The sequence below is a fragment of the Pseudoalteromonas sp. Ps84H-4 genome, assembly GCF_024124645.1.
In the GTDB taxonomy this organism is placed as follows: domain Bacteria; phylum Pseudomonadota; class Gammaproteobacteria; order Enterobacterales; family Alteromonadaceae; genus Pseudoalteromonas; species Pseudoalteromonas lipolytica_C.
In genome coordinates this window covers 115,343-173,013 of sequence record NZ_JAMXSK010000001.1, presented here as the reverse complement: position 1 = coordinate 173,013, position 57,671 = coordinate 115,343, and the positions used below count along the sequence as shown (strand labels likewise).

At 42.5% G+C, this 57,671-nt stretch carries 50 protein-coding genes and 1 other RNA gene (1 of these 51 cut by a window edge); 32 read left to right on the top strand and 19 right to left on the bottom strand.

Features of this window, described 5'->3' with window-relative positions; all coding sequences use genetic code 11:
* The 5 genes in view from NH454_RS00775 to pspF are tightly spaced (at most 45 nt apart) and all read right to left on the bottom strand, a layout consistent with a single transcriptional unit that may run on beyond the window.
* A protein-coding gene (locus NH454_RS00775; protein ID WP_135923990.1) for an oligopeptide/dipeptide ABC transporter ATP-binding protein crosses the window boundary here: on the bottom strand, window positions 1-865 show its 5' portion. 128 nt of this gene lie to the left of the window's left edge; the window shows 865 of its 993 coding nt (coding positions 1-865); the start codon lies at window positions 863-865; its stop codon lies beyond the left edge, outside the window.
* A 2-nt stretch (window positions 866-867) separates the two neighbouring features.
* On the bottom strand, window positions 868-1,761 hold the full coding sequence (locus NH454_RS00770; RefSeq protein WP_135923991.1) for an ABC transporter permease subunit: 894 nt from the start codon (window positions 1,759-1,761) through the stop codon (window positions 868-870).
* Window positions 1,748-2,782 (bottom strand): ABC transporter permease, encoded by a 1,035-nt coding sequence (locus tag NH454_RS00765; protein WP_253038050.1) that lies wholly within the window; start codon window positions 2,780-2,782, stop codon window positions 1,748-1,750. Before NH454_RS00765 ends, NH454_RS00770 begins: the two co-directional genes overlap by 14 nt.
* Complete coding sequence (locus NH454_RS00760) at window positions 2,782-4,359, bottom strand: ABC transporter substrate-binding protein (RefSeq protein WP_253038136.1); 1,578 nt, start codon at window positions 4,357-4,359, stop codon at window positions 2,782-2,784. Before NH454_RS00760 ends, NH454_RS00765 begins: the two co-directional genes overlap by 1 nt.
* A gap of 45 nt (window positions 4,360-4,404) precedes the next feature.
* Window positions 4,405-5,481, bottom strand: coding sequence for a phage shock protein operon transcriptional activator (gene pspF, locus NH454_RS00755; protein ID WP_135923994.1), 1,077 nt, complete (start codon window positions 5,479-5,481; stop codon window positions 4,405-4,407).
* 188 nt (window positions 5,482-5,669) lie between these two features.
* Between pspF and pspA the strand changes: the two genes are divergently transcribed.
* The 9 genes from pspA to NH454_RS00710 all read left to right on the top strand — a co-directional run bounded on the left by pspA (window position 5,670) and on the right by NH454_RS00710 (window position 12,911).
* A complete protein-coding gene (gene pspA, locus NH454_RS00750; protein ID WP_135923995.1) occupies window positions 5,670-6,332 on the top strand; it encodes a phage shock protein PspA in 663 nt (220 codons plus the stop codon).
* Between the two features lie 57 nt (window positions 6,333-6,389).
* Window positions 6,390-6,623: an envelope stress response membrane protein PspB gene (gene pspB, locus NH454_RS00745; RefSeq protein ID WP_036969793.1), complete on the top strand. Its 234-nt coding sequence runs from the start codon at window positions 6,390-6,392 to the stop codon at window positions 6,621-6,623.
* Entirely contained in the window at window positions 6,620-7,021 is a 402-nt protein-coding gene (gene pspC, locus NH454_RS00740; protein ID WP_253038048.1) for an envelope stress response membrane protein PspC, read from the top strand. The genes pspB and pspC overlap by 4 nt, the downstream gene beginning before the upstream one ends.
* A gap of 62 nt (window positions 7,022-7,083) precedes the next feature.
* Window positions 7,084-8,496, top strand: a complete 1,413-nt coding sequence (locus NH454_RS00735; RefSeq protein ID WP_253038046.1) for a YcjX family protein — start codon at window positions 7,084-7,086, stop codon at window positions 8,494-8,496.
* Complete coding sequence (locus tag NH454_RS00730) at window positions 8,493-9,527, top strand: TIGR01620 family protein (protein ID WP_253038044.1); 1,035 nt, start codon at window positions 8,493-8,495, stop codon at window positions 9,525-9,527. The genes NH454_RS00735 and NH454_RS00730 overlap by 4 nt, the downstream gene beginning before the upstream one ends.
* Window positions 9,528-9,661: 134 nt before the next feature.
* Window positions 9,662-10,843 carry a methionine gamma-lyase gene (megL, locus tag NH454_RS00725; RefSeq protein ID WP_135923999.1) on the top strand — a complete coding sequence of 394 codons (1,182 nt, stop codon included), beginning with the start codon at window positions 9,662-9,664 and terminating at the stop codon, window positions 10,841-10,843.
* 226 nt (window positions 10,844-11,069) lie between these two features.
* On the top strand, window positions 11,070-11,867 hold the full coding sequence (gene phhA, locus NH454_RS00720; RefSeq protein WP_253038042.1) for a phenylalanine 4-monooxygenase: 798 nt from the start codon (window positions 11,070-11,072) through the stop codon (window positions 11,865-11,867).
* 9 nt (window positions 11,868-11,876) lie between these two features.
* Window positions 11,877-12,221 (top strand): 4a-hydroxytetrahydrobiopterin dehydratase, encoded by a 345-nt coding sequence (locus NH454_RS00715; protein ID WP_036969771.1) that lies wholly within the window; start codon window positions 11,877-11,879, stop codon window positions 12,219-12,221.
* A gap of 120 nt (window positions 12,222-12,341) precedes the next feature.
* Window positions 12,342-12,911, top strand: a complete 570-nt coding sequence (locus NH454_RS00710) for a hypothetical protein (protein WP_253038040.1) — start codon at window positions 12,342-12,344, stop codon at window positions 12,909-12,911.
* Window positions 12,912-13,008: 97 nt separating this feature from the next.
* Here NH454_RS00710 and NH454_RS00705 read toward each other — a convergent pair whose 3' ends face one another.
* From NH454_RS00705 to map, 5 genes are all read right to left on the bottom strand, one after another.
* Complete coding sequence (locus NH454_RS00705) at window positions 13,009-14,085, bottom strand: efflux RND transporter periplasmic adaptor subunit (RefSeq protein WP_253038135.1); 1,077 nt, start codon at window positions 14,083-14,085, stop codon at window positions 13,009-13,011.
* Between the two features lie 11 nt (window positions 14,086-14,096).
* Window positions 14,097-17,207 carry an efflux RND transporter permease subunit gene (locus NH454_RS00700; RefSeq protein ID WP_253038038.1) on the bottom strand — a complete coding sequence of 1,037 codons (3,111 nt, stop codon included), beginning with the start codon at window positions 17,205-17,207 and terminating at the stop codon, window positions 14,097-14,099.
* A gap of 247 nt (window positions 17,208-17,454) precedes the next feature.
* Complete coding sequence (gene dapD / locus NH454_RS00695; protein WP_063706839.1) at window positions 17,455-18,282, bottom strand: 2,3,4,5-tetrahydropyridine-2,6-dicarboxylate N-succinyltransferase; 828 nt, start codon at window positions 18,280-18,282, stop codon at window positions 17,455-17,457.
* Between the two features lie 9 nt (window positions 18,283-18,291).
* Window positions 18,292-20,910 (bottom strand): [protein-PII] uridylyltransferase, encoded by a 2,619-nt coding sequence (gene glnD / locus NH454_RS00690; RefSeq protein WP_135924003.1) that lies wholly within the window; start codon window positions 20,908-20,910, stop codon window positions 18,292-18,294.
* A gap of 12 nt (window positions 20,911-20,922) precedes the next feature.
* Entirely contained in the window at window positions 20,923-21,732 is an 810-nt protein-coding gene (gene map / locus NH454_RS00685; RefSeq protein ID WP_268833789.1) for a type I methionyl aminopeptidase, read from the bottom strand.
* A 246-nt stretch (window positions 21,733-21,978) separates the two neighbouring features.
* Here map and rpsB point away from each other — a divergent pair, with 246 nt between their 5' ends.
* The 14 genes from rpsB to NH454_RS00615 all read left to right on the top strand — a co-directional run bounded on the left by rpsB (window position 21,979) and on the right by NH454_RS00615 (window position 35,363).
* The gene (gene rpsB / locus NH454_RS00680; RefSeq protein ID WP_054562046.1) at window positions 21,979-22,707 is read left to right on the top strand and encodes a 30S ribosomal protein S2; all 729 of its coding nucleotides are present in this window, start codon (window positions 21,979-21,981) and stop codon (window positions 22,705-22,707) included.
* 103 nt (window positions 22,708-22,810) lie between these two features.
* Window positions 22,811-23,662 carry a translation elongation factor Ts gene (gene tsf, locus NH454_RS00675; RefSeq protein WP_135924005.1) on the top strand — a complete coding sequence of 284 codons (852 nt, stop codon included), beginning with the start codon at window positions 22,811-22,813 and terminating at the stop codon, window positions 23,660-23,662.
* A 151-nt stretch (window positions 23,663-23,813) separates the two neighbouring features.
* Window positions 23,814-24,563 (top strand): UMP kinase, encoded by a 750-nt coding sequence (pyrH, locus tag NH454_RS00670; RefSeq protein ID WP_135924006.1) that lies wholly within the window; start codon window positions 23,814-23,816, stop codon window positions 24,561-24,563.
* Between the two features lie 14 nt (window positions 24,564-24,577).
* Window positions 24,578-25,135: a ribosome recycling factor gene (gene frr, locus NH454_RS00665; protein WP_135924007.1), complete on the top strand. Its 558-nt coding sequence runs from the start codon at window positions 24,578-24,580 to the stop codon at window positions 25,133-25,135.
* A gap of 105 nt (window positions 25,136-25,240) precedes the next feature.
* A complete protein-coding gene (locus tag NH454_RS00660) occupies window positions 25,241-26,020 on the top strand; it encodes an isoprenyl transferase (protein WP_135924008.1) in 780 nt (259 codons plus the stop codon).
* A 22-nt stretch (window positions 26,021-26,042) separates the two neighbouring features.
* Window positions 26,043-26,909 carry a phosphatidate cytidylyltransferase gene (locus NH454_RS00655; protein WP_253038036.1) on the top strand — a complete coding sequence of 289 codons (867 nt, stop codon included), beginning with the start codon at window positions 26,043-26,045 and terminating at the stop codon, window positions 26,907-26,909.
* Window positions 26,906-28,105, top strand: a complete 1,200-nt coding sequence (gene ispC, locus NH454_RS00650; RefSeq protein WP_235382022.1) for a 1-deoxy-D-xylulose-5-phosphate reductoisomerase — start codon at window positions 26,906-26,908, stop codon at window positions 28,103-28,105. Before NH454_RS00655 ends, ispC begins: the two co-directional genes overlap by 4 nt.
* Window position 28,106: 1 nt before the next feature.
* A complete protein-coding gene (gene rseP / locus NH454_RS00645) occupies window positions 28,107-29,459 on the top strand; it encodes a sigma E protease regulator RseP (RefSeq protein WP_135924011.1) in 1,353 nt (450 codons plus the stop codon).
* Between the two features lie 106 nt (window positions 29,460-29,565).
* Complete coding sequence (gene bamA, locus NH454_RS00640; RefSeq protein ID WP_199525885.1) at window positions 29,566-32,037, top strand: outer membrane protein assembly factor BamA; 2,472 nt, start codon at window positions 29,566-29,568, stop codon at window positions 32,035-32,037.
* A gap of 12 nt (window positions 32,038-32,049) precedes the next feature.
* Entirely contained in the window at window positions 32,050-32,568 is a 519-nt protein-coding gene (locus NH454_RS00635; RefSeq protein ID WP_135924013.1) for an OmpH family outer membrane protein, read from the top strand.
* 9 nt (window positions 32,569-32,577) lie between these two features.
* The gene (gene lpxD, locus NH454_RS00630) at window positions 32,578-33,618 is read left to right on the top strand and encodes a UDP-3-O-(3-hydroxymyristoyl)glucosamine N-acyltransferase (protein ID WP_135924014.1); all 1,041 of its coding nucleotides are present in this window, start codon (window positions 32,578-32,580) and stop codon (window positions 33,616-33,618) included.
* Between the two features lie 10 nt (window positions 33,619-33,628).
* Window positions 33,629-34,081, top strand: coding sequence for a 3-hydroxyacyl-ACP dehydratase FabZ (fabZ, locus tag NH454_RS00625; RefSeq protein ID WP_135924015.1), 453 nt, complete (start codon window positions 33,629-33,631; stop codon window positions 34,079-34,081).
* A 2-nt stretch (window positions 34,082-34,083) separates the two neighbouring features.
* Window positions 34,084-34,854, top strand: coding sequence for an acyl-ACP--UDP-N-acetylglucosamine O-acyltransferase (gene lpxA / locus NH454_RS00620; RefSeq protein WP_135924016.1), 771 nt, complete (start codon window positions 34,084-34,086; stop codon window positions 34,852-34,854).
* Window positions 34,855-34,994: 140 nt separating this feature from the next.
* Window positions 34,995-35,363, top strand: a complete 369-nt coding sequence (locus tag NH454_RS00615) for a septal ring lytic transglycosylase RlpA family protein (protein WP_135924017.1) — start codon at window positions 34,995-34,997, stop codon at window positions 35,361-35,363.
* Here the strand turns inward: NH454_RS00615 and cydC are convergent.
* The 5 genes from cydC to NH454_RS00590 are packed head-to-tail and all read right to left on the bottom strand — an operon-like array spanning window position 35,360 to window position 41,729.
* Window positions 35,360-37,099, bottom strand: a complete 1,740-nt coding sequence (gene cydC / locus NH454_RS00610; RefSeq protein ID WP_235382021.1) for a thiol reductant ABC exporter subunit CydC — start codon at window positions 37,097-37,099, stop codon at window positions 35,360-35,362. The two genes, NH454_RS00615 and cydC, sit on opposite strands and share 4 nt — an antisense overlap.
* Entirely contained in the window at window positions 37,092-38,852 is a 1,761-nt protein-coding gene (gene cydD, locus NH454_RS00605; RefSeq protein ID WP_253038034.1) for a thiol reductant ABC exporter subunit CydD, read from the bottom strand. The genes cydC and cydD overlap by 8 nt, the downstream gene beginning before the upstream one ends.
* Entirely contained in the window at window positions 38,842-38,994 is a 153-nt protein-coding gene (gene cydX / locus NH454_RS00600) for a cytochrome bd-I oxidase subunit CydX (protein ID WP_054553108.1), read from the bottom strand. Before cydX ends, cydD begins: the two co-directional genes overlap by 11 nt.
* A gap of 12 nt (window positions 38,995-39,006) precedes the next feature.
* Window positions 39,007-40,146, bottom strand: a complete 1,140-nt coding sequence (gene cydB, locus NH454_RS00595; protein WP_235382019.1) for a cytochrome d ubiquinol oxidase subunit II — start codon at window positions 40,144-40,146, stop codon at window positions 39,007-39,009.
* Window positions 40,143-41,729, bottom strand: a complete 1,587-nt coding sequence (locus NH454_RS00590; protein ID WP_135924021.1) for a cytochrome ubiquinol oxidase subunit I — start codon at window positions 41,727-41,729, stop codon at window positions 40,143-40,145. The genes cydB and NH454_RS00590 overlap by 4 nt, the downstream gene beginning before the upstream one ends.
* Before the next feature lie 422 nt (window positions 41,730-42,151).
* Between NH454_RS00590 and lpxB the strand changes: the two genes are divergently transcribed.
* The 6 genes from lpxB (at window position 42,152) to NH454_RS00560 (ending at window position 50,107) form a co-directional block, all read left to right on the top strand.
* Window positions 42,152-43,309 carry a lipid-A-disaccharide synthase gene (lpxB, locus tag NH454_RS00585; RefSeq protein WP_235382018.1) on the top strand — a complete coding sequence of 386 codons (1,158 nt, stop codon included), beginning with the start codon at window positions 42,152-42,154 and terminating at the stop codon, window positions 43,307-43,309.
* Window positions 43,299-43,904: a ribonuclease HII gene (rnhB, locus tag NH454_RS00580; protein WP_199525896.1), complete on the top strand. Its 606-nt coding sequence runs from the start codon at window positions 43,299-43,301 to the stop codon at window positions 43,902-43,904. The genes lpxB and rnhB overlap by 11 nt, the downstream gene beginning before the upstream one ends.
* The gene (dnaE, locus tag NH454_RS00575; RefSeq protein ID WP_235382017.1) at window positions 43,904-47,395 is read left to right on the top strand and encodes a DNA polymerase III subunit alpha; all 3,492 of its coding nucleotides are present in this window, start codon (window positions 43,904-43,906) and stop codon (window positions 47,393-47,395) included. The genes rnhB and dnaE overlap by 1 nt, the downstream gene beginning before the upstream one ends.
* A gap of 16 nt (window positions 47,396-47,411) precedes the next feature.
* On the top strand, window positions 47,412-48,368 hold the full coding sequence (gene accA / locus NH454_RS00570) for an acetyl-CoA carboxylase carboxyl transferase subunit alpha (RefSeq protein WP_135924025.1): 957 nt from the start codon (window positions 47,412-47,414) through the stop codon (window positions 48,366-48,368).
* A gap of 91 nt (window positions 48,369-48,459) precedes the next feature.
* On the top strand, window positions 48,460-49,770 hold the full coding sequence (gene tilS / locus NH454_RS00565) for a tRNA lysidine(34) synthetase TilS (RefSeq protein ID WP_235382016.1): 1,311 nt from the start codon (window positions 48,460-48,462) through the stop codon (window positions 49,768-49,770).
* Window positions 49,763-50,107 carry a hypothetical protein gene (locus NH454_RS00560; RefSeq protein ID WP_135924027.1) on the top strand — a complete coding sequence of 115 codons (345 nt, stop codon included), beginning with the start codon at window positions 49,763-49,765 and terminating at the stop codon, window positions 50,105-50,107. Before tilS ends, NH454_RS00560 begins: the two co-directional genes overlap by 8 nt.
* Before the next feature lie 25 nt (window positions 50,108-50,132).
* Here the strand turns inward: NH454_RS00560 and NH454_RS00555 are convergent, their stop codons facing one another.
* Window positions 50,133-51,029 (bottom strand): GGDEF domain-containing protein, encoded by an 897-nt coding sequence (locus NH454_RS00555; protein WP_135924028.1) that lies wholly within the window; start codon window positions 51,027-51,029, stop codon window positions 50,133-50,135.
* 139 nt (window positions 51,030-51,168) lie between these two features.
* On the opposite strand from NH454_RS00555, the gene NH454_RS00550 reads away from it, so the two are divergent.
* Window positions 51,169-53,142, top strand: a complete 1,974-nt coding sequence (locus tag NH454_RS00550; protein WP_235382015.1) for a monovalent cation:proton antiporter family protein — start codon at window positions 51,169-51,171, stop codon at window positions 53,140-53,142.
* Here NH454_RS00550 and NH454_RS00545 read toward each other — a convergent pair whose 3' ends face one another.
* The gene (locus NH454_RS00545) at window positions 53,143-54,288 is read right to left on the bottom strand and encodes a patatin-like phospholipase family protein (protein ID WP_135924030.1); all 1,146 of its coding nucleotides are present in this window, start codon (window positions 54,286-54,288) and stop codon (window positions 53,143-53,145) included.
* A gap of 130 nt (window positions 54,289-54,418) precedes the next feature.
* Between NH454_RS00545 and NH454_RS00540 the strand changes: the two genes are divergently transcribed.
* On the top strand, window positions 54,419-55,282 hold the full coding sequence (locus tag NH454_RS00540; protein ID WP_135924031.1) for a DUF3014 domain-containing protein: 864 nt from the start codon (window positions 54,419-54,421) through the stop codon (window positions 55,280-55,282).
* A gap of 138 nt (window positions 55,283-55,420) precedes the next feature.
* Window positions 55,421-55,517, top strand: an RNA gene (gene ffs, locus NH454_RS00535) — signal recognition particle sRNA small type.
* 199 nt (window positions 55,518-55,716) lie between these two features.
* On the opposite strand, the gene NH454_RS00530 is transcribed toward ffs, so the two are convergent.
* Together NH454_RS00530 and NH454_RS00525 are read right to left on the bottom strand one after the other, a co-directional pair.
* Window positions 55,717-57,093 (bottom strand): alpha-amylase family glycosyl hydrolase, encoded by a 1,377-nt coding sequence (locus tag NH454_RS00530; RefSeq protein WP_235383474.1) that lies wholly within the window; start codon window positions 57,091-57,093, stop codon window positions 55,717-55,719.
* Window positions 57,094-57,337: 244 nt separating this feature from the next.
* Window positions 57,338-57,538 (bottom strand): hypothetical protein, encoded by a 201-nt coding sequence (locus NH454_RS00525; RefSeq protein WP_235383475.1) that lies wholly within the window; start codon window positions 57,536-57,538, stop codon window positions 57,338-57,340.
* Window positions 57,539-57,671 lie beyond the last annotated feature (133 nt).

The following is a 57,671-nucleotide window of genomic DNA, read 5'->3' as shown; positions in this document are numbered from 1 at the left end:
GTAAATGCTGCAATGTAGGTATTGTGCCTTTAAGCGCATAAAAAGGTTCTTTATGAGCAAGGCCTTGTTCGTAGTCAGGTAAGCTTTTTAATAGCGCTTGTGTATAGGGGTGATGTGGCTGGCTAAAAATACGGTTCGTCGGGCCTGCTTCAACCATTTGTCCGCAGTACAAAACATGCATACCGTGAGACCACTCAATAATCTCTTCAAGTTCGTGTGAGATCATCAAAATCGACATATTCTTTAGCTGATTCAAGCTTTTTAATAGTCTAAATACTTGCGCACGCGTGGTGCTCTCAAGGGCGGTAGTTGGCTCATCGGCTATCAATAGTTTTGGGGTACGCGCAATGGCCATGGCAATCATCACTTTTTGACAAATACCTTCAGAGAGCTCATGAGGGTAGCTGTCGAGTACCTTTTTATGATCTTTAATACCTACCTTGTGGATTAACGCTTTTACTCTGTCTTTACGCTGTTTATTACGTTTTAAGAAAAAGCCACTGGTTGCTTGTGTAGGTAAAGTTTCGGCAATTTGGTCAAATATTTTAGCAGTTGGGTCAAGGCAGCGGCTTGGATCTTGGTAAATCATTGCAATGTCTTGACCAACTAGTTTACGGCGCTGTTCGTTTGATAAACGCATTAAGTCAACACCACGCCAGTGCATGCGATCAGCCGTAATATGCCAACGTTTATTTAATACGCCGACAATAGCTTTAGCGATGAGACTTTTACCTGAACCTGATTCACCAACTAATGCGTGTACTTCACCTTCTTTTAAGGTCAAACTGACCCTATCAACCGCACGAATAACGGTATCTGAGGTGCGTAACTCTATCGTTAGATTGCGAATGTCGAGTAATTGCATAGTTAGTCGGCCTTACGTTCTTTAAGCACTTGGCGTAACCCATCACCCACTAAATTGGTAGACAGTACCGCTAAAAATAATAATACGCCCGGTAAGCCTACAGTCCAAGGGGCAAGGTAAATTAAACCAAGGTTTTCTGCCAAAATTGCTCCCCACTCAGTGGTGGGTGGCTGTGCCCCCAGTTTTAAAAAGCCAAGTGCTGAGATATCCAAGATAGCTGTAGAGAGTGCCATGGTAAAAATAACCACAATGTGTTCGTAAATGTTCGGAAAGATCCCACGAGCAAGAATATGCCAGTTTGAAGCGCCATCAAGTTTAAACGCTGTAATGTAGTCTTTGTTGAGTTCTTCAACAATCAAATTACGTACCGAGTGAATGAACTGTGGCAATAAGGCTAAAATAATCGCCCAAACAGTATTCATAAGGCCTGGGCCTAAAATTGCAATAATAATGATGGCCAGCAACAGCGATGGAATTGATAAGGTAATATCGAGTAAGTGGTTCAAAAAGCTTGAGCGAATACCACGGCTGATACCCGCAAAGGTGCCCACTAACACGCCAATCACAGTAGTAATTAAGGCCGCAACAACCGACAAACCAAAGGTGTAGGTTGCGCCATTCATTAGTCGTGATAACACATCCCGGCCTAAATCATCGGTACCTAATAAAAAGCGCACATCGCCTGCGTCATGCCATGAGGGAGGCAGCAATAGGGCGTCGCTATGTTGTTGATTTACACCATATGGCGCAAGTAATGGTGCCGAAATCGCCAGTAGTGCAAAAGCAATAAACAACCATAAGCCAACAAGGGCTGGGTGATTATTTTTGAATTTCCGCCAAAATCGCGCTAGTGGCGATTTATTCGACTCTTCAGAGAATAAATTAAACTTTGCCATGAGCTTGATTCCGCGAGAGTGGGTCGAAAAGGGTATAGGTTAACTCGGCAACGATAGTTGCTAAAATTACAAACATAGACACAGCCAACAACCCACCTTGAATTGCGGGGTAATCACGTTGATAAATGCTGTCTATTAACCAACGACCAATGCCCGGCCATGAGAAAATAACTTCGGTGATCATTGCAAGGGTGATCAAAGTACTAAACTGTAAACCGATTTGTTTGATAACCGGTAAAAGAGCATTACGAAGCGCATGGTGGAGGATTAATTGTGCACGGTTTAAGCCTTTTGCACGGGCTGTTTTAATGTAGCTTTGATCTAAAACTTTAAGCATAGAGTCACGGGTAAAGCGCACCAGTACGGTGGTTGGGTACATTGCAAGGACAATTGTTGGCAGTGTTAGATGATGTAGCGCATCCAAAAATGCCATGCCGTGATAGGGAAAGTCAGTCGCAATAATATCAATAAGAATAAAGCCAGTAACCGGCTCTATTTCGTAAAGTAAGCCCATGCGACCAGACATAGGAAACCAGCCTAGTTGCAGTGAAAAAACCATGATCAACAATAGCGCTAACCAAAAAACAGGCATCGAATAGCCAATAAGTGTGCCAGAGTTAATCAGTTTATCAGGCCAACGCTTGTAGTAGGCTGATGCTATAATACCGCTTGGCACACCAACGGCCACAGATACAAATAACGCATAAAGGCTTAATTCAAGTGTGGCAGGAAATAGGTCTTTTATGTGTTGGAAAACACTCTCGCCAGATGCAAAAGAGACACCCCAATCGCCCTGAATAATTCGCTCTAAGAATGCAAAATACTGCACCACATAGTTTTCAGTAAAATGAAACCTTTCTTCAAGCGCATTAGTTTGTGAAAAGGTACTGTTTGTAATACCACTTAAGTTAGTAAGGGCATCACCGGGAAATAAAAAACTTAATGAAAACGTAAAGATGCTCAGAGTCAGCATCATAAACATTAATAGCGCTAGGCGGCGAAGAATATAATCGAGTATCATTATTCTTTCCTCGCATTAGCCAGTGATATACCGCCAAACGGGCTTAAATTGATACCTTTCACATCGCTACTTGCAGCTTGAAAGCGCATACCATGGGCTATCGGTAAAATAGGAAGTTCTTGCACGATAATACGCTGTGCCTGATTATAAAATTGCTTTCGCTTTTCTAAATCAGTGGTATCAAGCGCTTGGGTCAGTAATAAATCGAATTCAGGGTTGCACCAGTTAGCTGGGTTTTTACCGCTAAAGGTAGCAGTACAACTTAATAATGGACTCATAAAGTTATCTGGGTCAGGAGTGTCGGCAGCCCAGCCCAGTAAAACGCTGTCGTGGCGGTGTTCGCCAACCCGTTGTAAAAAAGTATTCCACTCGTACTCGACGATATTAACGTTCACACCAATTTTGCGTAAATCGCTTTGCATTAGCTCTGCCATTTTACGTGCGTTGGGATTATAAATACGGCTTACCGGCATGGCCCAAATATTCATATCAAAGCCATTTTTATAGCCTGCTTCGGCGAGTAATGTTTTGGCAAGTGCAGGGTTAAATTCAGGCATGGCTTTTTGCGCTTCAAATGCCCAAGAGGCCGGAGGCAGTAATGACTGTGCCTTAATGCCGTTGCCGTAATAAACCGCTTGCATTATTTTGTCGATATCGATGGCACTGGCCAGTGCTTGACGAACGCGTACGTCATCAAAAGGTGGTCGCTCAGTGTTAAAGGCCCAATAACCAATATTTAAGTTTTGCTCTTTTTGAACAGTGATGTCGTCTCGCTGCGATAAAATACTCAACTGTGCACTGTTTGGGTGCGCAGTTACATCGCATTCTTTAGTGAGCATTTTCGCAACCCGTGTTGTGCCGTTTGGTGTTATGTCATACACCAATTGCTCAAGTACTACTGGGTGTTTCCAATAATCGGGATGACGATAATAGCGAATTAGACGATCGCGACGATACTCTTTGTATACATAAGGCCCGGTACCCACTGGATATTGGTCAAATAAGTTTTCTTGGTTTCGTGCTTTAAGCTGCATGGCGTATTCTTCAGATAACACCACGGCAAAATCGGTTGCAAGGTTTGCTAAAAAGCTGCTTTCAGCATTATAGAGCTCAAAGCGTACTTGATAATCAGAAACACGGACTATGCGACGAATTAGCTGATCAATACCCACACTTTGAAAGTAAGGGTAACTGGCATCGCCAACAAAGTGATAAGGGTTGTATACGTCAAATAGGCGACTGAAGGTAAAAATAACGTCGTCAGCATTAAACTCCCGAGTAGGAGTGAAGTATTTTGTAGTATGAAACTTTACCCCTTTACGAAGTGTAAAGGTAATGGCTTTACCATCAGGACTAATTTTCCAATCACTTGCCAACTCAGGCTGAAACTCAGCGGTGACAGGATCAATACTCAGCAAGCGGTCATACAACTGATTAGCGATAATATCGATAGTCGAACCTGTCGTTGTAACTTGCGGATTAAACGACACAGGGTTTGCTTCAGCGCAATAGACTAAGCCCTGGTTTTTTTGTTCTGTGGTTTTTTCTTCGCTGTCTAGGCAGCCGACTAAGCACACCAAAGACAAAGCAAGTAACGGTTTAAACACCTGATTAGCCTCTAACTATTGCTGCTGATCTAATAAATTGTATTTTTTCAAATAGCCACGTAATTGATGATACGTTAATTCTAAGTGTTCTGCAGTTTTCTTTTGATTAAATTGGCTATGTTCGAGTGCTTTTTTGATCACATCTATCTCAAAGTCATTTGATAGCTGTTTTAAATTACAAGGAAATTGAATTTCAGGTTTATTCAGTGTCACCGTTTCTTGATTTTGAACTGTAGCAATAGGGGCAGCATGTTCGACACTAGCAACTGGAGCACTTGCAACCGCAGCTTTAACCCGTTGTTTAGGTCTAAATTTACTCGCGAATGGGTCTAAAATAATCTGGTGAACGGGAATATGTTCATTACCATGGCGATATAAGCTACGTTCAACCACATTCTTCAACTCACGGATATTACCGGGCCACTCATAAGATTGCAGTGTTTCGATGGCGCTACGAGTAAAGCCACTGAATAGCTCCCATTCAAGGTCGCGAGCCATATTAATTGCAAATTGTTCTGCCAATAGCATGATATCTTCTTGGCGTTCACGAAGTGGAGGTAAGGTAATAACATCAAAGGCAAGACGGTCAAGTAAGTCGCTTCTAAATTCGCCTTGTTCAGCAAGCGTAGGTAAGTCTTCATTGGTGGCACACACTAAACGAGTATCTACTTTAACCGTTTGCTTACCACCAACGCGTTCAAATTCGCCATATTCAATAACGCGTAGAAGTTTTTCTTGCACCATTGCAGAGGTATTGGCTAATTCATCAAGGAATAGCGTACCGCCGTTAGCACGTTCAAAGCGGCCTTCGTGACGTTTGCTAGCACCTGTAAATGCGCCGCTTTCATGACCAAATAATTCGCTTTCGAGTAGGTTTTCGTTAAGCGCTGCACAGTTAAGCTTTATATAGTTTTGATCCCAACGCTTAGATAAAAAGTGCAAACGGGCAGCTATAAGTTCTTTACCCGTACCGCGCTCACCAATAATAAGGACAGGCTTTTCTAAACTTGCTAGTTGTGAAACTTGATCAAGCACACTTAAAAAACTGTCAGATTGGCCGAGTAAGTTATCCTGTTGGCGAAATTGGCTCATATTCCCTAACTCTTAGTCATTTTTACTAAGATCTAGTGTATTTCATTATCTTTGAGAACTAAAGAAATTTATAAATTTAGTTTAACTATTTGAATTTATTTGGTTATTCTAGGTTTATAAAAGTTGGCAAGCATATTGATACTAGATATACCAACTGATTAAGTTAAAACACCAAAGAGGTAAATGTTATGGGAATTTTTTCACGTTTTGCAGACATCGTTAATTCTAATATCAATGCCATCTTAGATAAAGCAGAAGACCCAGAAAAAATGGTTCGCCTGATCATCCAAGAGATGGAAGATACATTAGTAGAAGTTCGCTCTACATCAGCAAAAACACTTGCTGAGAAAAAAGAGCTAGTACGTCGCGTTGACACGTTAAAAGTTCAAGTTGCAGATTGGCAAGAAAAAGCTGAATTAGCACTCAGTAAAGACCGTGATGATTTAGCACGTGCAGCACTGATTGAAAAGCAAAAGTCAGCAGATGCAGTCGCAGCAGTTGAAACTGAGCTTGAACATGTAGAGTCTCACATCGAGAAACTACAGCAAGAAGTAAGCACGTTACAAGAGAAGCTAGCTGATGCAAAAGCGCGTCAAAAAGCAATCATCTTACGCCAACGCTCTGCTGAGTCTCGTCTTGAAGTTAAAAAAGCACTCGACAGCTCAAAAGTCGAAGACGCTTTAAACCGCTTCGAACGTTACGAAAACAAGATCGATGGTCTAGAATCACAAATAGAGTCTTATGATCTTGGTAAAAAATCATTAGCTGACGAAATTGCTGGTCTTCAGCAAGACGAAAAGATTGATGATGAGCTAGCTGAGCTTAAGAAAAAACTAGCAGATAAAAAATAATAAATGGGGGCGTGTCCCCCAATGCTTAAACACATGACGGATTGACAGGAGAGTAGCATGTTTGATGCAGAAGTTTTGATGGCACCCATTATCGTTTTTATGGTGGTTGTTGCCCCACTTTGGTTAATTTTACATTACCGTAGTAAAAAGCAAGTTAGCCAAGGTTTAAGTGAACATGAGCACCGCCAATTGTTAGAGCTTGCACAAAAAGCAGACAAAATGGCAGAGCGTGTTGAAACCTTAGAAGCCTTATTAGACCAAGAGGCTCCACAGTGGAGACGTAAAGTATGAGTACCAAACGCGAATTATTTAGAGACCCTGAGCGTGGCAAAATAGCAGGTGTATGCGCAGGTATCAGCGATTACTTTAACATGGAGCTTTGGCTGGTACGTATTTTAGTGGTGACAGCAGTGCTATTATCAGGCGGCCCGTTTATTGTTGTTGCTTATATCGCAGCGTGGTTTATTTTAGATAAAAAACCAATTGAAAAAACAGTGAAAAGCGCAGATAGCATTCACCAAGACCCGCTTGAAGTAAAATTTAAAGTATGGCAAAAAGGGGAACCACCTCGCCGTGCATTGCAAGACTTAAAAGATCGTCTTGCTCGAGTTGATGGTCGTTTACAAGAGATGGAACGCTATGTCACATCAACAGAATTTACGGTTAGCCGTGAAATCAACAAACTTTAAAGGATATAAACGCACCTTGTTTGCATCGTGATACCAAGCGCAAATAAGGTGCCAGACACTTTATGAGCCAATCATTTGCAAAGAACACCTTTAATTCGTTAAAAAATAAAGCGGAAAAAGCCCTTCATCGTAGTTTAGACCAACACGTGAAGTTAGCCGTCACGGGGTTAAGTGGCAGTGGCAAAACCGCGTTTATTACCGCCTTAGTTAAACACCTAACAAGTCAAGCTGACGAAAAAAACTTACCTTTTTTTGATGTGATGCGCGAAAAGCGTCATATCGCTACAAAAATTGTGCCGCAGCAAGCACTGACAATACCCACATTTGAATATAACAATGCATTATCGGCGTTGTTACCTGTTGAAGGTGAGCCAACATGGCCTGCCTCTACCGAGCGTATCAATACGCTACGTTTGGCAATTAAGTACCAAAGTAACTCGGGGCTGCGTGGTCACTTCGCACCGCAATCAACACTTTATTTAGACATTATTGATTACCCAGGTGAATGGCTACTTGATTTACCAATGCTAGAGCAATCATTTGCTGATTGGTGTGAATCACAATACTCACTGTTGCAGCAAACAGCCCGTAACGAAAAGGCTAAGCCATTTTTAACAGCCCTTGCTGAACTTGATTTATCAGCCAGTGTTGATGAAAGTAAACTTGCTGATGTTGCTGCGCTCTATCAGCAGCTATTGCTCGACCTTAAAAAAGACACCAAACTTGCCATGTTACAACCTGGTCGCATGCTGATGCCCGGTGAGCTAAAAGGCGCGCCGTTATTACAGTTTTTTCCGGTTGCGAATGTGCCTGACGATGTAACCGAAGGGTCAAATCTAGCGCATCTTAAAAAGCGCTATAAGGCCTATGTAAAAGAGGTTGTAAAACCTTTTTACGAGCAGCATTTTCGTCATTTTGACCGACAAATTGTGCTGGTGGATGTGCTCAGTGCCTTGAATGAAGGTAGCGAAACGCTGCATGAGCAAAGTCGTGTTATTAACCAGTTGCTGACGCACTTTAATTATGGTGAAGCAAGCTTCTTTAAACGTTTGTTTAAACCAAACATCGACAAGCTACTGTTTGCGGCCAATAAGTCAGATCATATTAGTGCTCAGTATCACAAAGATTTAGCGCTATTGCTTGATTCAATCGTGCATGACCAAACGAATCACTTAAAGTTCGAAGGCGTGCAAATCGAAACCATGGCAATGTCATCTATCTGCGCTACAGAGCCGCGCCAAGTGGCTGAAAAAGGCCAGCAGTTAGCCTGTATTTATGGCAAACCTTTGGGCGAGCAAGAATGGCTAACGTATTTACCGCCGCAGCCACCATCACGCCTTCTCAACAAACAAGAGTGGCCAAAACAAGGCTTTGAGTTCTTATCGTTTTCGCCACTGCCATGCCCTGATAAACGGTTAAAGCATATTCGTTTAGATCATGTCATGCAGTACCTGATAGGAGACAAACTAACATGAGTGAGCAACCAAAGGAGATGAACTTTCAGGCTGGTCGCCGTATTTCAAGCTCTGCAAGTAATGAGGCTACAGCAGAGGAGTTAACTGTTGCTAAAGTGATAGAAAACGCCGAATTTATCGATACTGAAGAAGATCAGCAAGATAGCATTGAGCTTGAGCCTGTGTATAAAAAGTCGAAATGGCAAACCCTAAAAGGGGTGTTTATTTTTAGCTTTTTAGCGTTAGTGTTACTTGAATTTGCGATGTCATTGTTTGTGACGTTTCAGCAATCAATTATTTTAGGCTCGGTGTATTTAACGGCAGTTCTTAGTGGTGTACTACTAATTGCTCGTGTTATTTGGCGCGAGTACCGCATGCTAAGAAGTTTAAAGCGTAATCAATTGCATCGTACCGAGGCCGACCGTTTACTCAATAGCGAGCAAGTAGGTGAAGCACTGCCGTGGCTAGAAAAGCTTAATAAACATCAGGAGCTTACAGGGTTTGAAGAGTTTAAGCAGCAAATAGCGAGTCACCATACCGATAAAGAAATCATGACCTTATACGCCGATAGTTTATTGGTAAGCCAAGATCAGCAAGCGAAAAAACTGATTAACCGTTTTGCCACTGAGTCTGGCTTATTGGTGGCGCTAAGCCCGCTGGCTTTAGTCGATATGATGGCCGTGCTATGGCGTGGCACTAAGCTCATTGAGCAAATTGGCCGTATTTACGGTATTGGTTTTGGTTATGCAAGCCGTATTAAATTGTATCGCTTATTAGTGAAACAGGTGCTGTTTGTTGGTAGTGCAGAGTTAGTCTCAGATTTAGCAGCGACGGCACTAAGCGCTGAATTACTGGGGAAATTGTCGGGCCGTGCAGCGCAAGGGCTAAGTGCAGGTATTTTTACTGCGCGTATAGGGTATAAAGCGATGGAACTTAGCCGCCCGTTACCTCGTTTAGAGCATAAGCGCAGTTTGCTGAAAGAAACCGCCAATAGTATTGCCCGTAAAATTGCCTCACGCACGGGTGACAAAGAGACCGAAAATACAAAATGACAACTTTTGTGTACAGTTAATAAAAACAGCTGAGTGATATTTAGCCATCTGAGCATCCGGCATGCTTGTGCATTGTGGGTATCTACGTTTTATTTATGAGTATGAAGTACTGATAATAAAAACGAGAACACACAATGACTAAGCATCACTTACATACACAATGTATTCATGGTCCAGAAAAACCAAACGATCCTCACGGCGCACTGAGTGCGCCACTTTACCAAACCTCTACCTTCTCCTTTGCTAATGCCGCCCAAGGTGCAGCCCGATTTGCCGGTGAAGAGCAGGGCTTTATTTATACCCGTTTAGGTAACCCAACAACGCAAGAGCTAGAACAAAAAGTGGCTCAGTTAGAAAACTGTGAAGCGGCGGCTGCCACAGCGACCGGTATGGGAGCCGTGTCTGCGTCTGTGCTTAGCTTTTTACAACAAGGTGACCACCTAGTCGCATCAAGTGCGTTATACGGTTGTACTTTTGCATTTTTTGCTCACATGTTGCCGCGCTTTGGTATCGAAGTCACTTTCGTTGATATGACCAATGAAGCTGAACTTCGCGGTGCGGTTAAAGCCAATTCAAAAATGATTTTTGCAGAAACGCCAATTAATCCGACCATGGCGGTGCTTGATCTAAGTTTAATTGCTGATGTTGCCAAGCAGCATCAATTGATAAGCGTTATCGACAATACCTTCTTAACGCCTCTGCTACAGCAACCGACCTCGTTTGGTATTGATATTGTGGTGCATAGCGCAACTAAATACCTAAATGGCCATGGTGATGTGGTAGCTGGGCTTGTGTGTGGCACAGAGGAGCATATCAACCTAATCAAAATGACGGTGCTAAAAGATATTGGTGCAACGATTAGCCCTCATGATGCATGGTTAATTAATCGCGGTTTAAAAACCCTTGCTGTGCGCATGGAGCGTCACTGTGCGAGTGCCCAAATAGTTGCTGAATATTTAGAGCAACACCCGCTAGTAAGCCAAGTTTATTATCCAGGACTTAAATCACATCCGGGTCATAAATTTATTGGCTCGCAGATGAAAGCGGCTGGAGGTGTTATTGCCTTTGAAATTAAAGGCAGCCTAGAAGATGGCGAAACATTCATAAATAACACCCAGCTTTGCACTCTGGCGGTCAGTTTAGGGGATGCTGAAACCCTCATTCAACATCCTGCATCGATGACACATTCGCCTTATACACCAGAAGAAAGAGCAGCAGCTGGGATAAGTGATGGTCTAATTCGACTATCAGTTGGTCTAGAGGATGTTAACGACATTATTAACGATCTTAAAACTGCATTTACATTCATTGGTTAGCTTGTAATTTTAAGTTTACGGTTTTGCTTGCCTTAATACCTTTAAAAACGGGGTGTGTAAACTTTTAGATCCTTTGGTGTAATTTAATCTTTACGTTAGGGCTGTTTCTGCAAACCTTAGAAACAGCCAAAACTATTAAAATTTAGCTTACTTTTACATAGTATCGTCTTAACAAGTTAATGAGATTCTGATCAATGCTGATCAAGATTTAACGAAGAAGGTTATTATGGCTAAAGCAAGTAATTACACCTCCAAGCAACCTGATGAAAATGGGGTTATCCATTGGAGCGAAGAAGAAAATAAAATATGGTCTGAGCTAGTTGCTCGCCAACTCGCTTGCATAGAAGGTAAAGCCTGTGATGAATATTTAGCAGGTCTTAAGAAAATTAATTTACCAACAGATCGTATTCCACAACTTAGTGAACTCAACGCAGTGCTACTCGAAACAACGGGCTGGCAAGTCGCGCCTGTTCCAGCACTGATTGATTTTGATGAGTTCTTTCGATTATTAGCAAACAAGCAGTTCCCTGTTGCGACCTTTATTCGCAGTCGTGAAGAGTTTGACTATTTACAAGAGCCAGATATCTTCCACGAGATTTTTGGCCATTGTGCCATGCTTACCAACCCAGCATTTGCTGAGTTTACGCACAAATATGGTCAGTTAGGTTATGCCGCTGAAAAGAAAGATCGTGTTTATTTAGCGCGCCTGTACTGGTTTACTGTAGAGTTTGGTTTAATGCAAACCGAACAGGGTCTGCGAATTTATGGTGGTGGTATTTTATCAAGCCCAGGCGAAACACAATACGTGTACTCAGATAAGCCTGAAATCAATGCGATGAATGTGCTAGATGTATTACGTACACCTTATCGTATTGATATTATGCAGCCTGTGTACTACACCATAAACTCAATCAATGACTTATTTGATATTTCACAAATGGATATCATGTCGCTGGTGAGTAAAGCAAAAGAATTAGGGCTACATGAGCCAAAGTTTCCTCCTAAAGAAAAATTAGCAAGTTAAGGATTTATAATGTCTTCATTAAGCACACAAAAGTGTGAAGCGTGTCGTGCGGATGCGCCTAAAGTATCTGATGCTGAATTAGCAGAATTGATCAAAATGATCCCAGACTGGGTTCCTGAAGTGCGCGACGGCATTATGCAATTAGAGCGTGTTTACAAGTTTAAAAACTTCAAACAAGCACTTGAGTTCACTAATAAAGTGGGCGATATGGCTGAAGAAGAAGGTCACCACCCAGGTCTGTTAACCGAGTGGGGCAAAGTAACTGTTACTTGGTGGAGCCACTCTATCAAAGGGTTACACAAAAATGATTTTATCTGTGCTGCTAAAACAGACGATGTATTCGCTGCACTATAATTTTTAAGTTCTGCCCAGAACGATAAAAGGCGTAACCTCAGGTTGCGCCTTTTTGCTTTTTTAGAGCCCAAGAATTAACATTAGGCACTTATCTATGCAAGAACACTAGAAAAGTAAAGAATGAAAAACAAAGCGCTTATTCTGCCATTCCTACTCATTTTACTGCCCTTAATTGATAGTTTGTTTATCCCGCAAACATTTGGCATTCAATGGCGCAGCCCTAAGCTGATGTATCAAGCAGGCGTGGCGCTGATGATTATAAAGCTCACTATGGTTGCCATTGGGCTTTGGTTATTACTCAAAGCAAAGCGCCTTTATATGGAAGCCAGTAAATCGACCCGTATTCTCAAATTTTCAGTATTTTTACTCGGCGGCTTACAAGTGGTGATAATGACAGCAATATGCTTTTGGTATTTAGTAGCGGGCACGCAAGCGAAACACTTTATGCTGCAAGACAACATTGCTGTATTTACCGCTGATTATAGCGTATTTGCCCCGGTACATCATGAGTTTTCATTTATATGCTTTGATGCCAATGGTTTTTACCACCTGCAACCAATTGCCCAGCTACCTTGGCTCGGAACCTTTACGTTTACTAGCCAAGATTCACGTTTAATCATTCAACATAAAAACCAAAGCGGCGCGAATACTCAAGAAATTTCATTAAAAGGGGTTGGTTGTTTGCAATAAAGTGAAGAGGTGTTGGTATTCATCTTTGAAATAGTTATAACTGCCAGCTCACGACATATTCATTTGCTGGCAGTCTATTACTTACATAGCTAACTAGTTATTGCTTTACCTGAACTTCGACTTCTTGCCCGGTTTGTAGTTGCTCGGCGCCGCGTACTGCCACTTTATCGCCCGCATTTAAAGCGATGTTTGAAGTCGGGGTGACTTCAACCAGTTTATCTTTGCCATTACCGACTTTTACGGGAATTTGCAGGGCTTTGTTGTCGTTGTCGATTTTGACGATATGGGTGCCTTTTTTGCGTAAGATCAGTGCATCGCGATTCACCAGTAGTACATCCCCTTTGCTTTTTAGTGGCACGGCTACATCAACAAGTTGGCCAATTGCCCATGTTTGCTCGGCATCATTTGCTAGTAAGGCACGTACTTCTACGGTTTGTGAACGCGGATCGGTTGATGGGATCACCGCTGTTACAGTGGCTGTTGTCATATCAGGGGCTGATAAGTCGCCGGCTTGAATCGGTAACTCTATGCCTTTGTGCAAAAACTTTAAGTATTTAACAGGCACGTACAAACGCACTTCTAAGTTATTAATATCGAGCAGGGTGACCAGTTCATCAGCACGATTTATTTCGCGACCAGCGCGTTTAAAACGCTCGCTGATCACGCCATCAAATGGGGCGCGAACGGTTGCACGCGAAAGCTGATCGTCTATTACTTTTAATTCAACCTTAGCCAGTGAGATATCAGATAACGCAAGGTCATGCTTATTTTGCATATCATCGACTTGGCTTGCTGCGGCACTGCTAGCTTTGGCGAGTTTTTGTAAACGAGCAAGTTCTTGTTGATATAAACGTAAGTTTATTTTGGCGCGGTTGAGCATTTCTTGCTGGCGTGCTTTTTCAAGTTCTAGCGGCAAAGTATCCATACGTACTAGGGTATCGCCACTTTTAACCAGAGTACCTGGCTCAACAACATATAATAAACGGCCGCTAACGCCTGCTGTTAGGATTACATCATCTTTGCCATACAAAGTGCCGCTGACTTCAATTTCGCTTGTCAGTGGAGCTTGTGTGACGGTTTCTACTGTAACTGGTACGACTGCAAAGGCGTTAAATGCGATAAGACTTAATAGCGCACAAAAGCGAGCGGTTAATTTACGAAAAGGTGTGTTCATTGTTTTAATACTCATTGATTCGATACCAAGCTTAAAGGCGTTTTTTCTGGTTGCTGTTTGTTATTAGCGGGCGGCAGTTGTCTGCCAAGTTGCAATAAACTTGGCATTAATATCAGGGTGAATAGGGCGCTAATAGCCATGCCGCCGACAATCACAGTGGCAAGACCACGGTAAATTTCTGATCCTACCCCCGGCATTAGCATCAGTGGCAGCATGCCAAATAAGCTGGTTAAGGTACTTAAGTAAACGGGTCTTGCGCGCAGTAGTACTGCTTGGCGAACAGCGTCTTCTCGGCTGAGCCCAGCAGCCATCGCAACACGGGTTTGGTCAACCAATAAAATGGCATTATTTACCACCAGACCCAGCAAGATAATAAAGCCAATCATGGTCAGTAAGTCGAGCGATTGGAAGGTAAATAAGTTAAGCACAAATAGGGCTAGTACACCGCCTGCAATTGCCAATGGCATGACGAGTAAAACTAACGCGCTGTCTTTGGCTGACTTAAACAATGCGGTCATTAGCAAGAATAAAATAAACAGAGCCAAGATAAAGTTGATTGTCATTTCTTGCATGGCCGAATTCATCTTTTGTGCGTTACCCGCCAAAATCGCGCCAGAGCTGTCGGGTAAGCTTGCACGAACTTTTGGCATAACTTGCTCTGAGAGAATGGTTTGCGCTTGTTGCAAGCTCATGTCTGCTGGTGGCGTGACAACAATACTTACGGTACGGCGGCCATTAACACGTCTAAGCTGGGTTGGCCCTACGGTGCGTTCAATATTGGCAAGCTCGCCTAAGGTTTGAATACCTGATTGTGGGGTCACAATGGGAAGGGCTTTAAGCTCCTCTGGGGTTTGCCACGGAATACCGCGCAAAATCACGTTCATGCGTTCGTTGCCATCAAAGTATTCATTAACAAATAACCCACCTGTATAGGCTTGCACTGCTTGAGATACATCACGGCGAGTTAGCCCTGCTTGGGTTATACGACGGTCGTTGGGTGTGAGCCTAAGTTCTGGCTCTGCCATATCGAGTCGTGGTTGTGGCCTTGCTGTAGCATTTGGCATTGCTTCTGTAACTGCTTGCAGCGCAACATTAGCACCGGCTATTAGCTCGTCCATATTCGGGCCAGTTAAATCTATATTGATATTGCGACCATCACCGCCATTAGCAACTTGGATCATCGACCCTCTGAAGAAGAATACTTGGGTGTCGGGTAAATCAATGAAGATCTCTTCTCGGGCTACCTTCATTAATTCTTCAACACGTTGTGGATCAGCAGAATATATAAAGCCGCCAGCATTTGCGCCAAACGCATAAAAGTTAAAATCTTTTATCCCCGGCTCTTTTTCACCTGTGTAATAAGGCATTAAGCGCTTTTTAATACGCATCAGCAGCTCTTCTTCCATAAACTGTACATTGCCGCCAGGTGGGGTATTTAAGTTAAAGAAAAAGCCATCGGTTGGTGCTCGCGGCATAAAATCAGTTTTCGGGAGCATGGTCATGGTGGCGACGAGTGAGCCACCCAATAACGACACTATCCATACTATTTGTTTAATCCGGGTATTGGTAAGCGCCATAATAAAGTTAGTCAGCTTATGCCAATATTCACGGTAAGGATCCGCTTTTAGCTGTTTGTCTGGCCAAAAGTGGTTAGCCAACGGAATTAGTGTAATTGCGCAAATCATCGAGGCAATAACAGCAATAGATAAGGTGAGCGCCAAGTCAGAGAATAACTGCCCCTCAATACCTGCCATAAATAAAATTGGCAAGAAGATAGCAACGCTGGTGGTGGTTGAAGCAAATAAAGCGCCAGTTACTTGGGCTGCGCCTTTTAGCGCGGCTTTTTTACTATCAAAGCCTTCGCTTCTGAGCCTTGCGATGTTTTCTTGCACTATGATGGCGGCATCAAGTACTAAGCCAACGGCAAAGGCAAGGCCCGCCAATGAAATAACATTTAAGCTACGGTCAAAAATATTCAATGTTAAAAACGCCACTAACAAAGAGACAGGAATTGTCGCTGCAATCACAAATGTGGCCTTTAAGCCTCTAAAGAACAGCCATAAGATTAAACACGACAGCAGAACACCCAAGCCTAAGTTACTTTTTACCAACGATAAGGCATTACGAATATGCACAGAGGCATCAAAACTTAATTCAATCGCTAAGCCATTTTCAGCCAGTGGCCCTTCGTTTAGTTCTTTAATAGCAAGGTTTATTTCGTCGAGTAGGGCAACGGTATTGGCTTCGTTGGCGCGCGAAATACGAATGTAATACGCGGGTTTACCATTTCGACCACTCATGCCCAAACGGTCAGAAAAAGTGCGCTCTACACTTGCGATATCGCCAAGGTAAATAGGTCTATCGCCTGAATAACCAACGCGCATTTGTGCCATGCTCGATAAATCATATTGCCCAGTAAAGCGTACGGTATATTGACGACGGCCAACATTGGCAAGACCACCGGAAGTATCGCGTGAGCTGGCTAATACATTACTGATTTGGTCAAGGCTGACGCCAAGTGCAGCGGCTTTGTGAGGGTCAAAGGTGATACGTAATTCTTTTGGTCGTTCACTGGCTAAATCAACGCGAGCAACACCAGGAATACGTGCCAAACGGGGCTCAACAAATTCATCGATTTGTTTTTGGAACTGCGCCATGTCTAAATCAAGGCTGTCGCTATTAAAATCTTTCGGTGTGACTAATAAAGTTGCTGCGGCTTCACCATTATTACCGCCAGCAAATACCACAGGATCAAATGCATCTAACGGCAGGGGCGGCGCTTGGTTAAGGCTAGTTAATACATCAAGCATCGCCTGTTGCATGTTTTGCCCAACAGCAAAAGTTAACGTGATAGAGCCATTGCCACGATTAATGTAAGTATTAACCTCTAGCGCACCCGGGGTGTTTTTTACCGCGTTCTCGAGCGGTTCAATGATCACTGATTCAATCTCTTCAGGTGCAGCTTGGCGCCAGCCAGAGAAAATAGTGATCTGCGGTTGCTCAATATCTGGTGTGAGCTGAATTGGCAACTTAAAAATACTTAACATGCCAAACAACATAATCAACACCAAGATGACAATAACACTCGCAGGGTTCTTCAGCGAACTACGTGTCAGGTTCATTGTGTGTGTTCCAAAATCAGTTTGTGTGCATTGTAGTGCGATGTAAAAAAAGTGCCAGTGAGGTAAATGAAATGTATGTCAGGAGTAACGCTGAATAGCCGTAATTAAGCGATAAAATGTGTATTTGAAATAAGATGTAACAATTTAACAGGGAGCTTTAAGTCTTAAGCGCTCAGTTTTAAGTAAAAAAGCGCGAAACTAATTAGTATCGCGCTTCTTGAATTTTTAAACTTACAGCTCAGTTTTGTTATTCATCAATCGAGCGAAGTAGGGCATTAATACCTACTTTTTCGCGAGTTTGCTGGTCAACTTTTTTCACGATGATAGCAGCGTATAGGCTGTGCGAACCATCTTTTGACGGTAAAGAACCTGGAACAACAACTGCACCGGCTGGTACTCGTCCGTAATGAGTTTCGCCTGTTTCACGGTCATAGATGCGCGTGCTTTGGCTGATGTAAACACCCATTGAAATAACCGCACCTTCTTCTACCACAACGCCTTCAACAATTTCAGAGCGTGCACCGATAAAACAGTTATCTTCGATAATCGTTGGGTTTGCTTGCAGTGGCTCAAGTACACCACCAATGCCTACACCGCCCGACAAGTGAACGTTTTTACCAATTTGTGCACACGAGCCAACCGTTGCCCATGTATCAACCATCGTACCTTCATCAACGTAGGCACCAATGTTGACATAAGATGGCATCAGTACCACGTTTTTACCTACAAAGCTGCCTTTGCGCGCAACTGCATTAGGCACAACACGCATACCGCCTTGTTGGAATTGCTCTGGTGTGTAGTCGCTAAATTTAAGTGGTACTTTGTCGTAAAACTGATTAACACCATCGCTCATAGGTTGGTTATCACGAATACGGAAAGACAGTAGCACCGCTTTTTTCAACCATTGATGTACAACCCACTCACCACTGATTTTTTCAGCAACACGGGCAGCGCCGCTATCAAGTAATTCAAGCGCATCGATAATGGCTTGCTTTACTTCACTTGATACCGTGCTTGGGCTGATGCTATCGCGGTTGTCCCAGGCGTTTTCGATCATGGTTTTTAAATCTGACATAAGATCCTCTTATTCGGTTTCTGCGTTGAGTTTTTTACGCAATGCTTGATGAATTTTAGCCTGTTCTTCGTCTGTTAATGCTTGGTACTCGTTATTTGATACCACGAAGAAATCTTCTGCACGTTCACCAACAGTGGTGATCCGCGCGGCATGAATATGTAATAAGTGTGCTTGAAATACTTCAGCAATTTTCGTTAATAGACCCGGAATATCCACCGCTTGGATTTCAATTAAGCTGCGATCTTTACGAGCATGCGGTCTAAGCACAATTTTTGGTTTGATATTAAAGTCTTTAAAGCGCTGTGAGCGGTTCTTTTTGATGCGAATTTTCTTTTTCGGATCGCTAATCGCAAGCTCTAATGCACGCTTAATGCCTTGCGCACGGCTACTTGCAATCGGGTCACCATTAACTTCTAAAATAACAAAGCTAAAAATCACATAGCCATCTTTAGTCGTTAACACCTGGGCATGTTGGATTTGCGCTTTTTTCGAACCAATTACACTCACCAAGCGTGCAAATAAACCCCCTGAGTATGGGCTGTAAGCGAATACTTGCGTCCCCCCGTGCATTGCGGTGTCAGAAACAGTGACACTTGGTAGGCTTAAATCTTCACAATTTAATAAGTGCTCTGTTTGCCACGAAATTTGTTGCTCACTAAAGGCGGTAAAATAATTCGCTTTAAAGCGGCTCCAAATTAAGTCGATTTGGTCTTCATTGCAGCCGTGATTCAATAAGCGCTGCTTGGCTTGCTGTTTTTTATCACGAATCTGGTCGCGCTGATCCATTGGGTTTTCAAGACCTAAACGCAGTGCTCGCTGGGTATGTAAATACAGCTCACGTAGTAGGGTGTTTTTCCAATCGTTCCATAGATTATCGTTAGTGGCACGAATATCGGCCAAGGTTAAGCAATATAAATAATCTAGCTGGCGCTCATTTTTTACTTTGCTTGCAAAGTCTTTAATTACGTCTGGGTCATTAATATCTTTACGCTGTGCAGTGACCGACATAAGTAAGTGATTAGCCACTAACCATGAAATAAGCTTGCCGTCTGATGATGGGAAACGGTGCAATTTAGCAAACGCAATCGCATCAACCGAGCCTAGTTCAGAGTGGTCGCCGCCACGGCCTTTGGCGATATCATGGAATATACCCGCTAAATAAAGTAACTCAGGTTTGTCCATGCGGGTGACGATTTCACTACAAAGTGGAAACTCGCTGACTTTTGACTTATCAAAATATTTATAAATATTGTTGATTAGTTTGTGGGTGTGCTCATCTACGGTATAGGCGTGGAATAAATCAAATTGCATTTGCCCAAAGATATTACGCCACTGCGGTAAATAGGCCGCGATAATGCCGTGCTTGTGCATTAAGGTAAATGCGCGACCCATACCATTTGGGTGTTTAATTAAGCGTAAAAATGCTTCACGGCAAGCGGCGTAATCTTGTAAATCACCGAGTAACCGGCGACGTACTTGACGCATTGTGCGTATAGTACTTGGGTAGATATGGGTAATTTCAGGGTTATCAGCAATATGCTCGAACAACACAAATAGCTGATCTCGGCGGAAAAATACCGACGGGTTTTTTACGCGAATTTGATGGCCAATACGTTCAAAGTTACGGTCAAGCTCAACCACTGGTAACTCACCGGCACCCGGTAAAATACTTTGCTCGAAGTATGAAAGTAGCATTTGGTTGAGTTCACGCACGCGGCTCATAATACGGAATAAGCGCTTCATCATGCGCTCAACTGAGGCCTTACCTTCACTACCAAAGCCAAGAATTTCTGCTGCGTGAGGTTGGTGGTCGAACAGTAAACGGTTTTCAGATCGCCCCGCAGCGATGTGCAGCGCAAAACGAATGTTCCAAAGGTTTTCTAAACATTCAGAAAGCTCTTGGTATTCTTCGTGAGTAAGATAGCCGTGATTTATTAGTTCTTGTAATGTTTCGGCTCTAAAGTGCTTTTTAGCTACCCAAATAATGGTCTGTAAATCGCGCAGGCCACCTGGGTTTTCTTTGATGTTTGGTTCAAGATTATAAGCCGTACCATGACATTTTTTATGGCGTAAACTTTGTTCTTGTACTTTTGCCAAAAAGAATTCGTCTGAGCGCCAAATTGGTGTATCAATCAAATGATTTTTGAGTTTTTCAAATTCAATGTGATTACCAAAAATTAATCGGCTTTCGAGCAAGCTGGTGGCAAATGTCACATCTTCGCGTTTTTGTTCTAATGCTTGTTCTATTGTACGAACGCTGTGACCAATTTCTAAATTAAGATCCCAAAGCATGGTGACGAACTGGCCAATTTTCTCGCATACGGCTTCACTGGGCTGTTCACTAACCAGCAGCATAAAGTCGATATCGGAGTAGGGATGTAGTTCGCCACGACCATATCCACCCACAGCGATAAGTGCTAAGTCACTTTCGTGAGCAAGGTCGTAATCATGAAACAGTTTAATTAATAAGCGGTCGATAAACTCAGCACGGGCATTAATTAAGTTGCTAACGGGTTGTTTTGAGAATTCGTTCTGTAGCCATTTATAAAAATAACTAGAACAGTCGCGATAATCGCTAAGTTGCTCAGCTTGGCTGAGCAACTTTTTTACTTTATTGGGTAATGCCACAGGGGCTGGCTCCTAGTGTTCGATGATCCTGTCGATAGTATCATCTGATCGGAGCGTTAAAATTTCAACACCATTTTCAGTCACTAGTAGTGTGTGTTCCCACTGTGCAGACAAAGAACGGTCTTTTGTTACAACTGTCCAGTTGTCTTTTAGTAATTTACACTGACGTTTACCGGCATTGACCATTGGCTCGATTGTTAAGCACATACCAGCTTTCAATACTTCGCCAGTACCTGCTTTTCCATAGTGCATTACTTGTGGCTCTTCGTGGAACTCAGCACCAATACCGTGACCACAGTATTCGCGAACAATTGAATAGTTAAAGCTTTCAGCGTACTTTTGAATTGCAGCACCGATATCACCTAAGCGCACGCCAGGTTTAACCATTTTAATAGCAAGGTATAGGCTTTCTTGCGTGATATCCGCAAGGCGCTTACCTTGAATATTAGGTGTACCTACATGGAACATCTTAGAAGTATCACCGTGATAACCATCTTTGATCACAGTAACGTCAATATTTACGCTATCACCTTCTTTGAGCGGTTTGTCATTCGGAATACCGTGACAAATTACATGGTTCACTGAGGTGCAAATTGATTTTGGGAAACCGTGATAATTAAGCGGTGCTGGAATAGCATCTTGAACATTAACAATATAATCATGACAAATTGTATTTAGTTCATCTGTGGTTACACCTGGCACCACATGCGGTTCTATCATTTCAAGTACCTCGGCGGCTAAGCGCCCGGCAACACGCATTTTTTCGATTTCTTCAGGGGTCTTGATCACAGCACTCATTGAGGCTCCAAAGTTGTTTTTCAGGTCAGTTTTTAGTGCACAAATTTTGCACTAGACGTTGAGTTTTCAATTTTAATATGGTATAAAGCGCGCCGTCTTTTTACAAATAAATTCTTAACTGATTTTTTGTATTTAAGACAAACACAATTTTATTTTAACACACACACGTATCGTCACATACACTTGGGTGCACTTAAGTTACAAATTAACTACGGTGTTGGTGCTATGGGATATGTGGAGGCCTAACCCTAAATTATAGAGGATTATAAAATGGCAAACGTTTCAATGCGCGATATGCTTCAAGCTGGTGTTCACTTTGGTCACCAGGCACGTTACTGGAACCCTAAGATGAAGCCTTTCATCTTCGGCGCTCGTAACCGTGTTCATATCATCAACCTAGAGCAAACTGTACCAATGTTCAACGAAGCACTTAAGTTCTTATCGAACGCAGCTTCTAACAAAGGTAAAGTACTTTTCGTTGGTACTAAGCGCGCAGCAAGCGAAGCAGTTAAAGAAGCAGCTATTCAAAGCGAGCAGTTCTACGTAAACCACCGTTGGTTAGGTGGTATGTTGACTAACTGGAAAACAGTTCGTCAATCAATCAAGCGTCTTAAAGACCTTGAAGCGCAGAGCCAAGACGGTACTTTCGAGAAGTTAACTAAGAAAGAAGCGTTAATGCTTACTCGTGAAATGGAAAAGCTTGAAAAGAGCCTTGGTGGTATCAAAGATATGGGCGGTCTTCCTGACGCACTTTTCGTTATCGATGCAGACCACGAGCACATCGCTATCCGTGAAGCTAACAACCTAGGTATTCCAGTTGTTGCTATCGTTGATACTAACTCTAACCCAGACGGTGTTGATTACATCGTACCTGGTAACGACGATGCGATCCGTGCTATTCAACTTTACACTGGCGCTGTATCAGCTGCGATCACTGAAGGTCGTGAGAACAACATCGTTGCTCAAGCTGAAAAAGACGACTTCGTAGAAGCTGAATAATTAGCTGTCATCAAGTCTTCATCTAATAAAGGTGAAGACTTGTTATTCTTGTCAAGCGGCCCATACCGCTTCCCTATAACAGAATTCAATTGAGGATATTCTAATGGCTGTAACTGCTGCCCTAGTTAAAGAATTACGCGAGCGTACTGGCGCTGGCATGATGGATTGTAAAAAAGCGTTAACTGAAACTAACGGTGACATCGAGTTAGCGATTGAAAACATGCGTAAGAGCGGTGCTGCAAAGGCTGCTAAAAAAGCAGGTAACATCGCTGCTGAAGGTACAATCTTAATCAAAGAAGGTAACGGTTTCGCTGCGCTTCTTGAAGTTAACTGTCAAACTGACTTCGTTGCTAAAGATTCAAACTTCCTTGGCTTCGCTAATGAAGTATTAGACGCTGCTGCAGAATCTAAAGCAGACATCGATGCACTTAAAGCACAGTTCGAAGAAACGCGTGTTGCACTAGTTGCTAAAATCGGTGAAAACATCAATGTTCGTCGCGTTGAGTACATCGACGGTGACAAACTTTCTTCTTACCGCCACGGCGACCGTATCGGTGTTGTTGTAGTTGGTGAAGCTGACGAAGAAACACTTAAGCAAGTTGCTATGCACGTAGCTGCGTCTAAGCCTGAGTTCGTAAACCCAGAAGACGTACCAGCTGACGTTGTTGAAAAAGAAAAAGCAGTTCAAATCGACATCGCGATGAACGAAGGCAAGCCTGCTGAAATCGCTGAGAAAATGGTTGTTGGTCGTATGAAGAAATTCACTGGTGAGATCTCTCTTACTGGTCAAGCTTTCATCATGGAACCTAAGAAAACTGTTGGCGAAATTCTTAAAGAGAAAGGCGCAACTGTTACTAACTTCATCCGTTTAGAAGTTGGTGAAGGTATCGAGCGTAAAGAAGAAGACTTCGCTGCTGAAGTAGCTGCTCAAATCGCTGCTGCAAAAGGCGAGTAATTTTCTAACTTAGTGACGTAGGACAATTAGATGAAATTAATCTGTTATTAGCTTTTGCGTCACTGATGAAAATTCTTTAAAATAACCGCGTTTTATGTGTAACCATAGCGCGGTTATTTTTTATCTCATTATTAAGGCTGGCCCAAATATTATGACTATCAATCGTAAACCTATTTTTAGACGTGTTCTTCTTAAACTTAGCGGTGAAGCATTAATGGGAGACGAAGGCTTCGGCATCGACCCGAAAGTACTTGACCGTATGGCTCAAGAAATTAAAGAACTTGTAGAGCTCGACGTAGAAGTAGGTTTAGTTATCGGTGGCGGTAACTTCTTGCGTGGTGGTTCATTAGCAGAAGCAGGTATGAACCGCGTAGTGGGCGACCACATGGGTATGCTTGCTACGGTAATGAATGGTTTGGCAATGCGTGATGCCCTGCATCGTGCATTTGTAAATTGTCGCTTAATGTCTGCCATTCCATTAAATGGCGTGTGTGATGCTTACAACTGGGCAGAAGCTATCAGCTTATTAAAGTCTGGTCGTGTTGTTATCTTTTCTGCAGGCACAGGTAACCCATTCTTTACCACTGATTCTGCAGCGTGTTTACGCGGTATTGAAATTGAAGCTGATACCGTAATTAAAGCGACAAAAGTTGATGGTGTTTATTCAGATGACCCAGTGAAAAACCCAGACGCGACATTATATCGCCACTTAAGCTACAATGAGATCATTGATAAAGAACTAAAGGTTATGGACTTAGCGGCATTCACGCTTGCCCGTGATCATAATATGCCTTTAAGTGTATTTAACATGAATAAATCAGGCGCGCTTAAGCGTGTAATTATGGGCGAAGATGAAGGAACGCTTATCTCTTCACAAGCCTCGGATGAAATTAATAAATAGATTAGGATTGAACCGTGATTAACGATATCAAAAAAGATGCGTCAGAACGTATGCAAAAAAGTGTTGCGGCACTAGGCAGTCAATTATCTAAAATTCGCACAGGCCGTGCTCACCCTGCATTACTTGACGGTATTCAAGTGTCTTACTACGGTGCTGACACGCCACTAAACCAAGTAGCTAATGTAACAATTGAAGACTCGCGTACACTTGCAATCAGCGTGTTCGACAAGTCATTAGCGCAAGCGGTAGAAAAAGCAATAATGGCATCAGATTTAGGTTTAAACCCTATGTCTGCTGGTACTGTGATCCGTGTTCCACTTCCTCCACTTACTGAAGAGCGTCGTAAAGACCTTATCAAAATTGTACGTGGTGAAGTTGAAGGCGGCCGTGTTGCTGTTCGTAACATTCGTCGTGACGCAAATGGCGACATTAAGAGCTTATTGAAAGACAAAGAAATTTCTGAAGATGAAGCGCGTCAAGCAGAAGACGAAATCCAAAAGCTTACAGATAAGTTCATCAAAGAGATGGATACACAATTAACAGCGAAAGAAGCTGAATTGATGGAAATCTAAAAGCTCTTGTTTTTCTTTTCGGGATGAATCCTGAAAGGCAAGCAGGTCATTGCAAATTTATTAGTTTTGAAACGCCGGCTGGGGTATACTAGACGGCGTTTTTTTATGGAATACTCGATATTTATGGTTCTTAACGCTGATAAAATTTCCCAGCAAAGTTTGCCTAAGCATGTCGCTATAATCATGGATGGTAACGGTCGTTGGGCTCAAGCGAAAAATCGCCCACGTGTTTATGGGCATAAAAAAGGCGTTGATGCGGTTCGTCAATCAGTGCAATTTTGTACTCGCTTAGGTATACAGTCGTTAACACTATTCGCATTTAGTAGCGAAAATTGGCGACGCCCAGAGGACGAAGTAAATACGCTCATGGAGCTATTTTTATTCGTGTTGGGCAAAGAAGTTAAAAAGCTTCATAAAAATAATGTAAAGCTCAATATAATTGGTGATTTATCACGCTTTTCTGAGAATTTGCGTAATAAAGTTGATGCAGCACACGAGTTAACCCGTAATAATACGGGCTTGCAATTAAACGTTGCTGCTAATTATGGTGGCCGTTGGGATATTACCAATGCCGCAACCATGCTTGCAAAAAAAGTCGCAGCCGGTGAAATGGCCGCTGAAGAGATTACCGAAGAGCTCATGAGTGAACACATGAGCATGGCAGATCAAGTTGAGCTTGATTTAATGATCCGCACAGGTGGTGATTTGCGCATTAGTAACTTTCTTTTATGGCAAGCAGCTTACGCTGAGCTTTACTTTACCGATACGCTTTGGCCAGACTTTAATGAAGCTGCTTTTGCCGATGCTATCGCATGTTACGTTGCCAGAGAGCGACGATTTGGTTGTACAGGCGAACAAATAAAACAATTACTCGCCGAGACCTAATTACTAGTTGAAGGTACACACATTGCTAAAACAACGAATTTTAACCTCGCTCGTGTTGGCACCACTTGCACTTGTATTGGTATTTTATACCCCATTAACTCTATTTAGTTATATCGCCGCCGGTATCGTATTACTCGGTGCATGGGAATGGTCTGCGTTTATGGGGCTATGCGATAAAGTTAAACGTTTTGGATTTGTCGCTGCAACAGCGGTGTTTCTTGCATTATTAAATTGGCATTGGCCGATTGACTCGCTTTGGCAAAATGGTCAACTAGTAGGTGATGCAAACTATCTATTCACGCTATCGTTAGCTTGGTGGATTGTAGCTACTTACTTAGTTTGGCGTTATCCCGCTATGGCAAAAGCGTGGAATGAAGGCATTGTGATGCGTGCCATTGCCGGATTTTTAACACTCGTACCACTTTGGTTAGCTTTAAATACCCTGCGTAGCGCAGGCTATGGCGAATCAACCCATTTCGGCTCTATGCTTATTCTTGTGGTTTTAGGCATTGTTTGGAGCGCAGACATCGGTGCATATTTTACTGGTAAAAACTTAGGCAAACACAAACTAATGCCAAAAGTGAGCCCAAATAAGACCATTGAAGGCCTACTTGGTGGCGTGGTGGCCTCAGTTATTTTTGTTTTAGTATTTTGTCATTACAGCAATGTTGATATGGCTGTGTGGCCAATTTATGCGATTATGACAGCATTTATTGCGCTGTTTTCAGCGGTAGGCGATTTATTAGAAAGTATGTTTAAACGTGAAGTTGGCTTGAAAGACAGCGGTTCATGTTTACCAGGTCATGGTGGTATTCTAGACCGCATCGATAGCTTAACAGCTGCTGCACCTATTTTTGTACTTTGTTACGCATGGACATTGAGTTTATGAGCAAAGTAGAACAACTCGTCGTATTAGGCGCAACTGGTTCAATCGGTTTAAGCACCTTAGATGTTGTTGCTCGTAACCCAGAGCGCTTTGCTGTTTTTGCCTTAGCTGCTGGTAAAAATGCCGAGAAAATGGCTGAACTATGTATTGCACATCAACCTAAGTTTGCCGTAATGGCAGATCAACACGCCGCGGCTGCGCTGTCTAACTTACTTGCCAGTAGCTCTTGTAAAACAGAGATTCTTGCAGGTACAAGTGCTATGAGCGAGCTTGCTGCTCATACTGATGTTGACACTGTTATGTCGGCTATTGTCGGTGCAGCAGGCTTGTTACCTACTTTAAGCGCCGTTGAGGCGGGCAAAAAAGTATTGCTTGCTAATAAAGAGTCTCTAGTTATGTCGGGGCAGCTGTTTATTGATAAAGTAAAACAGCATGGTGCTACTTTATTGCCTATCGACAGTGAACATAATGCTATTTTTCAATGTATGCCTGCGGCTTTACAAAACGGGTCGGGTTTACTGGCCGATAATGGCGTTAGCAAAATTTTATTAACAGGGTCTGGTGGGCCATTTTTAACTCGCGATGTCGCAACATTATCAGCTGTGACCGTGACTGAAGCTGTGGCGCACCCTAATTGGTCGATGGGCCAAAAAATATCTGTTGATTCAGCAACCATGATGAATAAAGGCCTTGAATTTATTGAGGCTAAGTGGTTATTTAATTGCCAAGCAAGCGATATTGAAGTGGTGATACACCCGCAAAGTATTATTCACTCTATGGTGCAATATCAAGATGGCTCAGTGCTTGCGCAAATGGGTAATCCAGATATGCGCACTCCTATAGCTCACGCTTTAGCATTTCCTGAGCGCGTTGATGCTGGGGTTAAACCTCTCGACTTTGCACAGATTGCAGACTTTACTTTCACTAAGCCAGATTATGCACGATATCCAAATTTAAAACTTGCGATTGAAGCATGCGAAATGGGGCAGGGTGCAACAACCACTGTCAACGCTGCAAATGAAGTTGCAGTTGCTGCATTTTTAGCTGGCCAGATTAAGTTTACAGATATCTTTCGTATTAACTCACAAACCCTAGCAGCAACACAGGATGTTAATGTGCATACATTAGACGAGATCCTGGCTTGTGATGAAGCTGCTCGCATTAAAGCCACTGAGTTTGTTAGAAGAGGCATTAATTAGCATGTTTGATTTTTTTTGGAATCTGGGTTCATTTATTCTTGCCTTAGGCATTTTAGTGACAGTGCATGAATATGGTCACTTTTGGGTTGCACGTAAGGCAGGTGTCAAAGTACTGCGTTTTTCAATTGGCTTTGGTAAGCCGTTGATCAAGTGGTATGACAAACAGCAAACAGAATATGTGATAGCGGCAATCCCACTAGGTGGTTATGTCAAAATGCTTGATGAGCGTGTTGACGAAGTACCGCCAGAACAGCGTCATTTATCATTTAATGCCAAATCAGTAAAAGCACGTATAGCGATAGTTGCAGCCGGACCAATGGCGAACTTTTTATTTGCTATTTTTGCTTTAGCTGTCATGTACATGGTGGGCGTTCAGTCATTAAAACCTGTGGTTGGGGAAGTGACTCAAGGAAGCCGTGCTGCAGCTGCTAATATTGAGCCGAACCAACAAATTATTAAAATCGGTGAAGACGATATCAGCACTTGGCAAGATGCCACCTTCTCATTGATGAGCCGTTTAGGCGAGCAAAGCGTTGTTGTTACGCTTCGTGACCAAAACTATCAAAAGCATGTGCGTACCCTTAACTTAGATGGCTGGAAATTAGATCAGCAAGATGTACCACCACTAACATCGATTGGTATAGTACCTTTTCGACCTAACGCCTTACTGCAGGTAGCGATGATCAGTAAAGGGTCAGCTGCAGAACAGGCAGGATTACAGGTAAATGATAAAATTATTGCCGTAAATGGTGAAAATATCAGCACTTGGAACGAGTTAGTTTCACTAATTCAGCAATCACCTAACAAATCCTTACAAATTAGTGTACAAAGACAAGATAGTATTAAAGAGCTTATTGTTACACCTAAAGGCCAAATCAATGATTCAGGTGTTGAACAAGGTTTCTTAGGTGTGTCTCCAGTGGTTGAGCCATGGCCAGAAAATTATATTGAAACTAGACATTATGGCCCTGTCGATAGTATTGTGCTGGGCATACAAGAAACATGGCGTTTAATCACACTAAGTTTCGACATGATTGGTAATTTAATTACCGGTCAGGTGTCGGTTAAAAATTTAAGTGGCCCTGTAGGCATTGCAGTCGGTGCGGGAACTAGCGTAAGCTATGGTTTGGTTGCTTTTTTAAGCTTCTTAGCATTAATAAGTGTAAACCTAGGTGTATTTAACTTATTACCGTTGCCAGTGCTTGATGGTGGGCACTTAATGTATTACATAATTGAACTTTTTCGCAAAAAGCCGGTCTCTGAAAAGACGCAAGAATTTGGTTTTAAAGTGGGTGCGTTGCTGCTCCTGTTTTTAACATGTTTCGCTTTGTTCAATGATGTATCGCGTTTATAACAAATGAGCGAAAAATTCCAATTTGAACACGATTGTAAAACACCGCAAAAGTTTAACTTACAAGGTGTTGAGCGGTAATACAGTTGTAAAGGATAAAGATAATAAAATGGCTATAAAAAAACATTTGGCAGTTTCAAGTTTATTAGGTGCAAGCTTTGCAGCCCTAGGCCAAAACTCCTTTATTGTAGATGATTTAAAAGTTGAAGGTTTACAACGTGTTGCTCTAGGTGCAGCGCTAACGCATATTCCAATCAACGTGGGCGATAATATTGATGAGTATACAATTTCAAGAACCATAAAGGCTCTCTATCGTTCAGGTCACTTTGATAATATTAAAGCATTACGCGATGGCAACAGTGTTATTTTCCGCGTAACAGAGCGCCCAACGATCAGCATGATCGAATTTGATGGTAATAAAGACATCAAAGATGAGCAGTTAAATGAGTCGCTCGATCAGCAAGATATTCGTACGGGTGAGCCACTTGATAAAACTGTTCTTGATAATATAGAAAAAGGTTTAGTTGAGTTTTTCCATAGTATCGGTAAGTACAATGCTAAAGTGGATGTAACTATCACTAAGCTGCCACGTAACCGTGTGAAGCTATTGTTTAAATTTGATGAAGGCGATGCCGCTTCTATTCGTCAAATTAACCTCGTTGGTAACGAATTATTCTCTGATGAAGAGCTACTTAAATTAGCTGAGTCACAACAAGATTTGCCGTGGTGGAAGTTCATGTCGAGCGACCGCTATCAAAAGCAAACCATTGAAGGCGACTTAGAAAAAATTCGTAGTTACTATTTAGACCGTGGTTACCTTCGTTTTAATATCGATTCAACCCAAGTTTCAGTTAGTCCTGAACGTGACTCAGTTTACGTAACAGCTAATATCACTGAAGGTGTAAAGTACACCGTAAAAGGGTTTGATTTTATTGGTGACTTGCTTGGTCGCGAAGAGTTAATCAAAAGTGTTATCCCGCTGAAAACGGGTGAGCTTTATAATGGCTCGGTGGTTACGTCTTCTGAAGAATTCATTAAAAGCTATTTAGCGCGTTTTGGTTATGCCAACGCTGAAGTACGCACAATCCCAGAGATTGATGACGAGAAAAAAGAAGTTCAATTAACCTTGTCAGTTAACCCAGGTAAGCGCGTCTATGTTCGTCGTATTATCGTAGGTGGTAACCAAAATACCTCTGATGAAGTAGTACGCCGTGAAATGACCCAGCTTGAAGGTGCGTGGTTATCAAATCAAAGCTTAGAGCGCTCTAAACTACAAATTCAACGTTTACCTTACATGGAAAGTGTTGATTTTAATGTTGTGCCAGTACCGGGAGTTGATGACCAAGTAGATGTCGATTTTACTGTTAAAGAACAATCAGCTGGTAGCTTTAACGCTGGCCTTGCTTATGGTTCTTACTTAGGTCTGCAATTTAATATCGGTGTTAGTGAATCAAATTTCTTAGGTACCGGTAACCAAATTGGTTTTAATATTAATACCTCACGTGGTTCTGAACGCATCAGTGTTTCTTATACAGACCCTTACTTTACGCCAGATGGTGTATCGCAAGGGAGTAGTATCTTCTACAGCAACTATGATGCAAGTAAATTCAGTCTAATCGACTATAAATCAAAGAGCTATGGTATTGGTACCAATATTGGCTTCCCAATCGATGCTGTTAACCGTATCAATTTTGGTGTTCGTTGGATCCAAGAAGAGTTATCTGACATTGCTGAATACGAGCAAACTCGTGTAATGCGTGAAACTTTCTTAGACCCAGAAAACCCTGATGCAGGTTTTGACTTTACTAAGTATGAGCTTAGTGCAGGTTGGTCGCGTGTTACCGTAAACCGTGGTTTATTCCCAACGGCTGGTTCGCGTCAATCACTTAACTTAACAGCGACAACGCCGAACTCTGATTTACAGTACTTTAAGATAAATTATGATTCGCGTTTCTACTGGCCAATTAGTAATGATCACCGTTGGGTATTCTCAACACGTGCAGCACTTGGTTATGGTAATGGTTATGGAACAACTAATGGTTATGACCAAACATTGCCGTTCCAGGAGTTCTTCAGAATTACCGAAATGGAATTACGTGGCTTCGATCGAAATACGATTCTACCACGTGCTGTTTCTCGTGTTCCGCAAAGTATTCCTGGTACACCATTACCTGATGGTACTACAACAGGTAGCATTGGTGGTGCATCAGAGTTTGACGAGTTATACACAGCAGGCCGAATTGGTGGTAACGCCAAAGCGGTAGCAGGGATGGAGCTAATCGTTCCAACACCTTTCTTAGATGAAGAAAACACCAGCTCTGTACGTACTAGCTTCTTCGTAGATGCAGCAAACGTATGGGACACAGAGTTTAACATTGACCGTTATCAAAACCTGTCGACCGATCAACGCGCAAAATTGGATGATTATTCAGATCCAATGCGCTTTAGGGTTTCAACGGGTCTTTCATTACAATGGATCTCTCCAATGGGTCCAATGCTGATTAGTTTTGCGTATCCATTGCAAAAAGAAGAAGATGACGATACGAAGACCATCAGCTTTAATATTAGTAATACATTCTAAAGGAGTTTTTACGTGAAAAAATCAATTAAATCAACAGCCTTCGCATTGCTTGCTACTTTATCTATGGGCCTTTCAACAAATGCATTTGCGCACAAAGTAGGTGTTGTTGATATGCAAGAAATTTACAAGCAAATCCCTCAAATGGCGAAAGTTGAGCAGTCACTTGAAGCTGAGTTTTCTGAGCGTCGTCAAGAGTTAGAAAAGTTACAAGGCGATATTCGTTTTGAAGCTGAAAAGTTCAAGCGTGAATCAACAACGATGAGCGATAAGCAGAAAGATGAATTACGTACTAAGATTCAAGGTATGCAGCAACAACTTGCTGAAAAAGGCCGTCCTTTAGAGCAAGAAATCAAGATGCGTCAAAACCAAGAGTTAGCTAAAGTTCAAAAGCTAATCTTAGATGCAATCGAAGAAGTGGCTAAAGCTGGCAAGTTTGATGAAGTTAAAGTTAAAGAAACAACAATTTATTTTAACCCTAAAACAGTATCTGATTTATCAGATAAAGTAGTTGAAAAAGTAAGTAAGCAATAGAAATCATATATGCATAATTACACGCTTTCGCAGATTGCGGATCTTTTAGGCGCCGAACTTCAGGGTGATGGCGCCACAGAGATTACAAAAATATCAACACTTGCAAATGCCCAACCTGGGCATATTGCATTTTTAGCGAACAAGAAATATCGCTCACAATTGAACGATACATTAGCCAGTGCGGTGATTTTATCCGAGGCTGATGCAGCGTTTTTTACAGGCAATAAGCTTGTGGTTGCTAACCCCTATGTATGTTACGCCAAGCTTGCCCAGCTTATGGATACCACGCCGCGTTCAGCTGCTACTGGTATTCACCCAAGTGCAGTCATTCACGATTCAGCCAGTATTGGTGATAATGTCGCGATCGCTGCTAATGTGGTGATTGAAGCGGGGGCTGTAATCGGCAACGACGTACAACTTGGTCCAGGCTGCTTTATCGGTGAAAATACAAAAATTGGCCAAGGCACTAAGCTTTGGGCAAATGTATGTGTTTACCATGAAGTCGAAATCGGCAGTGACTGCTTATTTCAAGCGAATACAGTTGTGGGTAGCGATGGTTTTGGCTATGCGAATGAGCGTGGTGAGTGGATTAAAATTCCACAGCTAGGCCGTGTAATTATTGGTAACAAGGTTGAAGTAGGTGCATCAACGACCATTGACCGTGGTGCACTTGACGATACTATCATTCATAGTAATGTAATTATCGATAATCAATGTCAAATAGCGCATAATGTCGAGATCGGTTCAGGTACTGCAGTTGCTGGTTGTACGGTATTTGCTGGCAGTACAGTTATTGGTCGGAATTGTCAGATTGGTGGCATGGTTGCAATTAATGGTCACATTAGCGTATGCGATGGTGCTATAATCACCGGCATGAGTATGGTGACTAAGGCAATCACAGAACCTGGGATTTATTCTTCGGGCTTGCCACATCTAACCAATAAAGAATGGCGACGTAGTATTGCCCATATCCGAAACCTCGGTGATATGAAAGACCGCATTAAAGCACTTGAGTCTCTAACAAAGTCACTCAATATTGAAGACAAATAAGGATGCTATTTTGGCAAATGAATTAAATAGTCTTGATATCCAAGATATCTTGAGTTTACTTCCGCATCGTTATCCGATGCTACTTGTTGACCGTGTATTAGATTACACGCCAGGCAAGTCGTTACATGCAATTAAAAATGTAACAGTGAACGAACCTATTTTTACGGGTCATTTCCCTAACCAACCAATTTTTCCTGGTGTGTTGATCCTAGAAGCAATGGCTCAAGCTACGGGCTTGTTAGGTTTTAAAACAGTTGAAAACCGTAGTGACAATGAACTGTATTTATTTGCTGCGATTGATAATGCACGATTCAAACAGCCGGTATTACCTGGCGATACCATGCATTTGCATGTAGAGTTTGTAAAAGAGCGCCGCAATATATGGAAGTTTGCAGCAGAAGCAAAAGTTGACGGCAAAGTGGTGTGTACTGCCGAAATCATGTGTGCGAGAAGAGAGTTTTAATAGTGATTCATCCTACGGCAATAATCGAACCAGGTGCAAAACTTGGCAAAAATGTGTCAGTTGGCCCTTATAGCTATATCGGAAACGATGTAACTATTGGTGACAACTGTATCATCGAATCTCATGTGGTTGTTAAAGGCCCATCGACGATTGGTTCTGGTAACCATATTTTTCAATTTGCATCGGTTGGTGAAGCTTGCCAAGACAAAAAATACGCGAATGAACCAACTACGCTGATCATGGGTGATAACAATGTGATCCGTGAGTGTGCAACAATTCACCGTGGTACTATCCAAGACCAAGGTGTGACAAAAATTGGTAGTAACAACTTATTTATGGCGTACACCCATGTTGCACATGATGCTGTAATTGGTGATAACGTTATATTTGCTAACAATGCCTCTGTTGCTGGTCACGTACACGTAGGTGACTGGGTTATTCTCGCGGGTAACTCTGGTGTTCATCAATTTTGTAAAATTGGTGCTCATGCCTTTGTAGGTATGTACTCTGGCGTAAATAAAGATGTACCACCATTTGTAACTACTATTGGCACGCCGGCTGGCCCTGTAGCAATCAATACTGAAGGCATGAAACGCCGTGGTTTTGAAAGTGATGAAGTTATGGCAACCCGTCGTGCATATAAAACGCTTTACCGTAAGAGTTTAGGTGTTGAAGAAGCTATCGCCGAGTTAACTGAAGATGCAGCAAAGTATCCTGCTGTTCAGCTGATGATAGACTTTGTGAAAAGCTCTGAGCGCGGCATTATTCGCTAATTATAAGCGATACACTAAAAGCCACCGTAAGGTGGCTTTTTTGTTTTTATACTAATTCGCTTAATTAGGTAAATCAGTATAGTTCAGGTTTCGCTAAGTAAGCGCTTGCTACCTTTATGGCAAAAAAAGGATTCAATAATATGAACAAACTTATCCTCTTTGCTTTATTAAGTTTAATTATAACTGGTTGTAGTACTGCGCCTTCGGTAACTAAGGGAACGATAGAAAAAGGCAAAGCCAGTTATTACGCTGATAAATATCATGGCCGAACTACTGCAAGTGGTGAGGTATTTAATCAACAGGCATTGAGCGCGGCTCATCAAACACTTGGCTTTGGTAGTAAAGTAAAAGTCACTAATATTGCTAATAATAAAAGCGTGATTGTGACCATTAATGACCGCGGCCCATTTATCCGCGGTCGCATTATTGATTTATCAAAAAAGGCGTTTTCACAAATCGCATCAACAAAGCAAGGTGTGATTGACGTTACCGTTGAACAGCTAGATTAAAAGCGGGTAATAAGCTCTACGTAGTCAGCTTCATTAGCAACTAATTCAGCATGACTTGCAAGGGCTCTCACTTGTCCTTGTTCTAACCAAATCACTTTATCAACACGACTTAGCATTGCTGGGTCGTGAGTAATGGTTAGCATGGTTTTATCTGCCCATATTTTCTCAAGCGTAGTCAGCAAGTTTTGCTTAGTGTGGTTATCTAGACTCTCTGTTGGCTCATCAAGAATGATTAAATTACCTTGCCTTAATAGAGCTTGGGCAATGGCAACACGACGCGACTGACCATGAGATAGCTTTCTGCCTGCGGTGCCTAAACGAGTGTTTAGCCCATCTTTTAAATTGCTTAACCATGAGCCAAGTTCTGCTTGTTCACAGGCTTCAATAAGCATTTCATCTGTCGCATCAAAAGCTGCATAGCGAAGATTCTCCCGAAGCGTGCCATCAAAAATATGATGCTGCTGAGCCACGATAGTCATGCATTTGAAGCGCTGCTGATGACTAAGCTTGCTTAGCTCAAAAGTATTTTCTTTAGTGGTTAGTTCAAGCGTGCCTGATTGGATAGGCCAAAGCCCTGTTAGTAAGTTAACCAGAGTGGTTTTGCCACTGCCGCTGGCACCAACTAGAGCTAATTTACTGCCTGAAGCAATTGATAAGTTAATTTCATTCAGTGCGTTACTGGTTGCGCCTTGGTATCGGTAATTAACATTTTTGAACTCAAGGCCAAGAGCACTGTGTGGTATTGCATGTGTTTGCTTCTGTTCATTATGCTCTTCGAGTTTGTCTTCAAGTGTAAATAGTCGCTGTGCTGCGCTTACAGCATTTGGTAATTCTATAAACGCACTTGGCAAAGTTAGTACAGTCTCAAAGCTGGCTAATACAAATAACGCGAGCATAGCTAGTTCAACGTTTTTCATAGTAGCTGTTGCGACCAGTGGAATTATCATAAATACACTGGCAAGCATGGTGAGTTGGATCACCAAAGTGCTTAAGCCATTACTGTTTGCTATGGCTTTGTGTCGATTATATAGCAAGCTGTTGTATTGCTTACTGAGTGAATCACAATGGGCAAGCTGCGCGGCGTGTGCTTGATATACAGCCAGCTCTCTGGCACCTGATAGTGTATCAGCAAGCTCAGATCTTAACTCTGCTGAAAGCTGTGTTTCAGCATGTGCTTGTTGGCGAAGTTTATGGCTCAATAGAGCCGGAAGTAACACGCCAATAATCATTAATGAAATAAAGCATAGCAACGCAACATCAGCGTTATACATTGCCATGAATGCCATTACGATAGGAATACTGATAAGAGCGACGATAATTGGCAGCAGCACATTTAGGTAAAACTTATCTAACGCATCAACATCGTTTTGTAGGCGGTTGAACAAGTCGCTACTACGAGTCATTGCTAAGTCAACGTTGTTGAGTTGGCTAAGAATCTTGAACATTTTTACGCGAATTTCGCTCAGTAACAAAAAGGTAGCGTTATGAGTTATCATTCGCTCGCCGTAACGAGACGCTGTGCGCACGATAGCTAAAAAGCGGATCACCCCTGCAGGGGTAAAGTAGTTCATCTGCACACCGGCAATACCCGCCGCTGCCATGGCTGCTAAAAACCAGCCCGAGATGGCGAGTAAACCGACATTTGCAAGTACCGTTAAGCTTGCTAAAAAAGCCCCCAAAAGCAGCATGCTTGCATGAGGTTTGCAAAGTTTTAATAAACGTATGAAGTTATGCATGGGCTTCACCTTGGCTCACAAGCTTAGCAAATAGGCCTGCTTGTTCGGTGAGTTGCTGATAATGACCAGACTCAACAATTTGACCTTGTTGCATAACGTAAATGGTGTCGGCATGTTTAACTGTATTCAGTCGGTGAGCAATAACCAGCACTAAATGATCTTTTGCATAATCTCGGATTGCTTGGTTGATTAAATGCTCTGTTTGGCTGTCTAAGTGAGCTGTAGGCTCATCAAGCATTAGCACAGGGGCATTTTTTAAAAATGCACGGGCAAGGGCAATACGCTGCTTTTGCCCCCCTGAGAGGCCTTCTCCTTGTTCACCAAGCTGTGTATCAAAGCCATTAGGTAGGGCGTTTATAAACTCAAGCGCACCAGCTTTATTAGCCGCTTCCTCAAGTTCAGCTTGGCTTGCATCTGGTTTTGCTAATCGTAGGTTCTCTGCAACGGTTCGATAAAATAATGTGGCTTGTTGTGGGATCCACGCAAGCTGTGCTTGCCAATCAGCTAAGGCGGTATCGCTCAGTGGCTGTCCGTTAATGTGAATGGCATTGTTGGCTTGATGATGAAAACCCAATAGACAATCAAACAAAGTACTTTTACCCGAGCCGCTTTCACCTACAAAGGCAACTAAGCCTGTGCTTGGCAGGCTTAAGCTGATATCAGTCACCCCTTCGTTTGTCTCAGGGTAGTGAAAAGTAAGCGCATTCAGCTGTATGTCTTTTATCGGTAACTCAAGTTTAGAGGTACCCAAATGTTCATCGGCGTCGCTTTGATTGATTATATCGACCATATCAGCAGCGGCGCTGATCCCTTCGAGTTTTGCATGATAATGAGTGCCCATTTGCCGAAGTGGTAAGTAAAACTCAGGGGCCAGTAATAGCACCACAAAACCGGTCGCAAAATCGAGCGTACCAAAAAATAATCTAAAGCCAATGATCACAGCAACAAGGGCAACACTAATGGTTGCTAAAAACTCAAGGGCGAAAGACGATAAAAAGGCAACTTTCAGCACCCCCATAGTTGCACCACGGTAATCATCAGATATCTGACTTATGCTATTTAGCTCACGCTTGGTTGCATTAAAAAGCTTAAGTTGAGTCAGTCCTTGTAATCGGTCAAAAAAGTAATTGCCAAGTACCGCTAGCTGTTGCCAGCGTTCTTGGTTTAACTGCTCCGCTTTATGGCCCACTAAAATCATAAAAAAGGGGATAAGCGGGGCTGTTAAAAGGAATATGAGGCCTGCTTTGTAATCAGTTGGAAAAATCACCACTAATATCGCTAATGGAATAAGTGCACTGTAAGCCACACTTGGAATGTAGTTGGCGTAATATTGATGCAGTGCTTCAACCCCATTATGTAAGGTGTTAAGTGTTGCGCCGTGACCTTTTTGTTCAGTGTATGCTGGCCCAAGTTTGCTGAGCTTTTCTAGCAATGTATTACGCATCACGTTTTTTATTTTTAACGCGGCAAGGTTACTCACCCGTTCACTTAGCGCAACCAACAAAGCACGAACTAAAATGAGCCCCGCAAGAGGCCATAACAATGGGCTTACGGCTTGCAAGTTTGCTTGTTCAAACATAACTTGATGAACCGCGTTCGCAAGAAGGTAACAAGAGGCAATCATTAACAGGGCATTGAGTGTGCCCAGACTAATGCTTAATTTAAGAAGTCCTGAAGCGGACTGGCTATACTGCTTTAAAAAAGCGCGCAGCGTTTGCTGCTGCGCGCGATTTGGTCGGGGTTTAGTTGTCATCGGTGTTTTTGAGTCTCGCGTACAGCTCTAGCTCATCATCAGCAATCGAATCTTTATGTTGGTGAAATTCGTACCACATTACGTTGATCACTCCCAGTGTACAGGCTAATAGAACACCTAAAATCCAGGCAAAATACCACATATTTTAATCTCCTTAATAGCTACCGTGAGTGTTGTTTTCAATTTCACTGATGGTTACTTTGCGCCACATCTTCACATAACACCATGTTGTGTAGATAAGAATAAGTGGTACAAAAATAACCGCAGCAATAAACATCACGTTAAGTGTCATATGGCTCGAAACCGCATCCCACATGGTTAAACTAATATTAGGGTTGTTGCTCGAAGGCATAACAAACGGGAACATTGACATACCCGCAGTGAGTATCACGCCAGCAAGCATTAGGCTTGAAGCGATCAGTGCCATCGCTGGTTTTTGTAATTTAGATAACACTATTGCCAATGCCGCCATAACGAATGCAAGGGCAGGGAACAGCATGGTTAATGGCATTTTTGTATAGTTATCAAGCCATGCACCCGGTGCCTGCTTGACTGTTTTAGCCAGTGGGTTGGCATAGCCTTGAGTATCGCCCATGCTGACGATTGTATAACCATCAAGTTGAGATACCCACACACCTGCTAAAGCAAACAATACAATAAACGCCATCAGTGCATATCGGCCATATTGTGCTGAGCGTTTTGCAACCTCCGCATCAGTACGAAGTTGTAGCCACATACCAGCGTGGCCAACGAGCATAAGTACACTCACAAGGCCTGCAACAATGGCAAATGGATTTAATAGCGCGAAGAATGAGCCTTGGTAGCTAACACGCAGTAGGTCATCAATGTGATAAGGCACACCTTGTAGCAAGTTACCAAATGCCACACCAAATACTAGAGCCGGAATAAAACTACCTGCAAATAGGCCCCAATCCCAGTTATTACGCCAGCGCGGTGAATCTATTTTTGAGCGGTAATCAAAGCCAAGTGGTCTGAAAAATAGCGCAAATAATACCAGCATCATGGCAAAGTAAAAGCCAGAGAACGCAGCCGCGTAGACCATAGGCCAGGCTGCAAAAAGCGCCCCCCCAGCAGTGATGAACCAAACTTGGTTACCATCCCAGTGAGCACCAATGGTGTTAATAACCGTTCGGCGTTCAACATCGGTTTTACCCACTAGGCGAAGCAAAATAGCCACACCCATGTCCATACCATCGGTCACTGCAAAGCCAATCAGTAATACACCAATTAACAGCCACCAAATTAGTTTAAGAGTTTCGTAATCAAAAATCATGATTGAGCTCCTTGGCTTGCAAGACTATCTGCTTTGACAAGTTCATGGTGATATTTACCAGTATGAAGCGAGCTTGGCCCTTGTTTTATAAAGCGCAGCATCAGCCAACCTTCAACCGCAGCAAGACCTGTGTAGAATACTAAGAAACCAGTAATACTAATCAATAGGTCATTGACCGTCAGTGATGAGGTTGCCAAGAAGGTCGGTAAAATTTCCGAAATAGCCCACGGTTGACGGCCGTATTCAGCAACAATCCAACCAAACTCAATAGCAATCCAAGGCAGTGGAATACTCCATACCGCAGCCCACAATAACCAACGCTTTTGCTCAATAATTCGGTGTGCGTTGTAATAAAACGATAAGACAAATACGCCAAGCATGATCACACCACAACCAACCATGATCCTAAATGACCAGAACATTGGGCCCACTTGAGGGATTGAATCTTTCACTGCTTTTTGAATGTGCTCTTCTGTTGCATCAACCACGTTAGGCGTATAGCGCTTAAGTAGCAAACCATAGCCTAAATCAGCTTTTAAGGTATCGAATTTTGCAATGTTTTCAGGAGTGTCTTCACCGCTGCGAAGCTTTTCTAAGTATTCGTATGCAATCATGCCATTACGAATACGCTTTTCATGCTGCTCTTCAAGGTCTTTAATGCCCGTTACTTGCTCGTCAATTGAGCGAGTAGCAATAATACCCAGTGCGTAGGGGATTTTTACAGCGGCGTGAGTGACTTGCTCTTCTGAGTCAGGAATACCTACCAGCGTAAATGCGGCAGGGGCCTCTTCGGTGTGCCACTCAGCTTCAATCGTTGCGAGTTTTACTTTTTGCACCTCGCCAACTTCGTAGCCAGATTCATCACCCAGTAAAATCACACACAAAATAGACGCTAAACCAAACCCTGATGCGACCGAAAATGAGCGTTTGGCAAAAGCAAGGTCACGACCTTTTAAGATGTACCAACTACTAATACCCAGTACAAACATAGATGCTGCAACATAACCAGCTGATACAGTATGAATAAACTTAACTTGTGCAACAGGGTTAAATACTAGTTCAGCAAAGCTGGTCATTTCCATACGCATGGTTTGGTAATTGAATTCAGCACCTACCGGATTTTGCATCCAACCATTTGCGACTAAAATCCATAGTGCAGATAAATTAGTCCCTAATGCCATTAAGAAGGTTGCACCTAGATGCTGACGTTTACTCAAACGCTCCCAGCCTAAAAAGAACATACCCACAAAAGTCGATTCTAAAAAGAAAGCCATTAAGCCTTCAATTGCCAGTGGTGCGCCAAAAATATCGCCCACATAGTGAGAGTAATAAGACCAATTGGTACCAAACTCAAACTCCATAGTTAGACCCGTGGCCACACCAATCGCAAAGTTGATACCAAACAATTTCCCCCAGAACTTAGTCATATCACGATAAATTTCGCGACCAGTCATCACGTAAACGGATTCCATGATCACCAAAATCCACGTCATACCTAAGGTAAGTGGAACAAATAGGAAGTGAAATAGGGCAGTGATTGCAAATTGCAATCGCGATAGATCCACAAATGTTTCATCTATCATCGTTTAGCTCCTTGTTAGCGGGTGCGGTAGACACGACAAAAATAAGTTATAAAGTTTCAGTAATTATTGAAACTTTGTGAATTCTAACCTTGTATCCATTTTAGTCAATAGAAAAGTACGAAAAAAAGACAGACAGCCTCTGTATATCTTTTCTACAGGTTAGAGATAATGCTCTACACTTTCAAATATTTAATCGTTATAAAAAGCTCATTTACTATGGCTTACTTAGTTAATTTTTATTATTTTTAAGAATCTGACTAATTATCTACCGCTACTTTGAGCGGTAAACTGTGTATAAAGAATCGACGACTTTTTAGCGTAATTTCGATTTCTAGTATTTATTAACTCTGTGACATTTATCCGACTGCTAAAACACGGTAAACTCATTTACATTAGTGCCAAAAGTTGCGAATTATCAACGAATGAAAGAACATACAAAGCCGTTACGTATTGCCTTGGTGGCAGGTGAGTTATCAGGTGATATTTTAGGTGAAGGGTTAATAAAAGCACTTAAACGCCGTTTTCCTGATGCTATTTTTGAGGGGATTGCGGGCCCGCGTATGCAAGCGGCTGGTTGCAATACATTATTCGATATGGACGAATTATCAGTGATGGGCTTAGTCGAAGTGCTTGGCCGATTACCGCGTCTACTCAAAATACGCAAACAATTGGTGCAGCATTTTATCGACAACCCACCGGATGTATTTATTGGCATTGATGCGCCTGATTTTAATTTACGTGTTGAAAAACCGTTAAAAGATGCAGGTATCAAAACGATTCAATATGTTAGTCCATCAGTGTGGGCGTGGCGCGAAAAACGTATACATAAAATCAGTGCGGCTACTAATTTAGTGCTGGCACTATTGCCATTTGAAAAAGCTTTTTACGATAAACACAATGTACCTTGTACATTTGTGGGTCACACATTAGCTGATGATATTGCGCTTGAGCACGACCAAACCGAAGCGCGTAACCAGCTTGGTTTATCACAAACAGATAAAGTACTTGCTTTGTTACCAGGTAGCCGGGGTTCTGAAGTAGGGCTTTTAAGCGAAACCTATATTCAAACAGCAGCGAAATTACAGGCGCAAAATCCTGATCTTAAAATTGTAGTGCCGTTAGTCAATGAAAAACGAAAAGCACAGTTTTGTGAGATTTTAGAAAGAACAGCCCCTGATTTAAAACTGCAATTATTGGATGGTCAATCAAACCTTGCAATGCAAGCTGCTGATGCCATTTTACTTGCCTCAGGTACCGCAACGCTTGAAGGCATGCTGTATAAAAAGCCGATGGTCGTGGGCTACAAAATTAAGCCACTGAGTTATTGGATTTTTAAAACACTATTCACTTTTAACATTAAATATTTTTCGTTGCCTAATTTATTAGCCGATGAAGAACTTGTTCCAGAATACTTACAAACTGAGTGTAATGTTGAAAACTTATCAGCTGCGCTAACACCTATGTTGAATACGGATAACAGCGAATTAAGAGCGCGCTTTTTAGCTATTCATAAAGACATAAGATTAAATGCCAACGAACAAGCTGCAGCTGCAGTCGCGGAGTTACTAAATGCAAATTGAACGACCGAATGTTAATTATATAGCGGGTGTAGATGAAGTTGGCCGTGGCCCATTAGTGGGTGATGTTGTTACCGCTGCGGTAATACTTGATCCGAATAAGCCAATAGCAGGTTTAGCTGATTCTAAAAAGTTAACAGATAAAAAACGCCAATTATTAGCGATAGAAATAAAAGAAAAAGCTCTGTGCTATGCCATTGGCCGTTGCAGCCCAACTGAAATTGACGAGTTAAATATTCTTCATGCCACTATGCTTGCAATGAGCCGTGCGGTTGAAGGCTTAAGTGTAAAGCCTGAGTTTGTTTTTATTGATGGTAATCGTGTGCCTAGCCAGTTAACTGTGCCGGCACAGGCGGTAGTAAAAGGTGACAGCCTCGTTGAAGAGATTTCTGCGGCATCTATTTTAGCGAAAGTTGCCCGTGACGAAGAAATGATTGAGCTTGATAAGCGTTATCCTGACTATGGCTTTGCAGGTCATAAAGGCTATCCAACTAAAGCGCACTTTGCGGCACTCGAACAATACGGGGCAATTGCAGAGCATCGTAAGAGCTTTAAACCTGTTCAGCGCATTTTGGCGTTGAAAGGAGAGCAATTGTAATGCCTGCGCCGCAATTTGTTCACTTACGTGTTCACTCAGATTTCTCAATGGTGGACGGCCTTGCTAAAACCAAGCCGATTGTAGCTAAAGCTGAAGAGTTGCAAATGCCAGCGCTGGCAATCACTGACCAGATGAACTTATGTGGTTTGGTGCGATTTTATGGTGCGGCGCATGGCGCTGGGATTAAGCCTATTGTTGGTGCTGACTTTTGGTTAAGAAGCCCTGAATTTGAGGATGAACCAAGTCGCATTACCATCTTAGCGAAAGATAACGAAGGCTATAAAAACCTTACCTTATTGATCTCTAAAGCGTACCAGCGCGGGCATTTATTTCATCGCCCTGTGGTTGATCGCGAATGGTTGGTAGAGAATAAAAATGGCCTGATTTTATTATCAGGCGCTAAAGATGGCGACTTAGGCAAAGCCCTACTAAAAGGCAACCCTGGCCTTATTGAGTCTGTGGTTAGCTTTTATAAGCAGCACTTTAGCGATCATTATTATATTGAGCTTATTCGTACTGAACGCCCCCTAGAAGAAGATTATCTGCATCTGGCTGTTGAGCTTGCCGCAAAAGAGCAGTTACCTGTGGTGGCAACGAATGAAGTGGTGTTTTTAAAACCAGAAAACTTTGAAGCCCACGAAATCCGAGTGGCAATCCATGACGGATATACCCTAGAAGATAAACGCAGACCAAAACGTTTTTCTGAGCAGCAATATCTAAAAACAGCGGAGCAAATGGCTGAGCTATTTAGCGATATTCCAGAAGCGTTAGAAAACACCGTAGAAATTGCCAAGCGCTGTAATGTAACCGTGCAGCTAGGAACTTACTTCTTACCTGATTACCCAACCGGTTCACTGAAAATTGAAGACTTCTTGGTTAAAGTCTCTGAAGATGGTCTTGAAGAGCGTTTACAGTTTTTATTCCCTGATGAGCAAGAGCGTAAAGAAAAACGGGGTGAGTATGATGAGCGTCTGAAAATAGAGCTCGACGTAATCAACCAAATGGGTTTCCCGGGTTACTTCTTGATCGTAATGGAGTTCATTCAGTGGAGTAAAGATAACAATATTCCAGTAGGTCCAGGACGTGGTTCGGGTGCCGGTTCACTGGTTGCTTATGCACTGAAGATTACCGATCTTGATCCGCTAGAGTTTGACCTACTCTTCGAACGTTTCTTGAACCCTGAGCGTATTTCAATGCCCGATTTCGACGTCGACTTCTGTATGGATAGGCGCGATGAGGTAATTGACCACGTAGCGGCGCTTTATGGCCGTGACGCGGTATCTCAGATCATCACCTTTGGTACCATGGCTGCAAAAGCGGTTATCCGTGACGTAGGCCGTGTACTTGGTCACCCTTACGGCTTTGTTGATCGTATTTCAAAATTAGTACCGGGCGATCCGGGCATGACCTTGGCTAAAGCGTTTGATGTAGAGCCTCGTTTACAAGAAGCCTACGACGGTGATGAAGAGGTAAAAGAGCTTATCGATATGTGTCGCATCCTCGAAGGGTGTACACGTAACGCCGGTAAACACGCTGGTGGTGTTGTAATATCACCAACCACTATCACTGACTTTGCGGCCCTTTATTGTGATGATGAAGGTAAATTCCCGGTTACTCAATTTGATAAAAACGACGTTGAGACGGCGGGCCTAGTTAAGTTTGACTTCTTAGGTTTAAGAACGCTTACCATCTTGCAGTGGGCGCTTGATATGACCAATGAGCGCCTAGCCCGCGAGGGTAAAGAGCCGGTTGATATTAACGCCATTCCACTTGATGACAAGCCAAGTATTGAGTTATTGCTACGCGCCGAAACCACCGCGGTATTCCAGCTCGAATCTCGTGGTATGAAAGATCTTATTCGTCGTCTAAAGCCCGACTGCTTCGAAGATATGATCGCACTGGTGGCACTGTTCCGCCCAGGTCCATTGCAATCAGGCATGGTAGATAACTTTATCGACCGTAAGCACGGCCGAGAAGAAATATCTTACCCAGACGTTCAGTGGCAACATGAAAGCCTAAAGCCTATTCTTGAGCCGACCTACGGTATCATTCTTTATCAAGAACAAGTAATGCAAATTGCGCAGGTACTTGCCGGTTATACCCTTGGTGGCGCTGACATGCTTCGTCGTGCAATGGGTAAGAAAAAGCCTGAAGAGATGGCAAAGCAACGTTCGACTTTTGAAGAAGGCGCTATAAATAATGGCGTTGACGGCGAACTTGCAATGAAAATCTTCGACTTGGTAGAGAAATTCGCGGGTTATGGTTTTAACAAATCGCACTCTGCTGCTTATGCACTGGTGTCGTATCAAACCCTGTGGATGAAGACCCATTATCCAGCTGAGTTTATGGCGGCAGTAATGTCGGCGGATATGGATAACACCGATAAAATTGTTACCTTGGTTGATGAATGTGAAAACATGAAACTGACCTTGTTACCGCCTGATGTAAATGCCGGTGAGTACAAGTTTACTGTTAATCTAAAAGGTGAGATTGTTTATGGCATTGGTGCCATTAAAGGCGTGGGTGAAGCACCGGTTGAAGCTATTTTAGAAGCTCGAAGTGAAGGCGGCCCGTTTAAAGACTTATTTGATTTTTGTGCCAGAGTTGACTTAAAACGCATAAACAAACGCGTGGTCGAAAAACTTATCTATGCAGGCGCACTCGATCAACTTGGTCCAGATAAAACCCAGCCAGGTCGTGCGACCTTATTAGCGAGCTTAAAAGATGCCATGCGAGCGGCAGATCAACATCATAAAGCAGAGTCATTAGGGCAAGCAGATTTGTTTGGTTTATTGGCTACTGAACCAGACGAAGTTGAACAGGCGTTTATCAAAGCGACAGACTTAACTGATAAGCAATGGCTAGACGGTGAAAAAGAGACCTTAGGGCTTTACTTAACTGGCCATCCAATTAACCAGTATCGTAAAGAACTAAAGCATTACACCTCGGGAAGGCTAGTAGACTTGCAGCCCACAAATCGTGATGTGCAGTCAACAGCGGCTGGCCTTGTGATCAATGCCCGAACCTTGATAAATAAAAAGGGAAATCGTTGGGGTCTTATAACTTTAGATGACAAGAGTGCCCGTATTGATGTACGCTTATTCCCAGAACAGTTTGAAATGTACCAAGATATGCTGCAAGTTAACAATATCTTGGTAATATCCGGACAGGTCAGCTTTGATAACTTCTCTGGTGGCATTACAATGACCGCTAGAGACATATGCACCATTGCCGAAGCGCGAGAAAAACGTATAAAAGCGATTAAAATGACGCTGAATATGGTGCAGATCGAGGCAAACTTCTTCGATAATTTACAAAAAGTACTTGAACCTTATAAGTTTGGTACATGTCCTATTAAAGTATTCTATCAACGTCCGGATGCGTTGGCTGAGATTACCTTAGGGACTGAATGGTGTGTTACGCCTAGTGATGACTTAATTCATAAGTTGTCATTGATGGCGGCGCAAGATGTAGAACTAGAATTTAATTAATTAGGTAGTTTAGAGCATGAGCCTCAATTATCTTGATTTTGAGCTTCCAATCGCAGAATTAGAAGCAAAAATTGAAGAATTACAAAATGTAAGCCGCGCTGGCGAATTAGACCTTGGATTAGAAGAGGAAGTCAGTCGATTAAAAGAAAAAAGTGCTGAAATGAAAGAGAAAATTTTCTCTGAATTAGGTGCTTGGCAGGTTTCTCAGTTAGCCCGTCATCCGTTGCGTCCTTATACTCGTGATTACATCGAGCGCATTTTCACGGAGTTTGACGAACTAGCAGGCGACCGTACCTTCGCTAACGACCCAGCTATATTAGGTGGTATTGCACGTTTTGAAGGTCAACCTGTAATGGTTATCGGCCAACAAAAAGGTCGTGACACGGCTGAAAAAATCAAACGCAACTTTGGTATGCCAAAGCCAGAAGGTTACCGTAAAGCATTACGCTTAATGGAAATGGCTGAGCGCTTTAAAATGCCAATTATGACATTTATCGACACACCAGGGGCATACCCAGGTGTTGGTGCTGAAGAGCGTGGTCAAAGTGAGGCTATCGCACGCAATCTTAAAGTAATGGCTGCGTTAAAAGTACCAACGATCTGTACTGTAATTGGTGAAGGTGGTTCAGGTGGTGCACTTGCAATTGGTGTGGGTGACCGCGTTAACATGTTGCAATACAGCACTTACTCTGTGATCTCGCCAGAAGGTTGCGCATCAATCTTATGGAAAAGCGCAGATAAAGCACCATTAGCTGCAGAAGCAATGGGTGTAACCGCAGCACGCGTTAAAGAGCTTGATTTAATCAACAATGTGATTGAAGAGCCTTTAGGTGGTGCGCACCGTAATTACGATGCGATGGCACGTAACCTTAAAAACCAACTTAAACGCGACCTAGCTGAATTACAAGGCCTTTCACTTGATGAAATGCTTGATCAGCGTTACAAGCGTTTAATGTCGTTTGGTTATTGCTAAACACTGCTTAAAATTGAAAAAAGCCGCTTTTGCGGCTTTTTTTGTTTTATAATGCTGATAACACAGACGCTTGTATACTCATTGGTTTTTAATGCAAACATCAGACTTATATCACCATTTTTTAGCACAATTACAGCCGTTGCTGAACGCTGAACACAGCTGCTTTAGTGTTGCCTTATCAGGCGGTGTTGACTCTGTTGTGTTGTTACATTTAATGAACCAAGTTCAAAAGCAGCGCCCAGAGCTTAAGCTTGAAGCTGTGTATGTTAATCATGGTTTGAGTGAGTATGCCGATGAGTGGCAAGGATTTTGTAAGTCACTATGTGAAGAGCTCGGTGTAGCATTTAAAGCGGTGCGCGTTGAAATCCAAGAGCGCTCGCGAACTTCACTCGAGGCACAAGCGCGCGAGGCAAGATACCAAGCTCTTGACGAAAACTGCGAGGTAGGCAGTGTAATACTGCTTGGTCAGCACTTAAATGACCAGCTCGAAACCTTCTTGTTGCGGCTTAAACGCGGCTCAGGCCTGCAAGGCTTAGCATCAATGCCACAAACGCGGTTATTAGCGTCTGGGCGAGTATGTTTTCGACCGCTGATTAATATCACACGTGAGCAAATTGAACAGTTTGCCGTTAAATTTGCCATTAGCCATATCACCGATGACTCAAATATTGATGAGCGCTTTGACCGCAATTTTTTACGTCATCAAGTTTTGCCTATTTTAATGGAGCGTTTTCAAGGATTTGAAAAAAGTGCAGCGCGCAGTATTCGGCTGTTACAACAACAGCAATCGCTGCTCGATGAATATACGCAAAGTGACCTTGCACACTGCCAAAATTCACAGGGTGGTTTAAGCTGCGCGGCAATTGCGGAGTTTAGTAAGCCCAGACAAGCAAATCTTGTGCGTGCGTGGCTAAATCAGTTTACTCATCAACTACCTTCAGAAAATCAGCTACAGCAAATTATTGAACAAGGTTTAACGGCACAAGCTGATGCGCAGCTAAAAATTTGTTTGCAAAGCGGCGATGTTCGTCGTCATCAGCAACATTGGTACTTTGTGACTGAGCAGGCAATACCACAGGCAATGGATATTAACTTACAGCCTATAGAGCTCACTGATGGCCGTAAACTTATCGTTAAGCAGGGGAAGGGCATCAGAAAGCCTTTAAAAAATGAGCAAGTAAGCGTTGAATTTAATAAGCCGCAAGCACGTATAAAACCATTAAAAAAACCCGGCTCAAACACCTTAAAACATTGGTTTAAAGATGCCAAAGTGGCCCCTTGGTTACGTGCGCAAACACCACTTATTTTTTATAACGATCAACTCGTGCAAGTAGTGGGCTATTTCACTAGCGCTGAGCACAGTGTTGAAGATGGAATTTTTTGGGAGATATTCTATGAGTGAACAACCACATGTTGGTTTATCACTAGTTAATAAGGCACCACTAGGTTTGGTGTTGTCACTGTTAGTTGCTGTTATTGCTGGTTTTGTTTATACAGACTTGAGCTTACTGACACTACTTTATGCCTTAGCTGGCGGCCTGTTGTGTTCAGTATTGCTACTAGGATATTGGTCAGGTAAAGGTGGTATATTCTTTATTTTAGGTGTACTTACGCCATTGGCCTTAGTGATGGTATCACCCCTTACCACCATGGCTGCACTGCTCTACTTGTTAAGCGGCTTTTTTGCTGGCTTTTGGCTGGTATTACTTTGCTATAAGTTTAAAGTTAAAAAAGCCTAGCGGGGGATGCTAGGCTTTCTGTTAATTAAAAAGCTCTGGCGCAGTTTCTTCCTGCTGCTTTAGCTTTGTACAGACCTTTATCTGCACGGGCAAATACATCATTTTCGCAATCTTGGTTAGTTGCTAAAGTATAACCAATACTAGAAGTTACGCGGTATTGTGTCATCAAGTTAGACTTTTTCACCAGCCGCATAATTCGCTCTGCAACTACTTTGTTAGTTGTGAATTCTGGGTCGTCAATTAATAGTGCAAACTCGTCGCCACCAAAGCGAAAAATTGAGTCTGTTCCTCTAACACTACTGCATAGTACTTCTGAGAACTCTTGTAAAACATCATCACCAATTTTATGACCGAAACTATCGTTCACTTGTTTGAAATTATCTAAATCAAGCAACATTAGGCTAAATGGTCGGTTTTGGCGACGACAACGTTCAAGCTTTTGCGCCAAACTGTCATTAAATTGACTTCGGTTATTTAAGCCTGTTAGGGCATCTTTCGTTGCCAAACGTAATACGCGGTTATACATAATGGCATTACGAAGTGGATAAACCAGCGCACTGTGTAACTGTTCTAATTTAGCTTCTATGCCTTTACCCATTGGGAATTGGCTAAAGTAAATTAATTGCCCTAAACGCTCACTTTCGATATCTAAATCAAAAGAGTAAGGCGTTTGAGATGTATCACTCCCTGCACTCTGAGACACGCCGAGTGAAGACTGGAACTGTAATCCCGATAAATTAATCAGTTGTTTTGCATGATTAGCAAAAATCGTCAGTATATTCTCAATTGAAAGTGTGGTTTGCAGCTTAGCAATTAAGTCATGTGGATTATTTGTTTCATTTATTCGGTAATGCTCTGCCGAAAACGGCAGAAATTCGCCTCGCGCAGACACTCGCTGCGTCAAAATATGGACATTTTCCATTAAAATTCTCCCCCCGGAGTGTTTAGTTACTCCTACTTAGCGAGATTTGTGCCACTTTTTTAAACTGGCTGAAAAACAAATGGTTGCTATAGTTAAAGAAGGCTACAGCTTTATCATCAAGTAGAAGGGAGTTTATTGCTTGCAAAATGTGCTGATTCAAGTGTTTGGCTTGCTAGTTGCTGCCGTATTATTTGTTTGGTTCTTCAAACGAATTGGCTTACCACCTATTCTTGCGTACCTGGCAACTGGGGTGTTGGCGGGGAGTCACGGTATTGGCTGGATGGCGCAAAGCCATGAAATGCACTTTGTGGCTGAGCTAGGTATTGTGTTTTTATTATTTAGTTTAGGTCTAGAGTTTTCGTTACCCCGTTTAAGGGCTATGCGTAATATCGTTTTCGGCCTTGGCTCATTACAAGTGGTTGTCACCAGCATTGTGTTTATGCTGATTTTGTTGCTGCTTGATTACAGCTTACTAAATAGTTTTACTATTGCCAGCTTAATGGCGCTATCTTCAACCGCAGTGGTTGTAAAGCTACTTAAAGAATCTGGAGAGCTTAACCAACGACGAGGCCAACTTGCCATTGGCGTATTGCTATTCCAAGACATCGCGGTTGTGCCATTACTTATTGTTTATCCACTGCTAGCACAAAGCGGCTCAGAGGAAATTGTAGGCGCATTGGCGTTTGCACTCACTAAAGGCGCATTGGTTTGTGTTTTACTCTTTGCTATAGGTAAGTGGATACTCCCCAAGGTATTTAGCGAAATCGCATTAGTGAGAACCGATGAGCTATTTATGTTAACCACGCTATTGGTTGCATTATTCGCAGCTGGGCTTACATACTTGTTTGGCTTATCAATGGCATTAGGCGCTTTTTTAGCAGGGATGATGTTAGGAGAAAGTCATTACCGTCACCAGCTAGAGGCGGATATTCGGCCATTTCGCGATATTTTAATGGGGCTGTTCTTTGTCACAGTAGGTATGCAGCTTGATGTACTTTATGTGCTTAGTAGTTGGTATTGGATCATCACTGTACTGGTTGGCTTGTTGTTCTTTAAAATAGCGGTGTTATCGATTGCTGCTCAAGTAATGGGTGAGCGTAAGCAAGATGCTGTTTCTGCGGGGATCATGCTTTGGCAAATGGGGGAGTTTGGTTTTGTACTTATTGCCCTTGCTTCGCAGCACCTTTTAATCAGTGCAGAGCAAGCATCGTTTTTAATTGCAGTAGGGGTGCTATCGATGGCACTCACGCCTTATCTTATCGAAAAAACACCGTTAATTATTAAAAAACTCGGCCTTTTAAGTCAAACAGGGCAACATTGGCAGCAACCCGCTGCGAGTAGTCCGTTGTACCATAACCATGTTGTGATCTGTGGGTTTTCACGGGTTGGACAAACCATCGCGCGGTTTTTAAAGCCCGAGGCAATTGAGTACGTAGCAGTAGAGAGTAATCCAATCTTATTGCAAGAAGCAAAAGCCGCTGGCGAGCCTGTTATATTTGGTCATGTAAATCAAAAAGATATTTTAAAGTCAGCTGGGGTAGAGCGAGCAAGGCTAGTGATCATTACCTTTACCGACTTTGAGCAAACACAAATAGTGGTTGATGCCATCAAGCAAATCGCTCCCAAGGTCAAGATTCTTGTGCGTATGCGTGATGATAGTGAACTCGAAACACTAAAAGAACTGGGTGTGACAGAAGTGGTGCCCGAAACCCTTGAGGCAAGCTTGATGCTAGTTTCTCATGTTCTTTATATGTCGGGAGTGCCTATGACTCGCATTATCCGCAGAGTAAGTAAAGAACGTAGTAACCGTTACCAATTTTTAAATGGCTTTTTTACCGGCGACAAGCTCGATGGAGAAGAAGCAAGTTCAGACCGCCTAGAATATTTGCATGTTATTGCTTTACCCGAGCGAGCTTATGCTGTGAACCAAAAAATCAGCGAATTAAAACTTGAACAGCGCCGTGTATCTGTAAGGGCACTTCGTAGGCAAGACCGTGAAATTGACGCTCCATCATCGCAAACTATTTTACTGGCTGGCGACATTTTAGTGCTACAAGGTAAACCGCGCCGAGTAGAGCGAGTAGAGCGGTTTTTGCTGGATGGTTTGGAGTAGCTAATCCAGCTCTAAGAATTTACGAATTTCAGGGAGTTTATTAAGGCCATCTTGGTAGCCAATCTCGATGAGCTTTTGTGTGTAACGCTTCTCAAACAATAAGTAGCTGGTTAAGCTTGATTGCGAGCGTTTTTTTACCCCGATAAGACGTAATAACACTTTAATCGCCATTGGCATATCGTCATAAAACTGTGCGGCAATTACATTAAAGTTCTGTGAGGGGTTAATCACGCAGGTTTCGATTTGCTTTAATTCTTGATGTTTGTCGCGAGCAGGCAACAGGCTCAAGGTTCGGTTGATACGTTGTAAACGCTCTAAATCAGACTGTAAGGTATCGGTAAATACACTGTCGAGTAAGTGACCCGCAATATTTGAAAGTCCTGGGTAGTGTGGTTGATAGCCCGGAGGATGTGGTGCTTTTGGTTCGTCTACACCAATGATAAAAATTTTCTCAGCGCCTAAATGCACAGAAGGGCTCAAGGGCGATAGCTGGTGGATTGAGCCATCACCAAAATAATGGTTATGTACATTCACACTTGGAAAAACCATAGGAATGGCACTTGATGCCATTAAATGCTCTACATTTATACGTGTTGCTTGTCCCTCGCGCTTCGCTCGGCGCCAAGGCTTTTGAGTAAGCGACTGAAAAAACGCCACAGAGTCACCCGTGGTATAACTAGAAGCAGTAATAGACACAGCATCTAAATAATTTTTATGCAGATTTCGCTCAATACGTGATAAATCGAGTATTTCATTGAGCAGTTTTCTAAGCGGCTTGTTATTCAATAAGCTCGCTGGTGGGTGGTTTATATGCTCTGACTGGAAGCTCGTTAGCATATTGCGCAGAATATGCAGAAAAACACTGATGAAGTCGCTTTTATAAACTTGCGAAGTAGAAAAGTTCTTCCATACCCATTCTAGTTTTTTGCTCGCTAAATGAGCACAAGAAGCATAACATGCTAATGCAGCGGAATTAATTGCGCCTGCTGATGTCCCATTAATTATAGTAAACGGTAAAGGGGCAGTACGCGGCATGCTTTGAGTAACTGCTTTTAGCACGCCCACTTGATAAGCAGCACGAGCGCCACCACCTGTAAGTAGTAAGGCGACTTTTGAATGCTGTGTTTTTTTTAACTTAGTACCCATATTTGCATTTAACTAGTTGTGCGTCTTTACTTTATTTATCAACTGTAAGTCTTTAAGCTAGAAGAAGCAAAGTTTAGCTCGCGAGTTACGTTAATTTTCGTCTTTTTGTTTGTTTTTAAAGGGAGTGTGTATGTCTGAGCATTCGTCAGAGCCTACAGTTAAATCAGGTTCATCAAATAATAATCTTATTTTTGCGGTTGTTATATTAATTATTATCGCCGGTGTTGCGGCGTTTATTTTATTGAAACCAGAAGAGCAGCCAGTGCAAGTTGTTGAAGACATTGTCACTGAAGAAGTGCCTGTGGTTGAGTATCAAAACCCTGAGCCTGAACCTGAAACCTCAGAGCCAGAACCAGAGCCAGTTGTGGTTGAAACGGCTCCAGAGCGAACCCCAGAGCCAGTACCAGAGGTAGAGCCACTGCCTACGCTCAATGAAAGCGATGAAGTGGTTGTAGCACGTATGGATGAGTTATTAAGCGATCAAGTGATGAGCTTAATGGTGACCGATGACCTTATTCGTCGCGGTGTTGTGTATGTTGATAATATCGCCAAAGGTAAAGTGGCATTAAGCCATGCGCCTGTTGAGCGCCCTAAAGAGTCATTTAAAGTGATTGAAGGGGATATTTTAACAATCGATCCAAATAGCTATGAGCGTTACACCCCTTACGTAAAACTATTTACTAGTTTAAGTGCTGCACAAGTTATACGTATGTATGACGAATACAAACCGCTGATTAACGAAGCTTATGCTGAAATTGGCTACGAAGGTGATGCATTCACTGGCACGCTAGAAGAGGCGATTGACGTTCTGCTTGATACTCCAGAACCAAAAGGTGAAATGCCGTTAGTACGTAACTCAGTTACTTATCAATATGCTTATTCTGAGTGGGAAAATTTACCTGATGCGCAAAAACAATTGCTGCGTATGGGTCCAGAGAACATGAAAAAAGTAAAAGCAGCTCTGCGCAACATTAAAGCTGAGCTTGAAAAGTAATTAACGAAAATCACTTATTTACTGTGCGATTGTATACTAAGCATGCAATCGCACTTTCTTTTTCGAATACCCCTTGAATAACAGGCTAAAACTAGAGATAATCTCTCCCGCGCCGAACGAGGCTCTCAATGGTAGTCTTATTGGTCCTCTCGCAACACTAGCAGGTGAATCTGGTCAGGCCCGGAAGGGAGCAGCCACAGCGTGTGACGTGTGTGCCGAGATGTGGCTGGTAAGACTGCCACCCAAAATCTTCTTTGGGTGACTTTCTTCATACTTATCTCTTTTTTAAACACGCTTTCGATACCCGCTTTAATTTTCTATTAAATTACACCGATTTATTAGCTGGTATGAATGATGTCTTCTTTCTTACAATTTACTTTAGAACCTAGAACCTAGAACCTAGAACCTAGAACCTAGAACCTAGGCTCTTAAAACTATTTCACAAACACTCTAAATCCCCACGCTGGAATTGTGAGTTCTGTTGTTTCATTAAATTCTATTAGCTGTTTTGAAAAAGCATCAGTGTACTTACCTAAATATAATGGCTCTTCAAAACTGACTGTTTTTGGTTCTTTCGAGAAATTAAATACGGCAAATACTTTATCGTTGCCTTTTGCGCGAACAAAGCTAAGTACTGCTTTTGGTGCAGTGTTTGGTACATGTACCATGCGTCCACCAAATTGGCCATTCCATAGTGCTTCATTATTATGTTTGAGTTCAAACAGTGACTGATACAAGTCACCAATAGGGTGCTTTTGCCATTTTATAGAGTCACGTTCGAAAAATTCGAGTCGTTTATCGTTGCCTGCTTCTTGGCCGTTGTAAATCATCGGGAAGCCTTCGCCAACTACAGACAGCGCAATGACAGATTCAAGCGCCTCCCCGTAATGTTCAAACATGGTACCTTCCCAAGCATTGGTGTCATGGTTGGCAACACCTACAAGGCGGTAAGCTTCAGCTGGGAATGCGCTTTCATTCCATGAATAATAAATAAATAGGGCGCTGACATCTGCATGACCATTTACAATTTTGCGCATGTGTTCAGACCATGACCAAGCGTATGTCATGTCAAAGGCTTCGGCATGTAAATCGCGCGATTCCCATTCAGCAAGCATTAAAACAGGCTTTATGTCATCAAGCTCACGGCGTACATTGTTCCAAAAGTCTACGGGTACAAAGCCTGCTACATCACAACGATAGCCATCAATACCGACTTCTTTTACCCAGTATTTCATCGACTCTGTCATGTACTCACGAAGCGCTGGTTTTGAATAATCAAAGTCGATAATGTCAGACCAATCCCACCAAGGCGTCGGTCTAAATTGGCCTTGATAGTCTCTATCGTACCAATCGGGGTGTTCATATCTAAGCCAGTTATCCCATGCGCTGTGGTTTGCTACCCAATCTAAAATAACGTACATGCCCATGTCATGTGCTTTATTCACAAAGGCTTTAAGATCATCTAGTGTGCCAAATTCAGGGTTTACTTTTCGGTAGTCTTTTACTGAGTAGGGGCTGCCTAAACTGCCTTTGCGATTTTCTTCACCAATAGGGTGAATTGGCATTAACCAAATAACATCGACACCTAATTTCTTTAAGCGCGGCAGTTGTTGCTGTGCGGCATTAAAAGTGCCTTCTTTAGTAAACTGGCGAGTATTTAGCTGATACATCACTGCATTTTTTGACCATGCCGGATGCGTTATCTTTACATAGAGTTTTGGTTGGTAGGCACTATTTGTTGTTTGAGTACACGCCGAAGCGAGTAAACAAAGTATGAATATAAGTAAGCACTTTTTTGTAATATGAGTCATTTTAAGGCCTTGTTGTCTTGTTTTATATGCTGATTGAAAAATCAGCAGGTGTCCTTACTATAGCCTTCGCGTTTAGCTGCAACAATAAAGTGCATACGTATTCACTTTGTGTTTACATAATCGATTAAGTTGATTCTCGCTGTTCGCTGAGAATAAGCAACTAATAAAGTACTTAAATGATTAAATAAATGTGTTGAACAAAAGCCACTGCTTACAACCAAATAGTCAGTGGCTTGGTCCGCTTTTAAGCGGATAGTTGAAAAGTTGATTTGCTGGGATCCCAGCTAATGAGCCGGTTGATTTCAAGCTCTTTTAAAACGGTTAGCAATTCGGACTCACTTAAACAACAGCCTTGTTTTAGCTTATCAAGTGAAATCGCTTTGTCACGGCTATGAAACTTAGAGGCCAACATAATACGGTATATTAGTTTAGACTTACGGTTCATAACGCACCCCTCCACATTTTAATTTTGATAGCAGCGGTTGCTACTAATTGGTTTTATAATTAGGTTCAATGTGTACCGATGATTAATGACTATGGGCGATCTTTTTTTGTAAGTCAATCGTTATGTAAAGGTT

What these genes read in the sequence shown, in the direction of transcription:
- NH454_RS00770 (WP_135923991.1), bottom strand. Translation starts at nt 1,761, where the DNA reads ATGGCAAAGTTTAATTTATTCTCTGAAGAGTCGAATAAATCGCCACTA.
- NH454_RS00765 (WP_253038050.1), bottom strand. Translation starts at nt 2,782, where the DNA reads ATGATACTCGATTATATTCTTCGCCGCCTAGCGCTATTAATGTTTATG.
- pspF (WP_135923994.1), bottom strand. Translation starts at nt 5,481, where the DNA reads ATGAGCCAATTTCGCCAACAGGATAACTTACTCGGCCAATCTGACAGT.
- pspA (WP_135923995.1), top strand. Translation starts at nt 5,670, where the DNA reads ATGGGAATTTTTTCACGTTTTGCAGACATCGTTAATTCTAATATCAAT.
- pspB (WP_036969793.1), top strand. Translation starts at nt 6,390, where the DNA reads ATGTTTGATGCAGAAGTTTTGATGGCACCCATTATCGTTTTTATGGTG.
- pspC (WP_253038048.1), top strand. Translation starts at nt 6,620, where the DNA reads ATGAGTACCAAACGCGAATTATTTAGAGACCCTGAGCGTGGCAAAATA.
- NH454_RS00735 (WP_253038046.1), top strand. Translation starts at nt 7,084, where the DNA reads ATGAGCCAATCATTTGCAAAGAACACCTTTAATTCGTTAAAAAATAAA.
- NH454_RS00730 (WP_253038044.1), top strand. Translation starts at nt 8,493, where the DNA reads ATGAGTGAGCAACCAAAGGAGATGAACTTTCAGGCTGGTCGCCGTATT.
- megL (WP_135923999.1), top strand. Translation starts at nt 9,662, where the DNA reads ATGACTAAGCATCACTTACATACACAATGTATTCATGGTCCAGAAAAA.
- phhA (WP_253038042.1), top strand. Translation starts at nt 11,070, where the DNA reads ATGGCTAAAGCAAGTAATTACACCTCCAAGCAACCTGATGAAAATGGG.
- NH454_RS00715 (WP_036969771.1), top strand. Translation starts at nt 11,877, where the DNA reads ATGTCTTCATTAAGCACACAAAAGTGTGAAGCGTGTCGTGCGGATGCG.
- NH454_RS00710 (WP_253038040.1), top strand. Translation starts at nt 12,342, where the DNA reads ATGAAAAACAAAGCGCTTATTCTGCCATTCCTACTCATTTTACTGCCC.
- NH454_RS00705 (WP_253038135.1), bottom strand. Translation starts at nt 14,085, where the DNA reads ATGAACACACCTTTTCGTAAATTAACCGCTCGCTTTTGTGCGCTATTA.
- NH454_RS00700 (WP_253038038.1), bottom strand. Translation starts at nt 17,207, where the DNA reads ATGAACCTGACACGTAGTTCGCTGAAGAACCCTGCGAGTGTTATTGTC.
- dapD (WP_063706839.1), bottom strand. Translation starts at nt 18,282, where the DNA reads ATGTCAGATTTAAAAACCATGATCGAAAACGCCTGGGACAACCGCGAT.
- rpsB (WP_054562046.1), top strand. Translation starts at nt 21,979, where the DNA reads ATGGCAAACGTTTCAATGCGCGATATGCTTCAAGCTGGTGTTCACTTT.
- tsf (WP_135924005.1), top strand. Translation starts at nt 22,811, where the DNA reads ATGGCTGTAACTGCTGCCCTAGTTAAAGAATTACGCGAGCGTACTGGC.
- pyrH (WP_135924006.1), top strand. Translation starts at nt 23,814, where the DNA reads ATGACTATCAATCGTAAACCTATTTTTAGACGTGTTCTTCTTAAACTT.
- NH454_RS00660 (WP_135924008.1), top strand. Translation starts at nt 25,241, where the DNA reads ATGGAATACTCGATATTTATGGTTCTTAACGCTGATAAAATTTCCCAG.
- ispC (WP_235382022.1), top strand. Translation starts at nt 26,906, where the DNA reads ATGAGCAAAGTAGAACAACTCGTCGTATTAGGCGCAACTGGTTCAATC.
- rseP (WP_135924011.1), top strand. Translation starts at nt 28,107, where the DNA reads ATGTTTGATTTTTTTTGGAATCTGGGTTCATTTATTCTTGCCTTAGGC.
- bamA (WP_199525885.1), top strand. Translation starts at nt 29,566, where the DNA reads ATGGCTATAAAAAAACATTTGGCAGTTTCAAGTTTATTAGGTGCAAGC.
- lpxD (WP_135924014.1), top strand. Translation starts at nt 32,578, where the DNA reads ATGCATAATTACACGCTTTCGCAGATTGCGGATCTTTTAGGCGCCGAA.
- NH454_RS00615 (WP_135924017.1), top strand. Translation starts at nt 34,995, where the DNA reads ATGAACAAACTTATCCTCTTTGCTTTATTAAGTTTAATTATAACTGGT.
- cydC (WP_235382021.1), bottom strand. Translation starts at nt 37,099, where the DNA reads ATGCATAACTTCATACGTTTATTAAAACTTTGCAAACCTCATGCAAGC.
- cydD (WP_253038034.1), bottom strand. Translation starts at nt 38,852, where the DNA reads ATGACAACTAAACCCCGACCAAATCGCGCGCAGCAGCAAACGCTGCGC.
- cydX (WP_054553108.1), bottom strand. Translation starts at nt 38,994, where the DNA reads ATGTGGTATTTTGCCTGGATTTTAGGTGTTCTATTAGCCTGTACACTG.
- cydB (WP_235382019.1), bottom strand. Translation starts at nt 40,146, where the DNA reads ATGATTTTTGATTACGAAACTCTTAAACTAATTTGGTGGCTGTTAATT.
- NH454_RS00590 (WP_135924021.1), bottom strand. Translation starts at nt 41,729, where the DNA reads ATGATAGATGAAACATTTGTGGATCTATCGCGATTGCAATTTGCAATC.
- lpxB (WP_235382018.1), top strand. Translation starts at nt 42,152, where the DNA reads ATGAAAGAACATACAAAGCCGTTACGTATTGCCTTGGTGGCAGGTGAG.
- rnhB (WP_199525896.1), top strand. Translation starts at nt 43,299, where the DNA reads ATGCAAATTGAACGACCGAATGTTAATTATATAGCGGGTGTAGATGAA.
- dnaE (WP_235382017.1), top strand. Translation starts at nt 43,904, where the DNA reads ATGCCTGCGCCGCAATTTGTTCACTTACGTGTTCACTCAGATTTCTCA.
- accA (WP_135924025.1), top strand. Translation starts at nt 47,412, where the DNA reads ATGAGCCTCAATTATCTTGATTTTGAGCTTCCAATCGCAGAATTAGAA.
- tilS (WP_235382016.1), top strand. Translation starts at nt 48,460, where the DNA reads ATGCAAACATCAGACTTATATCACCATTTTTTAGCACAATTACAGCCG.
- NH454_RS00560 (WP_135924027.1), top strand. Translation starts at nt 49,763, where the DNA reads ATGAGTGAACAACCACATGTTGGTTTATCACTAGTTAATAAGGCACCA.
- NH454_RS00555 (WP_135924028.1), bottom strand. Translation starts at nt 51,029, where the DNA reads ATGGAAAATGTCCATATTTTGACGCAGCGAGTGTCTGCGCGAGGCGAA.
- NH454_RS00545 (WP_135924030.1), bottom strand. Translation starts at nt 54,288, where the DNA reads ATGGGTACTAAGTTAAAAAAAACACAGCATTCAAAAGTCGCCTTACTA.
- NH454_RS00540 (WP_135924031.1), top strand. Translation starts at nt 54,419, where the DNA reads ATGTCTGAGCATTCGTCAGAGCCTACAGTTAAATCAGGTTCATCAAAT.
- NH454_RS00530 (WP_235383474.1), bottom strand. Translation starts at nt 57,093, where the DNA reads ATGACTCATATTACAAAAAAGTGCTTACTTATATTCATACTTTGTTTA.
- NH454_RS00525 (WP_235383475.1), bottom strand. Translation starts at nt 57,538, where the DNA reads ATGAACCGTAAGTCTAAACTAATATACCGTATTATGTTGGCCTCTAAG.